Origin of the sequence: Corynebacterium sp. KPL2680 (assembly GCF_040225675.1) — a bacterium.
In the GTDB taxonomy this organism is placed as follows: domain Bacteria; phylum Actinomycetota; class Actinomycetes; order Mycobacteriales; family Mycobacteriaceae; genus Corynebacterium; species Corynebacterium rhinophilum.
Map to the genome: position 1 here is coordinate 57,672 of NZ_JBEHFM010000008.1, position 47,378 is coordinate 105,049.

Consider the following 47,378-nt stretch of genomic DNA (forward strand, 5'->3'; position numbering starts at 1 on the left):
CGATGGGAATGGGCTGGGTCGGGGCAATGTTATATCGCGGCCCGGGCGTGCCCTGTGGGGCGTGGACGTCCTGGATTCCCGGGAGATTACCCACCTCATCGAGGAGGGACTCAGTAAAAAGAACGAATCTTCCGCACATGCCCTCTATTATGGACACTATGTCTCAACCTTGGACCGCCCCGCTGGCTACCAGCCCCGTTACGGGGGAACACCAGGTGCCAGGATCGAAGTCTATTACCAATCGGGCCTTCATCCTGGCCGCGCTGGCAGATTCCCCGTCCATCCTGCACGCCCCACTGGTATCGCGCGATACGCAGTTGATGGAGGACGCACTCAGTGCCATGGGGGTTCGCTTCACCCATGACGGCGCCGATATCCACGTCCAGCCTGGGAAGCTGCACGGTGCCACGGTGGATTGCGGGCTGGCCGGCACGGTAATGCGTTTTGTGCCGCCGGTCGCGGCGCTCGCGGATGGCCCGGTGCGCGTCGATGGCGATAAGCAAGCCTACAACCGCCCCATGTCCACGACGCTGGATGCGCTGCGCAGCCTCGGCGTTGATGTGGAAGGAGGTAGCCTGCCCTTTACGGTGTCCTCCAACGGCGTACCAGAAGGCGGCAAGGTCACCATCGATGCTTCTGGTTCTTCCCAGTTCGTCTCCGGCCTGCTGCTCAGCGGGGCGCGCTTTTCCCAGGGCATTCAACTCACCCACGAGGGCGGCCAGCTGCCGTCCATGCCGCACGTGGAAATGACGGTGGGCATGCTGCGCCAGGCGGGCGTGCGCGTGGATTCTGACGGCACGACGTGGACGGTGCACGCCGGCCCCATTGCCGGGCGCGAATGGTTCATCGAGCCGGATCTCTCCAATGCCACGCCATTCCTCGCCGCAGCGGCGGTAACCGGCGGGCGCTTGACCATCAAGAATTGGCCGGCAAATACCACCCAGCCAGGCGATGCCATCCGGCAGATCCTGCTGGATATGGGTGTGATGGTAACCCAGGAGCACAATAGCGTGACCGCAGTGGGCAACCCTGCGGGAAAGATGCAGGGCATCGAGCGCAATATGGGCGATATCGGGGAGCTTACCCCCACCGTTGCGGCCCTGTGTGCGCTCGCGGAAACGCCGTCGCGACTCACAGGCATCGCCCACCTGCGCGGCCACGAGACCGACCGTTTGCAGGCGCTCGCAGCGAATATCAATGCACTGGGCGGCAGGGTCACCGAGCTTGACGATGGCCTAGTGATCGAACCCGCCGAACTTCACGGCGGCGATTGGCCGTGCTATGCCGATCACCGCATGGCCACTGCCGGCGCCATTCTGGGTTTGAAGGTCCCTGATATCCAGATTGAGGATATTTCCACCACCTCCAAGACTTTGCCCGGTTTCGCCCGCATGTGGGAGACGATGTTACACCCCGACCAACAGTATTTACATGGCTAGACGTTTCGGTTCCTTTGATGAATCTGATGTGCGCGTGCGCCCCGGCAAGGGCTCGCGCCCGCGCACCAAGGATCGGCCCAAGCACAAAAATGCCAAATACGGCATGGTAATCACCAAGGACCGCGGGCGGTGGGGCGTTGCGCTTGACGATGGCCCCCAAGTCACCGCCATGCGCGCCCGCGAGCTGGGCCGCACCGCCATCGAGGTCGGTGACCGCGTCGGCGTGGTTGGTGATACCTCTGGTGCCAAGGACACGCTGGCGCGCATCGTCAAGCTGGCGGATCGCACCTCCGTGCTGCGCCGCACCGCCGATGACACGGATCCGTATGAGCGCATCGTGGTGGCCAATGCCGATCAATTGCTGATCGTTTCCGCCGTGGCAGACCCTCCCCCGCGATCCGGCTTTGTCGAGCGCGCCTTGATTGCCGCGTTCGTGGGCAACCTCCACCCCATCTTGTGCCTGACCAAGACGGATCTCGCAGATCCAACGCCGTTTGCAGAAGAATTCGCCGACCTAGATGTCACGGTAGTCGAAGCCGGAGTCGAGGATGGCCTAGATGCCGTGCGCGCGCAGGTAGATGGCCATATTACCGCGCTCATCGGGCATTCCGGGGTGGGCAAGTCCACGCTGGTCAACCGGCTAGTTCCAGATGCAGAAAGGGAAACGGGGGAAGTATCGGGCATCGGCAAGGGCCGGCATACCTCGACGCAATCGGTGGCCCTCCCCTTGCCCACCGACGCTCCAGGAACCGAATCTCAGGGCGGCTGGATCATCGATACGCCGGGCATTCGCTCCTTCGGGCTGGCGCATGTGGACGCGGATACCGTCCTTGGCGTTTTCGAGGACCTCGCCGCGGCTATTGAGGAGTGCCCGCGCGGCTGTACGCACGCTGGGCCACCGGCGGATCCTGAATGCGGGCTCGATGATCCAGAGGTCATTCCCGAGGGCACCGCTACCGCCCGCCGCCGCGATGCGGTACGCGGGCTACTACAAGCCCTGCGCACCAACGTGGAGTGGGAAAATTAGCGCGGCTTAGAGCAATTCCACGAGGAACGGCAGCTCCGTTGGGTGGTAGAAGGCCATGAAGTTATCCAGGGCATCACCCACCGCGAGCTCCGCATCCTCATCGCCCAGGTCCGCGGAATCGATGGCTTCGATGGCCTTGGCGGTTGCCTCTTCGGATTCTTCAATATCCACGTGAATGGCGGCGAGGTTATCGGTGCCAAACTGCGCTGGCTGGAGCTCTACCACCGGCTCACCCATATCTGGGCGCGGGGTGACTGCAGTGTCGTCAACGTCGATGGAAATGACCACGCGCCGGTGCGGGAACTTCTCCTCGTCCCCAATGGTCAACAGGCGCAGCGAGGCCATAGAGGCCTCAAGGAAGGCGGAGTAGGCGATCTCTTCTTCATCGCCTGCGGTATAAAAATCCCGCAGAGCCGGGGTAACCATGAAACCCCAACCGGAACGCGCCGCGAGCGTTCCGGTTTCTGCGAGCTCCGCCAGCATGGCATAGGTCGCCGGAATATAGACGCGGGCTTCAGCCACTAAAATTCCCCTTCAATATCGAATACGGCTTGAATTTCTACAGAAACGCGGTCGAAGCTGGTGTACAAGAAACCGATCATTCCGGCATCGACGGCGGCGCGCACGTTAAGGATCGAATCATCGACCATGACGCAATCGCTCAAGGGCAGCTCGAGGGCATCGGCAGCCGCTTGGAAGGCCGCAACCTCCGGCTTTTCCGCCCCGATTTCTCCAGACAACACCACGGCATCAACGTTGCCGCGATAATCCCACTCGCGAATGTGCTCGGCTCCGGAACCACCCGGGTCATTAGACAGAATAGCGGTTGCGGCACCATTTGCCTTCGCCGCAGACAGCAGAGCCTTCCAGCGGCGATTGTCCTCTTCAGCGCCATCGAGGACGCCGACATAGTCAATGATGAGACCACGCATAATTTTTAATCCTTCAGTACACGAATACTTTGTAACTCCCGAAAGTATAGCGAACTGCGCTTATATTCTCGCCCGCCTCATACAGGAAACTGCCAGAAATAGCGCGCGCAGCGCCCCCATGAGATAATTATCACGCGTTCGCCTCCCTGCCCTTTTTGCAGGAGCACTCATTTCACCATGTATGAGCCCATTCCCGGCTACTCTCATCTCAAGCTATACATCGCCCCGCACCGCATCCATTACGGCCGTCTGCCCACGACGGCAGAGGTAGCCGCTCAGCACCATATCCAAGCCTCGGTCGTCTTTATCCTTGAGGTCGCCGCCGGCTACCGCCCGCTGGCACACCTTAATTCTCCGCGCTTTTCGGATTCCATCCGCCTGCATATCGGCTCTTGGGTACACCGGCGAAAAAGCCCCTACGACACCGATACCCTGCGCCTTACCAGCCTGCACGCGCGGCCTAATGGCGAATACTTCGGTTCCGCGGTCATCGGCACGCACCGTCACGCCTTTACCGGCTCCGCCACGGACCAAGGGCTACGCTCGTTTCGGCTGCTCTAAAACTAACAGCGCCCCTCCCGCTTCCCCACCGCGCGAGGGCGGGGAGGAAGAGGAAGGGGTGCAAAAGAGCGCGGAGATTTTATGCCTCTACGGTTTCTTGGCCTGCAGGACCAGAGCCCGAGTCACCGCCGGATTCTTGGTTTTCTTCCTGCTGCTTGAACTGCTTGCGCAGCATAAACAACTGGCGCACGGTTTCTTCCTTCACGCCTTCATTCATGGCATTGAACATATCGCCACCCTCCTTCTGGTATTCCACCAGCGGGTCGCGCTGCGCCATCGCGCGCAGGCCGATGCCCTCCTTGAGGTAGTCCATCTCATAGAGGTGCTCGCGCCACTTCTGGTCAATAATCGGCAGAATCACCATGCGCTCGGTATTGCGCATCTGCTTGTCGCCGCCGATGGCAGAAACGGCTTCCTCCAGCTTGTCGTACTCCTGGTTCGCGTCGGTGACGAGGGCATAGCGCAGCTGCTCCGCAGTGAGCTCGCCTGGGGAACCGTACTCGGAGCCTTCCACGAGTTCCTCCGGGGACATCGTGGGGCCGTAGAGCGCCTCAAGGGCGTTCCAGAGTTCCTCGAGGTTCCAGTCTTCGACATAACCGGTGGCGGTAGCACCCGCGACGTAGGCAGAGACCGTGTCATCGATCATGGTGCGGATATCGTCCTTGATGTCATCGGCATCGAGGATGGAATAGCGCGTGGAGTAGACCACCTTGCGCTGCTCATTGAGCACCTCATCGTACTTCAACACGTTCTTGCGCATCTCGAAGTTTTGATTCTCCACCTGCGCCTGGGCGCCCTTAATGGAGTTCGAGACCATCTTGGCCTCGATGGGGACATCATCAGGCACGTTGAGGCGGTTCATCATGTGCTCCATAGACTGGCCGACGAACCGCACCATCAACTCATCGCGCATGGACAGGTAGAAGCGGGTCTCGCCCGGGTCACCCTGACGGCCGGTACGGCCGCGCAGCTGGTTATCAATGCGGCGAGACTCGTGGCGCTCGGTGCCCAAGACATAGAGCCCGCCCGATTCGCGCACCTCATCACCCAAGCGCTTCGAGCGCTCTTTCTCACCGTCGATCTCGGCTTCCCAGGCCTCCTGGTACTTTTCCTCATCCTCAAAGGGGTCGAGGCCGCGTTCGCGCAGCTTCTCATCGAGAATGACTTCCGGGTTACCGCCGAGCACGATATCGGTACCACGACCGGCCATGTTGGTTGCCACGGTCACGGTGCCGGGGCGGCCCGCACGGGCAATGATCTGGCCCTCTTCTTCGTGGTGCTTGGCGTTGAGCACGTTGTGCTGCACGCCGCGCTTGCTAAGCAACTGCGACAAGTATTCGGAGCGCTCCACAGAGGTGGTACCAACCAAGACCGGCTGGCCGTTTTCAACGTGCTCTGCAATATCATCAACCACCGCGGCAAATTTTGCCTCTTGCGTCTTGTAAATGCGGTCCGAGTGGTCGGTGCGCTGGTTCGGCTTATTGGTAGGAATAGGAACCACATCCAGCCCATAGATGGAATGCAGCTCCGCGGCTTCCGTTTCCGCAGTACCGGTCATGCCGGAAATTTTTTCATAGAGACGGAAGAAGTTCTGAAGGGTAACCGTCGCCAGCGTCTGGTTTTCGTTTTTGATCTCCACCTGCTCCTTGGCCTCAATGGCCTGGTGCATGCCTTCGTTATAGCGACGTCCTGCCAAAACGCGGCCGGTAAAGCCATCCACGATCATCACTTCGCCGTTGCGAACGATGTAGTCCTTATCGCGGGTAAAGAGCTCCTTGGCCTTCAACGCGTTATTGAGGTAGGAAACCAACTGGGAGTGCTCCGGCGCGTAGAGGTTATCAATGCCGAGCTGATCTTCGACGTATTCCACGCCCTCTTCCAAGACGCCGATGGTGCGCTTTTTGTGGTCCACTTCGTAGTGGATGCCCTCGCGCATGCGCGGCGCCAGCTGGGCAAAGACGCCGTAGAACTGAGAGGAGCCATCAACCGGGCCGGAGATGATGAGTGGGGTACGGGCTTCATCGATAAGAATCGAGTCCACCTCATCCACGATGCAGAAATTGTGTCCGCGCTGAACTACATCATTAAGGGTGCGCACCATGTTATCGCGTAGGTAATCAAAGCCCAGCTCATTATTGGTGCCGTAGGTGATGTCGCAGTCATAGGCTTCCTTGCGCTCTTGCGGGCGCATTTCTGCCAAGATTACGCCCACGGAAAGGCCCAACCAGCGGTGCACACGACCCATCATCTCGGCGTCGCGCTTGGCCAAGTAGTCATTGACCGTGACAATGTGTACGCCCTCGCCCTCCAAAGCGTTGAGGTAAGCGGGCAACAAGGAGGTCAGGGTCTTACCCTCACCGGTACGCATCTCTGCAACATTGCCAAAGTGCAGGGCGGCGCCGCCCATGATCTGCACGGGGTAGTGCTTTTGCCCTAGGACGCGCCAAGCGGCTTCGCGGACGGTAGCAAAAGCATCGAGCAAGATGTCGTTCTTTTCTTCGCCATCCTTGAGGCGAGTTTTGAACTCGTCAGTCTTGGCCTTTAGCTCATCGTCCGAAAGCTCCGCGTACTGATCCTCGAGTGCAATTACATCGTCTGCAATCTTGCCCAGGCGCTTGACCGTACGGCCCTCGCCCGCGCGCAGCAGCTTGGAAAGTCCAAACACTATTCGTTAGTCCTTCTTATCGCGACACATTCGTTAACTTCCCGCAATTGTACTCACGCTGCTGGCCTTGTCGCGTTCTACCCGCCCTTAAACGATAGTGATTTCACACTAAGAGCACTAAGAAAACAGATAACTCACAGCATGACAAATCCCCCTTCCCCACCTCATCGAGCAATAGCCCGATTGGTAGGAAGGGGGAATAAAGAGGTTTAGCGCTCTAGGCGGGCGCCGGAGGCTCTAGCCCTCTGCATCCTCAGACAAGGAGATGATGCCGTAGTCGAAAGCGTGGCGGCGGTAGACCACGGATGGCTTGTTGTTTTCCTCATTGACAAAGAGGAAGAAATCGTGACCAACCAGCTCCATCTCACTCAAGGCATCGTCCACGCTCATCGGGGTGGCCGGGTGTTCCTTGGTGCGCACGATCTGGCCGGGGCGAACATCCTCGACGGTCTCGGCATAAGGATCAACCAAGCGCTCTTCCTTGGCGCGCTGTGCTTCTGCCTCCGCAACCATCTCGGCGGCGATTTCGCCGGTGCCCTTCTGTGCGCGGTGGCCGCCCTTGACGTATTCACGGCGCACCTTCACCTTGCGCAGGGAGCGTTCCATCTTCCCCATCGCGGTTTCCAGCGCTGCGTAGAAGGAGTCTTCCTTAGCCTCTGCGCGGGCGATGTGGCCTTTACCGGTCGCAGTGATCTGGATGCGGTCGGACTCTGCTTCGCGGCGTGGGTTTGGCTCGTGCTGCAACTCCACGTGGAAGAAGGTCAATGTGGGATCAAGGCGTTCAATCTTGGCCAGCTTTTCATTGACGCGCTCTTGGAAGTGTTCCGGAACTTCAACGTTACGGCCCGTAATCGTTACCTGAGCATTATTTGGCTGGGACATTGAGATGCCTCCCTTTGGTAGTGGGGACTAGAAACAATCACAGTAACTGTTCCTCTGTGACACCTTTAATAATACCAGTGGTTATGACCTGATGGCATTAGGGGGTAACACCGTGCACCCTACTGTGTGATGTACCTTAAGCATCTGCGAAGGCCAATGCCCCATAGACTGTGGCGCCGGCGGCGCGTAGGGCCGCCATACTGGCCGCAAGGGTGGCGCCGGTGGTTATAACGTCATCGACAAGCAGCGCCGGCTTACCGTTCACTGGGGCGCAAACCCCCACTCGCCCCTGTAGATTCGCCCATCTATCCTGCGCATTGAGCTCAGATTGATCCTCGGTATTCGCGCCCATGATAAGCGCCTCCCGCACCTGCAGGGACCGTTGCCGGCGCGCCGCACCCTGGCACACGGCCGTCACGGGATCGCCGCCGCGCCTGCGCGCAGAGCGGCGACGAGTAGGTGCCGGCACTAGGCACAGCTCGCGGGGAATCTCGCCGCGGGCAGCCAAGTGCGCCACGCCCGCGGCCACCACCGCACCGATATAATCGCGCACCTCCCTATTGCCCTGTTCCTTCATGCTGATGATGATATTGCGGCGAATATCGGAATAGGGCCCTAGGGCAAATACCGGTGCTCCCAAAAGCCGCGGGCGGCTTACCAGGTAAGGAGGCTGGCGCAGGTGCTCCCGGCACTGCGGGCACAAGACATGTCCGGGCGCGCGGCACCCCGCACACGCACGCGGAAAAATCAGTTCTCGCAGGCTCACTGCGCGCCACCGCCCCATCCCCCGAAAGGCCTTTGCGGCGGCGCCACCTAGAGCGCAACCGCCTTCTAATCGGACACGATAGGCGAAGAACGCCGACCCTGCAGGCCAGGCACCTCGCGCCAGTTCACCTCATCGACAACCGTGGCGGGAAGTTCCAACATGGCATGGGAATCCGTTATATAAAGCTTTGACGGCGAGGTCGCCACTGCGACTACCGGGGCGGTGATATTACCCGTCGGCATGGTAGAAGCCGAAGAACCATCCTGCTCGATGCGCCATACCGGCGACTGCCCAGAGGACGTACCCACGATGAGCGAGCCATCATTATTCCAATCCAGCGATAATGCCGATCCGGAAACCTCTGGACCCACCTCGCGGGCATTAACAATGCGCTTCTCGCCGCTGCTGGATTGGGCCACCGCGGCGATATAGACGTGTCCATCAATGATCATCGCCGCGCGTGCACCGCTATGGGAGAGGCGAATAACGGAGATTTCGCCTTCGATCTCGTCAATGCTGCGGGCATCGACCTCGGATTCCGAAATCCGCCCGGTAGTCTTGGAGCGCACGACGCGCACGATGCGGTCACCATCGACCACCGTCCAGGCTGCTTGCCCGTTGAATTCAAAGGTGGGCCGCGCCAACGTCTTGCCGTCGACCGAGTCCTGCATGACCGAGCCGATTTCGCCCATCTGCAGCTTGAAGTCACCACTAGACTTCCGGCTGACCGCCGCAATCATGCCGGATTCGGTGACATCGACTGACTGCACATTGCCGCTCGAGCCCAAGGCACCAGTGATCGGCTCGGCCACCCCACTATCGACTTCCAGCACGTTGCCCTCGTTCAAGGCGTACAGCGTGGACAGGGAATTGCTATTGATCTTGGGGTTATAGTCAGCAAAATCATCCACGCTGACTGTATCCATGCCTTCCACCAAGTTGCTGCCATCGGCCTTGACCTTAAAGGGGCCGATATGCCCGGCATCGGAAAGCGTCCAGACCAATTGCGCGGCAAAGCGGGTGCGGTCATTTTCATCCAGATCTGACAAGCCCTCGAACTGGTAGCCGTTTTCATTGTCGTAGCCAGCAAAGGTGACCTTTTCATCCGCTGCCCGGCGGGTAGCCGGGGCGATGCTGCTGGATGGGCCTTCCATCAAGAGGGTAATCAGCGTGGACTCGGATTCTTCGCTGCCTTTATAGAGCCACCGGCGATCCGGGACGAGGACGTCATCGGTTTGTTTATAAAAATAGAGCGATTGCGGGGTGTAATGATTGCGCAGCTCATTGCGCTCAATAACCAATCCTGTCGGCAGCCCGTTAATAAGCCACTGGTCATCCACCATTTTCATATCGATGGTAGCTTCGTAGCCTTCATTTTCCGGCACATACGCCCCACCGGATTTAAGCCGTCCAATGATGGTGCCCCGCACATTAAATGAGCGCACATCCTCCGCTGTGTTTTGTTTCTTATCGGGCGCGGTCACAATATCCAGGCTATCGACCACCATGACATCGCCCGAGGCATCCCACGCCCCGCGGGCGGTCTCCGTGAGGAATCCACGGGCCGCATCGTGATCATTGGTGGGAACGGCCGCAGCGCGGTAAAAATCGCGCAGGGTAAGGTCCGGGTCTGCTCCCACCTCTGGGGCAATGACTTCTTCCGGGCCATCGGGCTGATTGTGGTAGGTGCCTACGACCTGAGGGCTCGTATCGTGCGGCAAGGTTGAGCAACCGGTAACAAAGCACAGCACCGCCACCGCGCCCACTGCGGTGCTCCGCCGCCACAATCCGTTGCGTACGACCGAATTCATTTATATATCCCCCTTAAAATCTGGCGCCTTATAAGAGCGCCTCTCTGGCGACGCGGCCCCGCGATTGTGCTCGCGTTCTGAGGGCCACAGGATGCCGTCACCATCTGACTCGGCTGCGTCGGCGGAGTCATCGTCGATGCCAATTCCACGGCCCACCACTGAGCTATTGCTTGGCGATGCCCCACCAGCGGACACTCCGCCCTTATCTTCTGCTGCACCATCCTCCGTTGCATCAGCTTCCGCTTCCCCAGCTTCCTCGGTACTAATATCCGCGTTACTAGCATTCGCGGCGCCAGTTGCGCCGCTGGGGTCGGCGGTAGCAGGGGCATCGGAAAGCGCAGCGTGTCCAGAGTCTGAAGCTGTGCCTGGGGCACCTGGAATCTCGCGGGAGATGGGCTCATCACCAATCTCGGTATTCGGCTCGCGCGGGATGATGAGGCGGAAACGGGAACCATAGCCGAATACGCCAAAGGCATCGAGCGTGCCGCCATGCAGGGCTGCATCCTCGCGGGCGATGGCAAGGCCTAGCCCGGTGCCGCCGGAGTGGCGCTTGCGGGAAGAATCCGCGCGCCAGAAACGGTTGAATACTAGTTCTTCCTGCCCGGGTTTCAGGCCCACGCCGTGATCCGTAACAGCCACACCGACAGCCTTATCCGTGGTGGCAATATCGATCACCACGGGTTTGCCCTCGGAGTGGTCGATAGCATTGGCTAAAAGGTTGCGCAGGATACGCTCGATCCGGCGCGAATCGGCCTGGATGGTAATCCGCTCGTCCGGCATATTGCGAACGACCTCCACGTCGAGCTTTTGGGCCAGGTGCTCGACCTGGCGATAGGCAGCATCCACGCAGGAGCGCAGGTCGATGGCCGTGGTGGATAGATCCGCCACGCCGGCATCGTGGCGGGAAATTTCTAGCAGATCCGCGAGCAGTTCCTCGAAGCGGTCCAGCTCCCTGGACATGAGCTTGGAGGCGCGCTGGGCGCCCGCGGGCAGACTATCGGCCTCGGATTCAATGAGGTCTGCGGCCATGCGCACGGTGGTAATGGGGGTGCGCAGCTCATGGGAGACATCGGACGTGAATTGCCGCTGCAAATCGCCGTATTCCTCCAGCTGCGCAATCTGGGAGGACAATTTATCCGCCATATTATTAAAGGAAGCGGCAAGGCGGCCCATCTCATCGTCCCGGTCCACGGCCATGCGCTCCTTAAGGTGGCCCGCGGCTAGGCGTTGGGCAATGCGGGACGCGGACTTAATCGGGGTAATGACCTGCTGGGTAGCCAACCAGGCAATGCCCACCAACAAGACCACGACCACCACGCCGGCAGCAGAGAGCAACCCGCGCATAAGCGCCATCGTGGATTCTTCCGACTCCATGGAAAGGGCCAGGTAGACCTGCAAATTCGGAATCTCTGCATCAGTGGGAGTGCCCACCATGAGCGCATTATAGTAATCGCCATTGCCGCGCGGGACAGGGTAATACTGCTGCGCAATCTGGTCCTGGCCCACCATCTGCCGCATTTGTTCCGGCACCGGGAAATCCTCCGGCGAGGTGGTGATGGATCCATCTTGGTTTTCCACCACGATGACGGGTTCATATACGGCCTGCGCATCGCCTTGTTGTGCAGAGAGCTGATCCAAGGAAGCGCGCGCGGAATTGATGCGCACCTGCACCGAGTTTGCCGAGCTGGTGGCATCGATTTGCTGCTCCACCGCCGTGCGGGCGCGCTCGAGTTCCTGCAGCGCCACGTCTTCTTTTTGGGATACTAACCGCTGGGTCAGCACGGAGACCAAGGCATAGGCCAAGATGATCATGACCACCGAGGAGGCGACCACAATCATGCCGATAACGCGCGCCTGCAATGAGGTGCGCAGCGTATCTACTATGGCGTCACGAATGCGCCGCACGCGGTCCAGAATTCTGATGTTTCCTTACTCCCCGGCACCGGCCTTGCCGGTCTTATACCCCACGCCGCGCACCGTCAGCACGATCTGCGGATCTTCCGGATCGTGCTCGATCTTGGCGCGCAGGCGCTGCACATGCACGTTAACCAAACGAGTATCGGAGGCATTGCGGTAGCCCCAGACGGATTCCAGCAGCGATTCGCGAGTATGCACTTGCCCCGGGTGGCGCGCCATTTCCAGCAGGAGATCGAACTCCAGCGGGGTCAGGTTTAATTCGGTGCCATCGGTACGGCGCACCGTGTGTTCCGGCACGTCGATGACCAGATCGGCAACCTCAAGGGTTTCCGGTTCCGCGGAGTCAGTGCGGCGCAGGCGCGCCCGAATGCGGGCGATGAGCTCTTTCGGCTTAAAGGGCTTGGTGATGTAGTCATCCGCGCCAGATTCAAGGCCTAAGACCACATCCACGGTATCGGTCTTGGCGGTAAGCATGACAATGGGCACCGCGGATTCGCGCCGGATGGTGCGGCAGATATCCACACCATTCATACCCGGCAGCATGAGGTCCAAAAGGATGAGATCCGGTTCGTGCTGGCGGAAGGCAGGAACGGCATCGTTGCCATCCATGACGGGGACGGGATTGAGTCCCTCAGATTCAAGGACAATGGTCAGCATTTCCGAGATCGCTGGATCATCATCCACAACCAAAATCGTTGGCGCCACGTTTTAATCTCCTACAAGGTCATCTATTGCTGCCGTAATAGTATCCGCATCGGCGGTGGCGATCCAGCGCCCGCCCCACCCGGACTCGACTAGGCGCCGGTAAGCGGCGGCGGTGCGCTCCTGCAATCCCCCATCGCGTTCATAGTGGTCGCGCTCGCGGGTGGAATCACTGGCGGCTCGGGACTGCGCTCTTGCCGATGCCACCTCCACCGCCGTATCCACATACACCTGCAGGTCTGCTTGTGGCAGGCCCAAGGTGCCAAATTCTAGGTCATAGACCCATTGGAAGAGGCTATCGTCGCGCAACCGGGCTGCGGAATAGGCAGCGTTGGAGGCTACATAGCGGTCTAAGATCACTACCTCGCGCGTTTGCTTCGCCGCCAGCAATTCCTCTTTTACCCCAAAGCGGTCGAGGGCGAAAAGCGTGGCCATACCGTAGGCCGAATCCGTAAGGTCGCCCATCTTTCCGTAGAGCGCCTCGCGCGCAAGTTGCGCGTGGATGGAGGTCTCATAACGCGGAAAGGAAACGGTTTTTACTGGGACTTGGAGGGCGTCCCGCACTGCGGTCGCAAGTGTATTTTTTCCGGCGCCGTCAATGCCTTCAATGCTTATAAGCATGGTGAGATATGCAGAATCCTTTCTGCTCCTAGGCGGCGCCAGCGGCACCGAGGGAGGTGGTTTTTAAGAAAGTGCCTCGATAAACGGTTCCACGTCGTAGTCTCCTTCGACGGTATCCAGGATCTCAAGGGCATTTTCGGTCAGGGTATCGTCAACGGTTCCCACCAAGTCCCTAATATAGGGGTAGTCTTCAACGGTTTCGCTGGCGCTGAACGGCGCGCCTGCCCAAATGGCGGCGATCGTGGCCGCAGCGTGGGCGTTGAGCTGTTCTTCCTCGGTTAAATCGTTCTTGCTGCGAGCCACCTCGCAGGCATCCTGTACTGCGCGGATTACCCCTTCTTCATCGAGGTTTGCCAATTCATCTAGAAAATCCACGTTGAGATCGGTGCTAAAAATCTCTTCGTCCCAGCTGCTCATTTCTCACTCCTTCGACGGGTTTAGCGCCATTTATACACGCTTTTGCGGCGCAGAAAAATCGGGCATGAAAAGGATTGCATTGAAAATCCACTTTCCCATTTGAGCTTTGTTCACATATCACGGATTCTAAAGGCTGTCGCGAAAATTCCAATGCATGATACTCTCGTTATCAACTTGTTACCCACCCTATGTAACTAAGAAAGGAGAGCACGATGAAGCCAGATTCACGTCGCGTGTACGTGTTCATCGTGCTCGGCCTTATCGCCGCCGTCGTCGTGGGAGTGGGCGTGTGGCGCATGAGCACGCCGAGCGCCCGTTACTCCAACGCCGCGAATGAGTCCCCTACCTCTAGCGTGGCACCAAAAAATACTTCCGCTGAAGAATCGACGACATCGTCGACACATAAGAAGCCTTCGCCGGAAAACTCCACCTCCGCAGAGTCTAATTCAGGCGCTGGTGAATCGGACCATCAGCGCCCGCAATCGACGGACCCATACTTGGCGCCCAATGCCGTCACGCATCCCCACGCGGCTACCCGCCCTACCAAGGTGTACCGCCCCGGAAATGTCTACTCTCCAGACGCTTCCGCTAATAACGCCCCGTCCGCCCAGGGCGGCCAGGCTCCGCAGAATGGTAACGGTGCCGGCACCATGCAGGCAGCGCCGGATAATCCCAGCAAGCCGGATAACTTAGCACCGTCTTCCCCGGCACCAAGCTCACCAGCTCCATCTTCTGCTCCAAGCGAGGGGAAGCCAGGTCAAAGTGATCAGGGTGGAGAGTCCGGAAAACCGGTAGAGCCAGCCGGATCCGATAACCCGGAGCCGCCATCAACGCAGGCCCCACAAAAGTCATATACCAACGGGAGCGCGCAGCGCACCCCGTCTGCTCGTAATGCCACCACAGAGGGACACGGTGCGGGAACGGGCGCGCCTTCTAGCGCACCGCAGGCGAAAAATAAATCCCACGCCGAGCCGGAAGCAACCGGGAAGCCTGCCACTACGCAACAGACGGGAAACCAAGAGCCCACGGATCTCCCTGCAACGGGAAGCTCTGCCGCGGGATCTTCCGCTGCGCGCTAAGTCCTCTATGCGGCTAGCGCAACTGGTACCAGGGAGTTAGCCTCGGCCCAAATGCCGCCAGCACCTAAAAGTGCCCCCTTGCTGGGATTTTCTAGCAAGGGGGCACAGTTATAAGGCCTATTAGACTCGGGCGACGAATAATTGCGCCGTGCAGCCCTCAGGACTTGACTCATGTACAGCGTGAGCTTGGGCGGTAACCACACCGTCGGAGGCCGGCAGCCATGCGGCTTGGCCCGGAGAAAGGATCAATTCCTCGCCCGCGGCATTGCGAAGGTTGAGGGAACCAGCGGTGCACAAGGCGATGGTGGGGCCGTCATAATCGAGGTCGACAGAAGAATCGGGCCCGAGCTCGGCGCGATCAAGCAGAAATTCATCGATGGGCACCGGATAGGACCAAGCCTCGGCACCATGGACGTTATCCTGGTTCCGCTTATCTTTTTGCTGCACCCGCGGCTCATTGGCGGCCGCATAGGTCAGGACCTTCACCAACTCCGGCACATCCACGAATTTCGGGGTCAATCCGCCGCGCAAGACGTTATCGGAATTGGCCATTATTTCTACGCCAAGTCCGGAGACATACGCGTGAAGCTGCCCAGCGTCGAGGTAGACGGCCTCGCCTGGGGCAAGCTCGATGTGGTTGAGCAAGAGCGCGCCAAGCACGCCAATATCGCCAGGGTAGCGATCATTAAGGTCCACCACCGTAGCCATGACCCGCGCTTTCCAATCCTTCGGGTCGGCGGAAATCAGGCGCTCGCCGGCGGCAACGATGGCCTTAATAAGCTCCTTGCGCTTGGCCGAAGGGATGGTAATCCACGTGGTGAAAAGCACCCGGAGGTTGGCGGATTCGGAGGATTCCGCGGGGTCATCGTCAAGCATGGCAAGATAACGCTCAAGCTCTGGGCACTCCAAGGCGGCAAAGAGCTCGCGGGTTTGTGCCAGGGGACGGAACCCGGCCATGGCATAGAAATCCGAGAGCGCCACGATAAGTTCCGGCTTGTGGTTATCGTCCTTGTAATTGCGATTTGCGGCCTGCAGGGCAATACCCGCCTCGTTTTCGCGGGAGAAGCCCTCTTCGGCCTGCTCCTTGGAGGGGTGGGCCTGCAAAGATAGCGGGTCTTCGGCGGCGAGAATCTTCAACAAAAACGGCAGTTTTTCGCCGTATTCTTTGTAGACTCGCGTACCCAACTGGCCTTCTGGATCCTCCGCAATCACCTCGTTGAGAAGCTGGCCATCCACCGTGGAAGGATCGCCTGGGTGGGCGCCAAACCAGAGTTCAGCTACCGGCTTTCCTGCGGCTTCTTCGCCCCGCAGCTCAGGGATGAGGGTGCGCGAGCCCCACGAATAGTTGCGGATTGCGCCTTCCAGTAATTGCATTTATTTCTATCCTTTAGAAATCTCGTAGGCGGTCGCGGCAAAACTCCGCGTAATAAGCTGCAGCGAGCGGGCAAGGTGCCCAAGGCCCGGTTCCGGGTCGGTGCTGCGGACTGCAAGCGAGTTGGGCAGGTTCGCCTCTTCCTGCCCCCAGAAAATCACTTTTAAGGGTATCAAAGGTGCCTCCGCGCCAGCACCGTCGATGAAGGGATCGTAGAAAAGGTCATCGGCAGGCGTGGACGCCGTGCTGGATTCGGTACCCCGATCGAGTGCGCCACTCAGGTCAGCGGGCTCGACGAAGGTCCCGGGCAGCCCGTGCACGGCCCAGATAGTCGCGGCCATGCGGGCGACCAGGGTATCGATGTGCACGCGCTCGCGACGCTCGGCATACGCATAGGGATCGATAACGCAAGAATGGATAATCCGCGCGCCCTCTGCGTATTCGCGCAGCTGCCGTCCCGGGTTGATGGCATCATCGCGCTCTGGAGAAAGCTGCTCGATTTCGCGGTCCACGGCGGCGGCGAGGTCCTCTAGCTCCTCGCGCACCGCGTGTGGGGAGGTATGCACGATGCTGCACAGCGCGTACAGGGCAGTGATAAACCGCGCCGGCGAGCAGCCCTCCGCGGTGGGAAGCGACGGGGCAATGAGGGTGTCTTCCGGGCAATCCTCTACCAGGGGGCCGCTTGCCGGGCCCACCAGAATGGTGGTGGCGCCGCGCTGGCTTGCCGCAATGAGCGCGCGGGAGGCCCAATCGCATTCTGCGGGCTCGCCTACCGCTACGACGATATCGAGCGCGCCCACGTACTGCGGCAGCGATTCCGTCACCACCAAGGGAATGCGCAGTGGTTCGGCCAAGCCGACTCCGAGGTGCGCTGCCTCGCGGGCGATGGCGTCGGTGGGCAATATGACCAGGGAGCGCGGGTTGAGCCCGTTTAAGATTTCACCCCAGCGCTCCACTTGTCCGGCGAGCAGACGAATCTGCGCGCCCTCGTGGGCGACATCAAAAAATCGCACCGTTTCGGTGTCATAGGCGGAACCATCAGTGAAACCGTTATCCATATCGCTCTAGCATAGTCTGGCTCCCACTAAGATGGTGCGGCATGACGTCAGTACAGATTCATCCCGTATCCCTTATCGGTGGCGGCCCCGGCGCGTGGGACCTGATTACGGTTCGCGGCATGCGCGCCTTACAGGAGGCCTAGGTCATCTTGACCGATCACCTAGGCCCTGCCCCGCAGTTGGATAAGCTCTGCGATATTTCCGCAAAGGAGCTTATCGATGTCTCCAAGCTGCCCTACAAAAAGTCGATCACCCAGGACAAGATCAACGAGCTGCTCATCGAGCACGCTCAAGCCGGGCAGAAGGTGGTGCGGCTCAAAGGCGGCGATCCTTTCGTGTTCGGCCGCGGCTTTGAAGAGGTACAGGCCCTAACCCAGGCATCTATCCCCACCACCGTGATCCCAGGGGTGACCTCCGCCATTTCCGTGCCCGCAGGTATTGGCATCCCTGTCACCCAGCGCGGCATGGTTCACGGCTTTACCGTTGTATCGGGCCACCTGCCTCCCGGGCACGAGAAGTCCCTCGTGGATTGGCACGCCCTGGCCCAGTCCGGCGCGACCTTATCCATCATCATGGGTGTGAAAAATGCCCCGGCGATTGCCAGGGCATTGCAAGACGGCGGGCTCGCTGGCTCGACACCGTGCGCGATTATCCAGGAGGGCACCCTGAACACGCAGCGGGAATTTCGCTGTGAACTAGCGCAACTTGCGCAGACGATGGAGGATCATAATGTCTCCTCCCCCGCCGTCTATGTCATTGGCGAGGTTGCCGGCCTCGACCCAGCCGGGGATTAGGCCTTATCCGCCTGCGGTGCGGAGTCCTCCACGATGCTCACGTCCTTGGAGGCACCGGCAGCGTTGTGCGCAAAGCCTGCGGCATGAAATTCCGCGTGTGCCTTGGTCTCGGCGTTCTCGGCTTCCAGCTCCCTTACGCGAGCAGCCCGGGTAGCCCGCGCGCCGTGGATGGTGGCGGAAATACCCACGACGAGAATCATGACCATGAGCAGCGGGGAGACGGAGCCCGGCACCGTCAGCCCGAAGTAGGTTTCTAGCCCGCCTAAGACCTTGCCGATATTCAGCGCCACGATAGCCGTACCCACGAGGCCACCGAGGACGACCGGCTCAATCCGGGAAATCACCCATGCCGCAATCGGCGCGGCAATGGAACCACCGATGAGCAGGGCCAACACGGCGGAGAGGTTGGCGACGATATCCTGCCACAATCCAACGACGAAACCGAGGGTGGCCCCCAGTGTGACTAGGAATTCGGCGGTATTTACCGTGCCGACGATGCGGCGAGGCTGCTCGCGGCCAATTGCCATAAGCGTCGAGGTAGACACCGGACCCCAGCCACCACCACCGGTGGAGTCGACGAATCCGCCGACGGAACCAAGGCCAATCAAAAATGGGGTGGAATGGCTGCGTTTTTGCACAAACTTCGCCCGGCGCGGGCGGGAAAAGCGCCAGATGAGGTTGCTGCCGATGGCTACCAAGATGAGCGCGGTAATGGGAGCAGCCGCATCGGTGGAGATATTGGAGAGCACAGTGGCGCCGATAAACGCCGCGATAGAACCCGGAACGCCCAGCCGGAAGACGGTCTTCCAATCCACATTGCCAAACCGAGCGTGGCTGAGGCCAGACATTGCAGTCGTCCCCAGTTCCGCGGTGTGAACTACGGCGGAGGCTTGGGCGGGTCCTAGGCCTGCTAGGAGGAGGATGGTGGTTGAAGTGACGCCGAAGCCCATGCCGATGCCGCCATCGACAAGCTGAGCGGCCGCACCGGCCACGGCGATTAAAATAAGGGTTAGCATGGAACACCGACCTCCTGGGCGATGTGATAGTGAGCAGCAACGATACCAGCTAGGTCGGTACCCAGAACGGGATCGACGGTGACATTGCTGGGGGTAGATGACAGTGGTTTAAGGAGCAGTCCTGCGGTAACAAACAGCGGGATAACCCGCATTCGCGCAGTGCTTCTTGCCAATGCATGAATGTCATTGCTGCCACCGCGGGTGGCAAATGCGGCCGTAGCGGGAACGCCGGTGATTCGGGATACCTGAGCCGCAAGTCGGCGGACGGAGTCATTGGCCGCAGCAGCAGAGGAACCAACGGAGTAGATGACGTGGTGGGTATCCCCAGACCTGGCGCGTGCCGCGAGCACCGCCGCCAATTCGGCTTCAGCGGCTTCCCGCCTGCCCACATCTGGTACGGCACGCCCTCCGCCCAAGCACTCACCTTGCACCAAGCGCAGGCCTGAAGCCTGTTCGGCCGCAGCGATAACCCGGGGAACGTCAACGCGCTGGTGGTAACCCTGCGTAAAGAGCAATGGAATGACTACGGCCGTATCCTCCCCGCAACGAGCGAGATCGACCGCAGCGGCGGTGAGATCGGGAGTATTGAACTCCAGGTGTGCCGCACGATAAGCAGGTCGGTCTGGAATCGCGGCGGCAGCGGCCTGGGTGAGCTGTTCAACGCCGGCGGCGGCGCCCGGGTGGCGCGAGCCGTGGGACAAGGTAATGAGTGCGGTCATGGTGCATCCTTAATCCACTGGAGCCGTGGAGTGTCCGCGGCGGGCTAGGGAGCGCTGCAGGGCCTCGGTGGAAGAGACTGCTGGGGCCGGTGCTACGGGGGCATCGTCTTGTCCGTGGAAGCGGACCGAAAATACGCGCAGGCATTCCTGGCAATTCCAGGCAAAGTCGTCTTCTTCATCCGGGAAGAGATCGGTGCCGGCGCAGTAGGGGCAAAAGGTGGGGTGATTGCGATTGGGGTTAGGCTTACGGCGAAAATTCACTGCAGATCTTCCTCCTCGGCGCGCAGTACCCAGTGGCGGAACTGCTCGCCTTCTTCGCGTTGTTCCTTATACTTATTGACCAGCCGTATGACGTAGTCTGGGACCTCATCGGCCACGACCTTGTGTCCGCGGAGCTTGCGGCCCCAGTCAGGGGAAAGGCCTAAGGCGCCACCCAAATGGACTTGGAAGCCCTCGACGCGGTTGCCATCGGCATCCGTGACGATCTGGCCCTTGAGCCCAATATCGGATACCTGGGAGCGCGCGCACGCATTCGGGCAGCCGTTTAATGCGATGGAAATGGGTACATCCAAATCCCCCAGGGTGTCTTCGAGGATGTCCACCAATTCGATGGCACGGGCCTTCGTGGTCACGTGCGCCAACTTGCAAAATTCCAGACCAGTGCAGGAAATGACGCCGCGGCGAAACTCCGTGGGCTGGGAATACAGGCCCGTTTCATCCAGCGCGCGCGAGAGCGCCGGAATATCGTCTTCCTCCACATCGAGGAAGAGCAATTCCTTCATCGGGGTGGTACGGATGCGCGAGATGCCGAACTTTTCTGCCACATCAGCAATGGCAATGAGTTGTTCGCCCGTTGCATGGCCCACGGTGGGTTTCACGCCAACGTAGAACTTGCCGTCCTTTTGCTTGTGCACACCTAGGTGATCGCGGCTGCCGGGATTGACCTCGAGCGGGATGCCATCGGCCAGCGGCTTGTCCAAGTACTCCTCCTCGAGCACTTGGCGGAACTTTTCGATGCCCCATTTAGCCACCAAGAACTTCAGGCGCGCGCGATTGCGGTTGCGGCGGAAGCCATAGTCGCGGAAGATGCTGACCACGCCGGCCCATACTTCCGGAACGCGCTCGAGTGGCACCCACGCGCCTAATGACTGCGAGAGCATGGGGTTGGTGGACAGTCCCCCGCCCACGAAGCAATCGAAGCCGGGCCCATATTCGGGGTGGTTGACGCCTACGAAGGCAACGTCTTGAATTTCGTGCGTAACGTCCTGGCGCGCATTGCCGGAAATAGCGGTTTTGAACTTGCGGGGAAGGTTATGGAACTCCTCGCGCGGTAAGTAATTATTCTTGATTTCCTCGATAGCTGGGGTGGCATCGATAATCTCATCTTCAGCCACTCCCGCGACCGGCGAGCCCAAAATGACGCGGGGCACATCGCCGCACCCCATCAAGGTGCCCAGGCCCACGGATTCGAGTTTGTCCCAGATGGTGGGTACGTCTTCGATCTGAATCCAGTGCAGCTGGATATTCTGCCGGTCTGTAAAGTCCGCGGTAGAGCGAGCATAATCGCGCGAGATTTCTCCCACCGCGCGCAGCTTGGCCGGATCAGCACGGCCGCCATCGAAGCGCACGCGCATCATGAAGTATTCATCTTGCAATTCTGCATTGGACAGCTTGGCGGTCATCTCCCCACCCAAGTTCTGATTGCGCTGCGTATACAGCCCCAACCACTTAAAGCGCGGCGCTAAATCCTCCGGTGGGATAGAGGAAAATCCCTGCTTGGAGTAGATGTCTATTACGCGCTGCTTGGCTGAGAGACCACCATCGTCCTGCTTGATGGCCTCATCGTTATTCAACGGTTCCTTACCGTCAATTTTCCACTGGCCCTCGGGCTTATTGGCGCGTGGCTTGCGTTTGGTCGTCGTTGCGGTAGCCATAATGTGGTGTAGACCTCCCTTTCAAAGCGTTGAAGGAAAACCTACCCGTCTACAGATCGCATACAAAGCGGTCTGTTTTATTTTCACCTTCGCCAGCGCCGTGACCAGCGCATTAAAGGCATTTAATAAAGAATCTAATTATCCCACTTGTGCGCAAACAGACCATACGGTTCACTCTGTTAAGAGAAATTCCGTACTCACCTGCCGGAAATAGACCACTCAGTCTATTTGCGCATATCCGTTGAGGACTCCATTTCCTCCTCGCATCGCCGCGGGAGAATACGCACACTAGAAAGGCAGATTTACCGTGTCAGATAAACCCTTAAACGTAGCCGTCATTGGTGCCGGCCCCGCCGGCATTTACGCCTCCGACATTCTGGTGAAAAAGACCGGCGGAAACGTGCGCATCGATCTCATTGAGCAAATGCCCGCGCCCTTCGGTCTCATCCGCTACGGCGTGGCCCCTGACCACCCACGTATTAAAGGCATCATTAAATCCTTGCACCGCGTCTTAGATACGGAGCAGATTCGCCTGCTTACCAACGTGCACATCGGCCGCGATATCACCGTAGACGAGCTCCAGCAGCACTACGATGCCGTCGTCTTCGCCACCGGCGCAGTAGGCGATCGCCACCGCGATATCCCTGGTGCACAACTGCAGGGAGTGCACGGCGCCGGTGAGTTCGTGGGCTTTTATGACGGAAATCCGCGCTTTGAGCGCGAGTGGGATCTCTCCGCCAGCGAGGTCGCCGTCATCGGCGTGGGCAATATGGGACTGGATGTCTCACGCATCTTGGCCAAGACGGGCGATGAACTCAAGGTGACCGAAATCGCCGATAATGTCTACGATTCGCTGGCACAAAATAAGGCAGAAACCGTACGCGTCTTCGGGCGCCGCGGGCCCGCCCAAGCCAAGTTCACCCCGCAAGAGCTCAAAGAGCTCGACCATTCGGAGAACATCAATGTGGTCGTCTCCCCGGAAGATATTGATTACGACGAGGCCTCGCTAGAGGCTCGCGCTTCCAGCAAGTCTACGGATTTGGTGTGCCAGGTTCTTGAGCAATATGCCATTCGCGATCCCAAACAGGCCCCGCATACGCTGCAGATCCACCTCTTCGAGCAGCCGGTGGAGATCCTCGGTGAGAACGGCCGAGTCAGCGGGATCAAAACGGAGCGCACAGAGCTGACCGGCGATGGCAGCGTGCGCGGGACGGGTAAATTCACCACGTGGCCAGTGCAAGCGGTCTACTTTGCCACGGGCTATCGCTCAGACGCCGTGGATGGCGTGCCATTTAATAGCGAGAAAAACGTTATCAACAATGACGGCGGCCACGTCATCGACGAAGAGGGCGCCATCGTGCCCGGCCTCTACACCACCGGCTGGGTAAAACGCGGGCCCGTGGGCCTGATTGGCAATACCAAGTCCGATGCCAGTGAAACCATTGGCATGCTGCTTGATGATGCCGCCGCGGGCACCCTACCGTCCCCCACCGCCGGCGATATCACCGAGGCCTTCGCAGATAAGGGCATCGACTACCTCACGTGGCAGGATTGGCAGCGCCTCGATGCCGCTGAGCGCGCTTTGGGCGAGCGCGAAGGCCGCGAGCGAAAGAAGTACGTGGAGTGGGAAGACATGGTCGCCCACTCCCGCGCGCAGTAATTCAGTAATTAGCGCCTGATGATGGCGAGGACCTCGTCTACGATCTGCTGCACCTCTTCGGAGGTCTTCGCCTCAACATTGAGTCGCAGCAGCGGCTCGGTATTGGAAGCGCGCACATTAAACCAAGCATCCGTGCCCTTGAGCTCGACCGTAACGCCATCTAGCTCATCGACGGATTCAATCTTATCCGCCAGCTCATCGAGTACCGCCTGGGTGGCGGCCTGTTGATCCGCCACGGTGGAGTTGATCTCCCCGGAGGCCTCATAGCGGGAGTACTCCGCCATGAGCTCACTAAGCGGCTTATCCGTCTGCCCCAGCGCGGCCAGAACGTGCATGGCGGCCAGCATGCCGGAATCGGCATTCCAGAATTCCTGGAAGTAGTAGTGCGCGGAGTGCTCGCCGCCAAAGGCCGCCCTGTGCTCGGCCATTTGAGCCTTGATGAAGGAGTGACCCACGCGCGTGCGCACTGCGGTACCGCCCTTTTCCGCGATGAGCTCCGGCACCGTCTTGGAGGTAATTAGGTTGTGGATGATGGTCGCGCCTGGAAATTTATCCAAGTAGCGGCTAGCCACCAGCGCACAGATGGCAGACGGCGATACCGGCTGGCCCTTTTCATCCACCACGAAGCAACGGTCTGCGTCGCCGTCAAAGGCAAGGCCGATATCGGCCTTTTGCTCTACGGTGAATTTCTGCAGATCCTCTAGGTTCTTGGGATCCAGCGGGTTCGCCTCATGGTTGGGGAAGGTGCCATCGAGCGCAAAGTAAAGATCGCGGACATCGAAGGGCAGGCCATCAAAGACGGCCGGGACGGTGTGCCCGCCCATGCCATTGGCGGCATCGACGGCCACGACCAGCGGCTTGGATTCTTCCAGCGGCACGAGGTGGCGCAGGAAGTCCGCGTATCCGGTCAGGATTTCTTGCTCGGCGATAGCACCATTGGGGCCGTCGTAGTTTGGGGTGCCATCGATAAGCATCTGCTTAATCTCTTCCAGCCCAGTCTGTTGTCCAACGGGGACGGCACCGGCGCGGCAGAGCTTGATGCCGTTGTACTTCGCCGGGTTGTGGGAGGCAGTAAACATCGCGCCCGCGCACTCCATAGAACCCGCGGCATAGTAGAGCTCATCGGTGGAGGTAAGCCCCAGAAGCGTCACGTGGAGGCCTTGGCTCACCACGCCCTCAGCAAAGGCTTGCGCCAGCGCGGGAGAAGACGGGCGCATATCGTGGCCTACGGCCACGGTGTTTTCGCCTTCTTCGCGCAGGATTGCGGCGAAAGCGGCGCCAGTATCGCGCACGAAGTCTTCATCGATATCTTCGCCCACCACGCCACGGACGTCATAGGCCTTAATCACTGCATCAAGATGCTCACGAGTTCGCATACCTCGCAATAATACTCCCCGCCTGCGGGCAACTAGCGCAGTGCTCCTTCCGTGTCTGCAGCTAGCTAGCGCGAGCTTTCTCAGGCGCTGTGCTCAGCGCCCTTGCTTTAATCAGACTCGGTGTCCATGTCCTGCTTCTCGGCAGAATTATCTTCGCTGTGCGCATCGGGAACGACGGACAGGTGAGCGCGGCGGGCCTTTTTGGCATAGGCCACGCGGCGAGTGCGAAATACCGGGTGATTAGAATTGGCAGGATCAGCGCCATCGAAGGTGGCGGTGTAATCGATGGGATCTGCCCCGGAGCCGGCGCTGCGGTCATCGACAAGCCCCGTTGTTACCCTGCCGTCTTCCTTGACCGCCTGGGCCAGTGCCATAAGGTCATCATCCTCGTCCAGCTCAATGCGGTCTACGCGCACCAGCTCCCACCCCACCGGCGCAGAGATGCGGTCGCGGTGGGTGCTGCACAGATCCCAGCTATGCGGGTTATCCTCTTCTGCCAGCGGACCAACCACTGCGGTTTGATCCGCATATGCATAGGTCAACGTCGCCACGGCGGGTCGGCCGCAGCCTGGGCGGGAGCAATGGCGAGATTCAGTCACGGACAATAGTCTAAACCCTTGGTTGAGATTTAGATAGTACTTCCCCGGCGTGGCTGCACTTATTGCGCCGCCACCGAGCTTTAGAATCAACGCCATGACCGCCGCTCGCCCCCGCCCGCATATTCGTCCCGCCCGCGACCGCCACGGGCGCGGCCTGCACGGGCCCTTGCTACCGCAGCAAACCCCGCGCTACCGCAGCGCCCGCGAGCTCTTCGATGCCGCCGTCCTCGAGGCCTACGCACCCATTCAGCACGCCTTCGCCCCGCAATTGCGCGGGCTCGACCTTGCGGTAGATACCATCCCGCGCATGCGACTTTCGGCGGATATGACGGTGCTGCCAGATGAGATCATTGCTGATGGCCCAGTGCCGCTCGGCCGCATCGTGCCCGCCGGTGTCGACCCTGCTGGCACCCCCACTCGCGCCCGGCTCGTTATCTTCCGCATGCCCATTGAGCAGCGTGCCGTCACCTCCGCCGAGCGCGCGGAACTCCTCGGCACGGTCATTACCGCCCTGGTGGCCAATTACTTAAACCTCGCCCCAGAGGAGGTAGACCCGCGCTATAGCTGGTAGGGACACCTTTTCGCACCACAAAGAAAACTCTAGCCCTTGACCGCACCACTCAGGGGGCGCAGCCAAGGGCTAGAGCACACAACTTAATTAACCAATCTCGCGCTTAAGGCGACGGCGTTCGCGGTCCGAAAGCCCGCCCCAAATTCCGAAGCGTTCATCGTGCTCCAGCGCGTATTCCAAGCATTCATCGCGCACCGCGCAGGCTTGGCAGATACGCTTTGCCTCACGGGTGGAACCTCCCTTTTCAGGGAAGAATGCCTCTGGATCCGTCTGCGCACACAACGCTTGATCCTGCCACTCCTGCTCGACGGCACCGAAGAGTTCATCGAGCGATACCTCTGCAGCAGCACCGCCACGGAGAATGGCGTTGTTATTAGCCATTTTGTCCACGCCTTTTCCTTTCTCCGAGGTTGGGTAATCCTAATCAGTGCAACCGACTGTACACGAGGCTGAAGTGCGGCTAAATCGCCGTCAATCCGCGAACCAATCCGTGAAAACAAGTGCGTCGGTCGCCGTTTCTTGCACTGATGTAATTTCACACCGGATCACTAAATATCGTCAACCTGAATTAGTGCCTTTTTCGCGCTTTATCGCAAAAACGCTGCACACGATCCCCATCCGTCACATTAGTAACACCCGGTGCCATCCGGGGGTGTAGGTAGGGGGTACTAGATATAGTGGTACCCGGTTTTTCTGTCAACAATTTTCAGGAACTTTCGGCGTGTCTCCCAAATCTCGACCGGGCAGGGATCACAAAGCCCTCCACACCGCGCGGCGTTACCGAGCTGCAGGCGGTGCGGAAGGAAGGCGGCGGGCGCTTTAGGCGTCGGAGCTAAAGCGAATGCCGGCATCCGGGATGGTCACGCCGGGAAAGACTCGCATGCCGTCCACGAGCTCACAGCGGGCACCCACGTGGGCGCCTTCGCCGATGACGCAGTTTTCGATGACCGCATTGGCACCGATGTGGGCGCCCGAGGCAATGATGGAGTTGTGGATGATGGCGCCCGGTTCGATGCGAACGCCATCAAAGACCACCGTTCCCTCCAAGCGGGAGCCCGCACCCACCTCGGATCCGCGGCCCACCGCGGTGCCAGATAGCAGCAGCACGCCGCCGGCAATTCCCGCAGAGGATTCCACGAGGGACTCGCCGGTGCGGCCCTCCAACAGCGGCGATGGGGCGATGCCGCGCACCAGGTCGGAGGAGCCGCGGGTGAAGTCATCCGGGCGGCCCATATCGCGCCAGTAGGAGTTATCGACGTGGCCGACGACCAAGCGGCCATCGGCAAGCAAGCCCGGGAAGGTCTCGCGCTCTACCGAGACCACGCGGTCTGCAGGGATGGACTCGATGACGGAGCGGTCAAAGACGTAGCAACCGGCATTGATCTGGTTGGTTGGTGGATCCTCGGTCTTTTCCAAAAAGGCCGTGACCCGGCCCTCAGAATCCGTGGGCACGCAGCCAAAGGCGCGCGGATCCGCCACGTTGAGCAGGTGCATGGTGACATCGGCACCCTTGTTGTGGTGCGTGGTCAAGATGCCCTCTAGATCCATGCCGGAAAGAACATCGCCGTTGAAGACCATGACGGTGTCATTGCGCAGCTTGTCATAGACGTTGCGGATACCGCCGCCGGTGCCCAGCGCGGTTTCTTCCACCACGTATTCAATGTCTAGGCCGAGCTCGGATCCATCGCCAAAGTATTCCTCGAAAACCTCTGCCTTATACGAGGTGGACATCACCACGTGCTCAATGCCCGCGGCCTTGATGCGGGCGAGCAGGTGCTGCAGGAACGGGTAATTTGCCGTCGGCAGCATGGGCTTGGGCGTACCAATGGTCAGTGGGCGCAGGCGGGTACCGCGCCCGCCCACCAAAATCACCGCATCGGTGGTGGCACCATGAGTGGTGGCTGCTTCAGTCATAGTCATCCTTTGTATGCAGACAATCTTATTCTGAGGTTTTTCGAAGGTCAGTGTATGCGGCCGCGGCCAGAAACCAGGTCAACGGCACGCGCTTCAGGCCTCCGAATCTTTGGCCGTGCTGGCGCGTGCGGCCGTTACCGCTCCCCGCGCCTGCAATCCCAGCCACAGCGCGGCGCGCAGCGGGGCCTGCCACCACGCCGGGTGACGGTCCGCCTGGAAGCGATACGCGGAACTGTGGTGCGCGCGCAGCATCGCCCCGGCGTGCGCCTGGGTGGAATGCCCCTTGGCGTGGCTGATGACGGCTTCCGGACAGAAAATATTTTGATACCCGGCGCGCGCGAAGCGATCGCCCAAGTCCACGTCTTCCAAATACATGAAGTAGCGCTCATCAAAACCGCCGATGGCATCGAAGGCCTCCCAGCGCACCAAGAGGCAGGATCCGGATAACCACCCGGCGGGGCGCTGGACGGACATATCGGCATCGTTGCGGTACGTGCGTGTCCACGGATTAGAGGGCCATAGGTTAGAAAACAGCGCGTGGCCGATGCCGGTGGATATATTGGGCACCGACCGGGCAGACGGATAGTTGCTGCCATCTGGTTCCACGATGCGCGGGCCTACCGCCGCGGCATCCGGCCAGCGGCGTGCGCACGCGATCATCTGGTCAATGGCGCCTTCACTAAAGGTGACATCCGGGTTAGAGATAAGGAAAAACTCATCATCTACGCGCTGGTTCTCGCGCACCCACCGCGCACCGGCGTTCATGCCGGCGCCGTAGCCGATATTGCCGCCGGTATCGAGGAAGTGCACGTCCTCTTCTTCCGCAGCGGCGGCTTCCGGGATACCGTCGGTCGAACCATTATCCGCCAGCACCACCTGGGTGCCGTTAGCACCGGCGTCCGGCAGGGAGTCTATAAAGCGCGCCAAGTACTCACCGGGGTTGTAGGTCACGGTGATAACGGCGAGCGGAGCTGTAGTTTCAGTAGTCACAATGGGCCCCAAGCTTAGTCATGCCAGAGGCCACGTCAGGAGACAGACACTGTTTCAAACACGCGAAACTGGTCACGGATCCCTAATTTCGGCGAGATCTCCCCTAAACTATCTCCAGATCCCCGGAAAGTAGAAAGCCTTCACTTGTGACTTCTGAGAACACTCGCCGGGCGCGCAATATCCAACCCGCGCCCTCTGCCGCTAGCGCGGTTAAGCAAAAGGGTTCCACGGCCACCAAAACCATCGTGGCCGTCATTTCTGCCCTCATCCTAGCTGTCTCCGGCGTGGGCTATGCCACGGTGGGGCGCCTGGATACGGGCATGTCCTCCGCCTCGGACCTATCTTTGGGCGAGGATGGTTTATCCGATCCTTCCTTGGACGGCGCCGCCGATATCTTGCTCGTGGGCAAGGACTCGCGTACCGATGCCCAGGGCAATCCGCTCTCCGAAAAGGAGCTGGCGGATCTCCACGCCGGCGTTGCCGAGGGCGAGGAAAATACCGACACCATCATGCTCGTGCGCATTCCAGAAGACGGCTCGCGCGCTACCGCGGTCTCCATTCCGCGCGATACCTATGTCAACGATCCGGACTACGGCAATATGAAGATCAATGCCGTCTACGCCTCGCACAAAAACGACAAGGTGCAACAGCTCCAGCAGGAAAACGCCCAGGCGGAGGCGCAGGGCGAAAAGAAACCGTATTCGGATAAGGACATCGAAAAGCACGGCGTGGAAGCCGGCCGCGAAGGCCTGCTCAAGATGGTGCACTCCCTGACCGGCGTGTCCATTGACCACTACGCCGAGGTGGGCTTGCTGGGCTTTACGCTGCTTACTGATGCCGTCGGCGGCGTCGAGGTGTGCCTCAACGAGGATGTTGAGGACGAGATGTCCGGCGCCAATTTCCATAAGGGCACCCAGACCCTCGATGGCGCGCAGGCGCTGACCTTTGTGCGCCAGCGCTATAACCTGCCGCGCGGTGACCTTGACCGCATCGTGCGCCAGCAGGCGTATATGGCCTCGCTGGTCAATAAGGTGCTCGATAATGACACGCTGACCAGCCCGTCCAAGCTATCCAAGATTGCGAAGGCTGTGGAGCGCTCCGTGGTCATCGATGATGGCTGGGACATCATGGGCTTTGTCACCCAGCTGGCCGGCCTGGCCGGCGGCAATGTCACCTTCACCACTATCCCGGTCACTTCTATCGATGGCCGCGGCGATTACGGCGAATCCATCGTCACCATCGATACCAATGAGGTCCACCGCTTCATGGAGGATCTGGCCATGTCGCACGAGGAAGCCGAAGAGGACGCGGCCAACAAGGAGGAAAACTCCGAAAACGCGCCGGAGCACGATGCCGATATCAACTCCGATAACGAGGTCCACGTCCTCAATGCCGGCAATATCGATGGATTGGCCGCTGGCATTGGCACCTGGCTGGAAAACACCGGCTATACCGTTGAGCGCTCCGCCAACGCCCAGCCCGGTATCTACTCCGAGTCCCAGGTCGTGGCCGCAGACCCGGAGAGCGAAGATGCCAAGAAGCTGGCGGAAAAGCTCGGTGGCCTTCCTGTGGTAGAAAATCCGCAGCTCGATGACAATACCTTGCTCGTCGTGGCCACCGATGATTACCAGGGCCCTTCCGATGAGGAGGCCAGCGCCGAGGAATCCGCAGCCGAAGAAGATACCGACCTGGTAGGAACACCGGGCAATGACTTCGGTGCCAACAAGGTCGCGCCTGAAATCGACGCCGGCGGCCACGGTCCGCGCTGCGTGAACTAAGCAGGCTGGCCTACGATGGGCGGGTATGGAACTACTCGCCCATCTTTTAAACGCCGATGCCGCCACCCCGCGGCTGACTGTTTATAACGAATCCACCGGCGCGCGCATGGATTTTTCCGCCCAGACGCTCGATAACTGGGTGGCCAAGATCGCCAATATGTTGGAAGAAGAGCTCGACTTAGAGCCGGATTCCACCATCGCCATCGACGTGCCCACCTCGTGGCAGGCCGCCGTCATTGCCTTAGGCGCCCTTGCCGCCGGGCCCACCTTTGATTTCGGTGAATCGGCCGCGCTTGCCGATGTCGTCTTTACCTCCCCCTCCCGCTACCTCGCTGCCCAAGAGCGACAGCCACAGGCCGATATCGTGCTCATCAGCGATGATCCCTTTGGCCGCGGCATCGTCGAATCCGGCGGGGATCTGCCCACCGGTGCCATTGACTTCGGCCCCACCGTCCGTTTTTATGGAGATCAGTACTTTGGTGAAACCCAACCCCTGCCGGAATTGGTGACCCCGCCCGGCGGCGCCGAGCGGCTGCTATCCACCGGTTGGAGCGATAAATCTTCCTTCACCCGCGCCGTCCTCGAGCCCTTAGCGGCCGGCGGCTCCGCCGTCATCGTCGCAGGACTTTGCCCCGCGTCCCGCCTGGATGAAATTGCAGCGAATGAGAAAGTAACCGCCCGGCTCTAGGCCAAGTGCCCTATACTTGCCTTCCATCATGTTCTTGGGAATCTCTTCAGACGCGTGGGTCTACATCTTTATTGGTGTGCTCATTTTGGTCGGCACTATCACTCAGGGCTCGATCGGCTTTGGGCTCGGCACCATCGCCACCCCCATCATCGCGCTCCTGCGCCCGGATTTAGTCCCCACGCTCATTTTGCTCCTCGCGCTGTGCATTTCCATCTATACGCTGGCGCGGACGTACCGCGAAACCTCATGGCGCCTAGTTGGCATATCCGTCATAGCCCGCATTCCTGGCTCGTTTGCCGGCGCGTGGGCGATCGCTTCTCTCTCGCACGATGGCCTTTCCATCTTCATCGGCTGCGCGGTGCTCTTGGCGATGTCCCTCTCCAGCCTCGGCTGGAGCCCCGAGCCCACCAAGCGCAATACCGTCCTGGCCGGGCTTACCTCCGGATTCCTGGGAACCTCTACTTCCATCGGTGGCCCGCCGATGGCGCTGATTATGAAGCGCTTTGACCCACAGCGCACCCGCGGAAGTCTCGCCGGAACCTTTGTGATCGGTACCGTCATGTCCCTTTTCATCCTGGGCTTTAGCGGCCAGGTCACCCAGCCGCAGGTCTATGCCGCAGCGGCGTATAGCCCCTTGATGGTCATCGGCCTGTTCATTGCCAACTACCTCAACCACTTCATCGATACCAAGCGCCTTAACCGCATTGTCACGGTGGTAGCTATTACCGCCGCCCTTGCCCTTATCGGCCAAGTGGTGCTTTCGTGAAAGCACCCCAACTCCACCCATTATGCTTCTAGCGGCGACATACTCTTGCGTAGGAACACTTCCGCTTCGTAGATACTCTAGATGTAAACCAAATACGCGTAAGCGCCTAAGCCGGAAGATGGAAAATTGCGGTCTAGTCAATCACTATCGCACGACTCAAAGACTAAGTGAATCGAGCTGCAATCGTTCATGGCATAAAATAGACTGGAGTAATGGATATTCCCTTCGAACGCCAAGATATGCCACCCCTCAAACTCGGAAAAGAACGGTTCATGCTTGTCGCCCCAGTTCAAAGAGCCGCCGAGGACCAGCCAATTTTATATTCGCCGCCCCAAAACCTCCTCGAACCGGGAAAATTCGTAGAAACAAAAACGCTGCACCAGAATTTCACTGGAAGAAGAAAACAAAATTCTCCCTTCACTTCTTTGGGAAACCCCAAGCATGTTTCCGCACGAAAACTTGAATACCTAGAAAATCAGCGCTACCACGGCTCAAACGATGATGGAACCGAAGGACCAATAGGGTTTAAATTTAAAATTCTGGCCGCCGATATATACAGGCACTTTGAAATGGACTTCATCGTAGCATTCATTGAGCTATCTGAGCCTGCGTTGTCTGACAGAGACGGCTTCCAATATTTTTCCGCCTTCGACATAGCACAATTTGAAGAAGCCACCAGTTACTTAATGAAAGATATATGTAAACTCAACTATGCAGACCATAACCATATAGTTCGCTGGGTCGGAAGAACTCTCATCCTAGGCCAAAATCCCCCTCGGGAAGGCTCAACTTCTATGGACACCGAAAGAGATACAACGGTGCCCAAATCGTGGTTCCAACAAGAAGACAGCGCTACACGAGTAAAATTAGATACGGATGTCACCGTGGAGATAAGCTGGGGAAACAACGTCGCCTGGTCACCCTTGTCCGAGTATAAATTCCAAGATTTACAAAAGAGTGCCGTGTTTGCACAGTATCTGTGGTGTTTTGTAAATGATATTGACACTAAGTCAATCGATCTCCTCCGCAGAGCAGGTCACGTAAAATTGGGGAGGACAGAGCAAGACAAGGCTTTAGAAACTTTAGTAAGGATAAACTATAACCTAGCCGTTGCCTCTATGTTCTTTGAACGCTTGGGAACTGAAGCTAATAGCATCCACCGTGAAGCAGTGTATCATATTCTAGAGGCTTGGGGGTACCGTCAGGTTATAGAAAATATTTCAGCTCGACTATCGCGGTTAGAGAACATTCTGAACGCTAGAGCTGATATCCCGATCAGACGATCTAATAGAGTGATGGAATTTGTCCTTTTCGTCCTATCAGCTACCGGACTCGTATCACTGACACTTTCATTCATTGGCACGGCATACTCAGGAGAAAGCGGCGAGGATGGAGTTCCTTGGTACCCCGACAGTCAAATCATCAATATATTTAGATCATGGAATCTAGATACTATATTAATCATAACTGCGCTAATTTCTATATTTTTAATAATTATTGTAACAAAAAATAGAGGAAGCGCCACCCGGAAAGAAGAAACGGAGAAATAATAAATGTCTATTTATAAACTGAATCAACTATTATCCGCGTTGGATGGGAATTCTATTCCAGAGTGGAAACTATCCTCAGATTTAATCTACAATCACAGAAAAGAAGTCGAACGGTTCATTGACGACGGGGGTTCGGCCTATGGATTTACTACATTTCTCGGGCATTTAGACCGTTTTAGTGTCGAACAAAATACCCAAGACTTGGTACTAGACGCACACTTAGTTGGAAGCCCCGATTCCATCTCCATTCGAAAGATGCGTGCTATAACAGCCATTAAAATTTGCCAGTTAAGTCATGGAAAAAATGGCATTTCATCAAAAACATATTTAGATTTGATTTTACATTTTTCTAAGATGGAATCAGGATCGATAGACTTGCGCGCCTCCTATGGTAGTGGTGATGTGGTACCCGCCTCTTGGTGGGTAAATTCTATTTTTAATGACCACTACTCCTTTGCCGACGGTGATATAATTTCGCTAATAAATGGGCAATTCGTAGCGGCAGGTATAGCACTTTACAATTATAAATCATTCGATGATTTCATTGCCCGTTCGGAAGATTGCCTTAACAAAGCCTCTCAATCAATAAACTTCGGAAACGTTCAAACTTCCGTATCCCTGAGAGACATTTCACCTATTTTAAGGTTTAACCAATTCGCGAAAGAAAGGTTAGCTAACGAACTTTCTAATTCCGCAAACCTACCATCTGGAAACCCTCTATTTCGAAGGTCGGGGGACTCAAGCACCCTCGCTTCCTACTCGAATTCTTCATTCCTAAATTTCGAACTCTCCAATGCAATAGGTTCAGCTATTGAAGCCATAAAAGTAACATCTTCATATCTTCGATCCGCTACTGCCCAAATCTGTTCTGAATTAGAATCGCGAGAAGGTGAGTTGATTCGCGGTGCTTTTTTTGTACAGCCCCCAAAGGTTTCAAAGGCGTACCATGATCAAATTCTTTATTTAACCTCGGCTCCGATTGCTTCATCCCAATCGGAATCTTATTTTATTGAAGACATCAGTGATGGCGCTTTGGTGAGAGCCAACCTACTTGAAGACGTCTTAAAGCTTGCCTCTTCACAGTTAGATCTTTTACTTCAGTCATTAGAAGCCTACGGCAATGGAGCTGGGAAGACATGGCGATTCTACCCAGAATAGTCTTCTCAGAAAATAAGACTTCTAGCCCCAGCCGAGGATTTGTAAAATGTATAGCTTATTCCTGCTCTCGGGCCAACTGGTCTAGCTAGATCTATAGCTTAGAAGTTGCATCTGTTTCGGTCTCATTTTATTAGCTTCATCCCCACAGGAAACTTTCAGTAATTTTCAGCGACCTATCAGATAGATTCCATTGCTGTTCCAGCCATATGCCCCATACTTAAATCATGCGTTTGAGAGAGCGCATACGAGAGAGATAGAGAGAACCCCTCAGTTTCCAGAGGGCGGTGCAAACCGATACATGGAAACACCCTTGTAGAGAGAGACGTCAGCGGCACTCGGAACCGAAAGGAACCGGGTGCCGCTGGCGTTTTACTGGTTCTGGGGGCGGGGTAAGGGCTATGCCACCAGGTCGTTCTTGCGCGGCGCGAAGAGCACGGCGGTACCCGTCACGATTGCAGCGGTCACAAGGTAAAAGGCTGGGGCGAGTTTATTTCCGGTGGTATCAATCAGCCACGTCGCGATCATCGGAGCGGTGCCACCGAAGATGGCATTGGCCGTATTAAACGTCAACGCGAAACCAGACAGGCGCACGTGCGTGGGGAACTGCTCGGAAAGGAAGGAGGGCAAGACGCCATCGTTAAGCGCCAGCACCCCACCCAGGCACACCTGAATGATGATGACAAGCAGGATGCCTGCGCCATCGAGAAGCATGAATGCCGGAATGATGGCAAGGCCCATAAAGAGCGCGGCGCACAGCATGGTGGTGCGCCGACCAAGGCGATCGGACAGCAGGCCTGTCAATAGCGCGAAGCCCACGTAGAACGCGGAGGCCACCGAGGAAGCAATAAACGCCGGGGTTTCTGCCATGCCCAGCTCCTCCGAAAGATAGGTAGGCAGGTAGGTCAAGATGACGTAGAAACCAATCGCGTTGAGCACCGCGCCGGCAAAGGCAATGGCCAGGGCCTTGGGGTATTTCAGCACCTGACGCAGGGGCGAAAGCTCGGTTTCCGCGTGCTTTTCAAAGCGGGTGGATTCCTCCGTGTGGTGGCGAATCCATAGCCCGTACAAGCCCAGCGGCAGCGCCACCAGGAAGGGCACGCGCCAGCCCCAGGAATGCAGGGCATCATCATCAAGCACGCCAGTAAGAAATGCCGCGATGAGCGAGCCCAAGAGCAGCCCGGATGCGGTGGCCGAGGGCACCACCGCAGCATAAATCCCGCGTTTCCCAGGTGGGGCAATCTCAGCCAAGTGCGTGGCGGCGCCGGCGTATTCACCGGCGGCGGAAAAGCCTTGCACCATGCGGCACAGCAGGAGCAATAGCGTGGCGGCAAAGCCGATGGTGGCATACCCAGGCAATAGACCGATGCAGGCGGTCGCCAGCGACATCAGCACGATGGAATAGGTCAACGTGTGGATGCGGCCGTGCCTATCACCAATATGACCCCAGACGATTCCGCCGATGGGGCGCACCAGGAATGACAGCGCGAAGAGCGCAAAGGTCAAAATCAGCGCGCGGCGACCTTCCATTTCTGGGAAGAAGACGCGCGAGATAATCGCGGACATATAGATATAGGCCGCATAATCGAACCACTCAATAAACGTGCCGATGAATGCAGCTTTGATAGCGGAAACGCGCTGTTCGTGTGAAGTACCAGGAACGTCCACGTCCGTTGGGGCAGATTCATCGCTCGCTGGCGGTGGGGCTATCAGAGGAGCCATGCTCCTCACCTCGTTTCTGTTGAGCATCATTCGCAAAAATGGCGCAGCATCATCTGCACCCATAACGACGAGCCTACAGAAATAACTATGGTTTAGATCACCTTTATCTGCTTTTATAGCCTCGCCTATAAGCTTCGCTTGCCGATGCCTCCCTTCCCCACCTAACTCACAGCACTTAGCAGCAACCTTTCAGGCAGATTCCATGGCTGTTCCAGTCACATGCCCCATACTTAAATCATGCGTTTGAGAGAGCGCATACGAGAGAGATAGAGAGAACCCCTCAGTTTCCAGAGGGCGGTGAACACCGATACATGGAAACACCCTTGTAGAGAGAGACGTCAGCGGCACTCGGAACCGAAAGGAACCGGGTGCCGCTGGCGTTTTCCTATCCGTATTTTTGGCAGCCGCATTGCCTAGTGCCTCTGGCCGCCGTCTCTGGCTGCCATTGCGGGTGGCTGCCGCAAAGCCGGGCCACCCGCGCTAGGCGGGCTTCTTTCGTGGGATTTCCTTATCGAAGTCAATGAGCCGCCCCAACGCCCAGTCGCGGTCCGTAAGCAGACGGGCAAATACCATCCCTGCGCCGATGGCGCCTACCACCATCAAGCCGGTGGCCACATTCGCCACCGCCTGATCCATCTGGCCATCATTGAGGTAATAGACCGCGCGGAACATCGTCACCCCGGGGATCATGATGACGGCGGCAGGCACGGTGGTGGTAATGCGCGGCAACCGCGCCTTTTGCGAGGCCACCGCACCCAAGAGTCCGATGATCAGCCCGCCAATAAAAGCCGCAAAGTAGATGGTCGTACCCAGCTCGAGCAGACCCAGGCGCACCGCGTTGGCCACTGTCCCCACGCTTGCGGCCACTAGGACCATGCGGCGCGAGGAATTAAAAAGGAAGGCAAAGCCCGCGATGCCGAAGAAACTGGCGACAGAAGCCAGTAGATACCACCGCGTATCCGGTGCGGGAACCGGCGGATCTGGGCTGAGATCTGTCAGCCAACTGACCATGGAGACGGTAAACGTAGCGGTAAAGATGACCGTAAACGCATACCCTAGCCTGGCGATGCCCGCATCAAAGTCAAAGCGCGCAATATCAATCAGGGCCGAGAACAGCGGGAACCCCGGAATCAAAAAGAGCACCGCCGCTACATAGCCCGAGGAAAGCGAGCTCGGCTCTACCACCCCGGCAAATCCTAGGAGCTCGATGAGGATAAAGAACGTGATGCTAGCTGCCGCGCCACCGGCGATGATCCCGCCAATTTGGTGCACGTGCTGGTGGAGCACCTCATATCGCACGAACTGCCCCACGAATGCGGCCAGCGCCACGAGCCCTACCGCCTGTACCGGAAAGAAGTTCAGGAATGCAAACGCTGCGCACGCGACCGCGGCCGCTGTGGATAGGACCCACACGCTCCAGCGCTTTTTCACGTCACTTTCAATGGAATCGAGCATCCCTGAAAGCTCTTCCGCGGTAATTCCGGAATACAGGTGGTTATGGGTGAGATCCTCCAATGCCTCAATGCGGGAGGCATCGACGGCCGGCGAATGCGTGCGCGCAATCACGGTGCGAAAGGAATCGCCCCGGTGAAAGGTACAGGTAATCTGGGTCAGCCCCACGTTGGCATCCAAGTGATCAAACCCCAGCGCTCGGGCGCTGCGCTTCATGCCGCGCAGCACGCGGTACCCCGATGTGCCAGCCCCCATCAGCATCATTCCGACGCGCAAGACGACGTCAGCTTCCACGCCCATCTGCCGGTGAAAATTCGGATCATACTGCGACGACAAATCTTCCACCTCTACCTCGCGGGAAAGCTGCGATCCAGGCCATTTCTCGGCGGCCATTGCCCCAGCTTCCACCCACATTTTGGCTAATTCTTCTACCCTCCAGACTAGCGCACCGCGTACCTACCCCGTGGCCTTCTTAGCCTCCACTAACTTTCAGGAAAATTTCAGCTTTTTTCAATGTCTATAACAGGGTCTAGCGCCATACTTTCCTTAGCGTTTGAGAGAACGCAAGAGAGATAGAGAGAACCAGCTCCAGCGCCCTGCGGCCCTTTACTGAGGCCCGGGCGCTGGAGTTGTTTTTCCATCGAGTACGCAACAGTCCCCTAGTCTTTACGGGCTCGACGTTTGCAATTCATCAAGAGTTTCCACTATGTGAAACACCCCGTAATCTACGCGGTTTACGTTGACTGGGTGACTCTCAGGGATGACCACGCCGACACTAAGAACGGCATCGCGACTGCCACGGCCACCGGCCCGAGCAACGATAATTCATCGGAGCTCGTGCGAAAGGCTACAAAGAGCCGGCATAAGGAATGGTTGCTGGCTGCCGTACTTTTGGCGCCCAATCTCATCTTGCTGGCCATTTTTACCTACCGGCCGCTGCTGGATAATATTCGGCTTTCCTTTTTTAACTGGAATATTTCTAGTACAAGCTCCACTTTTGTTGGTTTTGATAATTACGTGGAGTGGTTCACGCGTGACGATACAAAGACGATCGTCTTAAATACCGTCATTTTCACCTTTTTCGCGGTCATCGGCTCCATGGTGATTGGGCTCGCGCTTGCGCTTCTTCTCAATCAAAAAATCAGAGGCCGCAACTTTGCACGCTCGGTGGTCTTTGCGCCTTATGCCATCTCCGGTGCCGCGATTGGTATCGCCTTCCAATTCGTATTCGACCCCAACTTCGGATTGATTCAAGAAATCCTTGGGTGGTTTGGCATTAGTTCTCCAAACTTTTACGCCGTGCCTAGCTGGGCGTTGTTCATGGTGACATTCACATTCGTGTGGAAGAACTTGGGATACACGTTTGTCATCTACTTGGCTGCTCTACAAGGCTTAGATAAAGAATTAGACGAAGCTGCCGCCATTGATGGAACTGGGCGTTGGCGCAAATTCTGGTGCGTGACAATGCCACAACTGCGCAATACCGCCTTCTTCCTTTCCATTACGGTACTGCTCAACTCTGTGCAGGTCTTCGACATCATCAACGTCATGACCCGAGGCGGCCCTCAAGGAAACGGCACCCAGACGCTGGTTTTTCAGATTTATAACGAAACCTTTGTCAACTTCCGTGCTGGTTACGGCGCCACTGCTGCGACAATCCTATTCCTCATCCTGCTCGTCGTTACGTTGATTCAGGTCCGCATCATGGATAAGCGCGGTTAACCCACCCTATGGCTGATTCAAATCTTCACATGATCACAGACTCTTCCCTTGTATCAAGGCGTGCCAAGCTCATCGGTGGCTACGTAGGAATTATCCTCGTCCTCCTGCTCGTGGGACTGCCGTTGTTCTGGATCTTAATGACCTCTTTCAAGGCCAGAGGTGATATTTACACCGACCCAGTTAACTGGCTACCGCCGACGTGGGAAACCAAAAACTACGCAGACGCCACAACGCGCGTTCCCTTCTGGACTTACCTGCGCAACTCCGTCTTCATTACCGCGGTCCTATCCGCTATAAAGATTGTGCTTGGTGTCATCTCCGCCTACGCCTTATCTATCCTTCGCTTTCCAGGACGCAATCTAGTCTTCATCGTGGTGATTTCTTCCCTGATGGTCCCTGCAGAAATCACGGTGATTTCCAACTACGCCTTGGTCAATTCCTTGGGATGGCGTAATACCTTTGTCGGCATCATCGTCCCACTGGCTGGTGTTGCATTCGGCACCTTCCTCATGCGCAATCACTTCCTTTCCTTGCCTTATGAGCTTGTGGAAGCTGCTCGCATGGACGGTGCCGGCCCCATTCGCTTGCTCACCAAGGTGCTGCTTCCCGTCTCTTGGCCAACACTGACAGCATTTTCCGTGATCACACTAGTAAACGAATGGAATACCTACTTGTGGCCATTCCTGATGGCGGATACGGAACGGGTTGCTCCCTTGCAGGTGGGTCTAACCATGCTGCAAAACAATGATGGCGTTACTAACTGGGGACCAGTAATGGCAGCAACCGTTCTCACCATTCTTCCAATGGTCGTCATCTTCCTTGGCCTGCAGAAATACATGATTCAAGGTCTCACCACTGGCGCCGTCAAAGGTTAGAAGGCTTCTATCCCTATCACGCTCGCCGTTATCACCCTATCCTTCTCAATCTGACTTCTATATAAGGAGATACCCATGCTTCGCCGTAAGTTTCTCGCGCTAGCTTCCACTGCTTCTACCGCTACATTTCTTGCCGCTTGTGCTGGCACCTCATCTACTAGTTCCCAAGGCAGTAGCGATGGTGGCGAGGTCACGGAATTGACGTGGTGGTCCAACCACCCAGCTTCCTCAAAGGACATCGAAAAAGAAATCATCTCTCGCTTCGAGAAGGAAAACCCTGATATCAAGGTCAACCTTGTTGACGCAGGAAAGAACTACGAGGAAGCAGCACAAAAGTTTAATGCTGCACTCACAGGATCTGATCTTCCAGACATCGTGGTTCTGTCTGATGTGTGGTGGTATAACTTCGCCATCAATGGGCAGATTGCCAATGTTGATGATCTAGCCAAAGAAGCCGATATTGACCTTTCAAGCTATGTCCAACCGCTCTATGAGGACTACAACTACGACGGCGGCCACTTCGCGCTTCCCTTTGCCCGGTCGACTCCCCTGTTCTACTACAACAAGGACGCGTGGAAGAAGGCTGGCTTGCCGGACCGCGGACCAGAGTCTTGGGACGAAATGGATGCGTGGTCTAAAAAGCTCGCCAGCGCTGATTCTAAAATGAAGCCCTTTGGCTGGGGCGATGCCGTCGGCTACTTGGGATGGATTTTCCAAGGCCCCTTGTGGTCTAAGGGCGGCGCCTACTCCGATGAATGGGATTTGAAGTTCACTGATGACAAAACCATCGAGGCTGTGGAATGGCTCAAGGATGTTACCGATAGCAAGAATGGCTATTCCTACATGGGCAATGACATGGCCATGGAATTCGGTACTGGACGCGCTGCAGCCACTGTCCTATCCACAGGCGATCTTGCAGGTATCTCTGATACCGCTGACTTCGAGTTAGGAACCGCATTCCTTCCCAATCCAAAGGGAGACGGCGCTTGCCCCACCGGAGGTGCCGGCCTCGCCATTCCTTCCGGTATTAGCAAGAACCGCCAGTTGGCAGCCATTAAGCTGATTGATTTCATCACGAACGAGGAAAACACCTCGTACTGGTCCCAAAATGTGGGTTATATGCCAGTCCGCTCTTCTGCTGCCGACAACGAAGAACAGAAGAAATTCATGGAAGAGAACCCGAACTTCGAGACTGCTATCAAGCAGCTTCCAGAAACACGCCCACAGGACAACGCCCGTGTATTCCTCCCCGGTGCAGATCAGGAGATTGGTGGTGCCTTCGAGAAGATCGTCACCAACCGCGACGATGTCACCAAGGTGCTCACGGATCTGGAAAAGACTCTGCAGTCCATTTATGACAACCAGGTAAAGCCCGTCATTAACGGCTAATCTTGCCAATTTTCCTTAGTATCTGAAAGGTAACACCATGGCTACTGTCACATTTGATGGAGCAAGCCGCATCTACTCCAAAGACGCGGAGCGCCCCGCAGTTGACCGTCTTAATCTAGATATTTCCGATGGCGAGTTTTTGGTCCTCGTCGGGCCTTCTGGCTGCGGAAAATCCACCAGCCTACGAATGCTCGCGGGCCTTGAGCCGACCGACCGAGGTTCCATTCGGATCGGAGGAAAAGACGTCACTGGAGTCAGCCCATCAGATCGAGACGTAGCCATGGTCTTTCAGAACTACGCCCTGTACCCGAATATGTCGGTCGCGCAGAATATGTCCTTCGCTTTGGAGAACCGGAAAGTACCCAAGGACCAGATTAAGACGCGGGTGCAAGAAGCCGCGAAAATCTTGCAGATGGAGGATCTGCTTGACCGAAAGCCCGCAAATCTTTCAGGTGGCCAGCGCCAGCGCGTAGCGATGGGCCGCGCCATCGTGCGCGAACCAGCTGTATTCTGCATGGACGAGCCATTATCCAACCTAGATGCAAAACTGCGCGTATCCACCCGCGCGCAGATTTCAACTTTGCAACGTCGTCTTGGCACGACCACGGTATACGTAACCCACGACCAGACCGAAGCAATGACCATGGGTGACCGCGTCGCGGTGCTTAATGCAGGTGTCCTACAACAAGTAGATACCACTCGTGAAATCTACGACCGCCCCCAGAACGTCTTCGTTGCCGGCTTCATCGGCTCCCCTGCCATGAATATCTACAACCTCGCGCACACCTCTAGTCAGCTTTCACTTGGATCTACTCGCATCAACTTGGCCAATTACGACTTCGATGGTGCGCAATCCGTTACCGTTGGCGTTCGCCCTGAAGATTGGGTGCACACAGAGGAAGGCGCGGAATTTACCGTTAAGCACGTTGAAGAGCTAGGCAATCAAACCTACCTCTATGGCGACTTGGCAGACTCGGGCGAAAATCTCCAGTCGACGACCCGCATGGGCGGACAAACTGGGATGTTGGTAAGTGCTCGCCGTGATTACACGATTGGTGACACTTTCCGCATTTCCCCAGATCCTGACCGTATCCACCTATTTAGCTCTACTACTGGTGAGCGTCTAAATTAGAGTCGACAAAGCGAAGCTAACAATGTAAATTTTTATTTTGCCCGGTGTAGCAAAAATTGATTGTTACTCGCTTGCCTGAGGCATCCACGCAATTCTGTTTCCCGCGGATATTGCTAAGGCCAACTGCACTCCACGAACGATAAAGCCAATCGAAAGGTAACTAACTGCCGATGCGCTCTCTGAAGAAGATATCTGTCACCGCCCTTGCCACCACCGCCATTCTCGGCACTATCGCCGCGCCGGCCGCGAACGCAAAGAGCGACCCAGTACGTTCCATCATCGATCCTGGAACCTGCAAGGCCATCACCAAGCTGGCTAACGAGGGCAAGCCGGTTCCAGATCCTTCTATCCTCCACGATGAGGACTCTGTGAAACCTTATTTCAGCGATGGCGTACTAAAGTACAAAGTGGCGGATAACTTCCCATACCGCAAGCAGCTGGACGCCGCCGTTGCCGAGTGGAACGAGGCTCTCGAGGGAAAAGCCTCCCTTAAGGAAGTAAAGCCTTCCGAAGCTGATGATGACACCATTTCCATCATCTACAATCCGGATCCCCGCGGCTACGTCCAAGGCTCGGCTTACCCAGATCACAAGTTGGTGTCCATCAAGATGCCCAACGCCACCTACCCTGAGGCGCTCCAAGGCACCATTGCTCACGAGCTAGGCCACATGATGGGCGCGGGACATTCCTGCGCCGGCGCACTTATGGCAGGTTCCAACCAGAACCCGATCTCCTATCACGTAACCCCGCTCGATGCGGCCGCCATCATCCAAGGTCAGTTCGACTAAGCACGCCTCGGCTTCTCCCCTGGTCCTTCACTGGAACCAGGGGATTTTTATATGCCCAGTTTCGGGGCGGTGGATAAGCCACGTTGGGGAAATGTGGGCATCGGCTAGCAGAGCTACTGCTAACGTTGCCCGTATTCAAAGGTTTGCACAAGAAAAGGAGCCTTCTCTATGGAGACGTGGGAACCCACATTGTCCACTGGTCCGCTGCTAGGGATTGCGGTCGCTGCAATCGCTGTGATTTTGGTGCTGGTTATATATTTCAAGCTCCACGCTTTTCTCACTCTGCTGGTGGTCTCCGCGCTGACAGCACTTGCAGCTGGCATACCGCTCGAAGGCATTGTCCCTACGATGACGGAAAGTTTCAGCTCGACCCTTGGCTCGGTGGCGCTTCTGGTGGGACTCGGCGCCATGATCGGCCGGCTCGTGGAAGCTTCCGGCGGTGCTCAGTCGCTTGCCGATGCCATGGTTCGCCGCTTTGGCGAAAATAAAGCACCCCTTGCACTCGGCATTGCCTCGCTGATTATGGGCTTTCCTATCTTCTTCGACGCTGGTCTTATCGTGATGCTGCCAGTTATCTTTGCCGTCGCCCGCCGCTTGAATGGCCCAGTCCTTGCTTTTGGCCTGCCAGCCGCCGGCGCATTTTCTGTCATGCACGTCTACCTGCCACCGCACCCCGGTCCTGTCGCCGCCAGTGAATTCTACGGCGCCGATCTCGGCCTGGTGCTGCTCGTCGGCCTGCTGTTGGCCCTGCCTACCTGGTATATCTCTGGCTACCGCTTTGGACTTTATGCCGGCAAGAAGTTCCCATTCAAGGTCACCGATGCCATCGCCGGGCCTGTCCTTGAAAAGGAAGAACAACCCTTAAAACCAGCCTCTGCCGCCACGGTGATTTCCATCCTGCTCATCCCGATGGTGCTTATCTTCTTCAATACCGGACTCAATGCCCTAGCTTCCTACGGCACCATCGATGCTGATGCCACGTGGGTCAGGTTCTTCGTCATGCTCGGCCAAACTCCAATCGCACTGCTGATTACGGTTCTTATCGCGCTGGTAGTCCTCGGCCTGCGCCGCGGCGTGGAAAAGACGGCGCTGGAAAAGCTCGTTGACTCCTCGCTTGGACCTATCTGTTCCGTCGTGCTCATCACCGGCGCGGGCGGCATGTTCGGCGGCGTGCTTCGCACCTCAGGTATTGGCGATGCGCTTGCCGATTCCCTCTCCGGCCTCGGCATCCCCGTCATCCTGGCCTGCTACCTCATCGCCGTAGCCCTCCGCCTGGCACAAGGTTCAGCCACCGTCGCACTCACCACTGCTGCTGCCCTGATGGTCCCCGCCGTGGAAGCTGGCGGTTTCAACGAACTCCAACTCGCGCTCATCGTTGTGGCCACCGCAGCCGGTTCTGTCTTTGGCTCCCACGTCAACGATTCCGGCTTCTGGCTCGTCGGCCGCCTAATGGGCATGGATACCGTGACAACTCTGAAGACATGGACCGTCAACCAGATGCTTATCTCCGTCATCGGCTTCGCACTCGTCCTAGTCCTCTACGGCGCGGCTGCAGTCTTTTAAGCGCCGGTCTTTATCCAAGCAGCAGCGTCTTCTGCAATATCTTCCGCTGGCCGCGTCACATCGAAGACGCGGCCAGTTTCGTCCTCTTCCAGCGGCTCCAAGGTGTCGAACTGCGACTGCAACAACGACGCTGGCATGAAGTGTCCCGGCCGGTGTTGCATCCGCTCATACAACACATCAAAGTCACCATGTACGTGCACAAACGCCACGCCTGGGCAGTACTTTCTAATCAGATCTCGATACTTTCGCTTCAACGCGCTGCACCCCACCATCGCACCTTCTGGCCTATCCGCCAGCCACTGACCAATCTGTTTTAGCCACGGCTCCCGGTCCTCATCATTCAGCGGCGTTCCCGCGGCCATCTTGTCGATATTCGCCTGCGTGTGCATATCATCGCCGTCGCGGTACTCTAGCCCGACCAGCGGCGACAGGGCCTCCCCCACCGTTGTCTTGCCAGAGCCAGAGACTCCCATGACGACGACGTGACGGAATTTGTTCTGGTCCATGGTGGCTCCTTGGGTTGGGGTTCTTTCTCTCGATTTTATCCCCGGCGGTTTCCAATTGAGCTACATCCGTACCGAGTGAATCGTTCTCCTACTATCATGAAAACGTCCCTGCTTTAACTTCTAAGGATGCTTTGATGAGTGACCCACAGCAAACCTTTTCTTGGAGAACCGTTCTTCCCATCGTCTTAGAAACGATGCGGGACGCGACACTGGTCTCTTATCCCGAGATTTTTGAACGCGTTCAAAAAATTGCTGAAGTGGACTTTCCAGAGCAAGCTCACCGGCAGCTCAAAAATAGAACCGCTGTGGAAGACCGGACGCGGTGGGCGGTATTCCACGCAAGAGAGATTGGCTTTGTCACTTCCTCTAAACCGGGTTCCTTTTCCTTGACCGCTGAGGGGGCCACTTGGCTTGCCTCCAACCCGTATCCCTTAAGCAAAGACCAAATTCGAGAACTCGGAAAACTTACTTCCAAAACAAATAAGCCACAAGCAGACGATACAGGCCCGCAAGAACAAGTTCCTGAAGAATCCAGTGCGGATTTTTTCTGGGTACTGCGCGCCGGAAGCAATGGCGAACGCGAAAAGCAAGCATTAGCGTCCAACCAAGGTCTTCCCGGCATGGACTACGGCCCAGAGGTAAACCAGCAGGATAGTCTGGATGCCATCAAAGCCTCAATGGTTCGAGAGCACCCAGATCTCAAGGCACAAACGGCTACCAGCTACGCGTCTCAGCTCAATCGATTTAAAAACGAGATGCAGATAGGCGACTTAGTTCTGATGCCTAGCAAATTGCACCAAGGACGAGTTTATTTCGGCTGTGTCTCCGGCAACTACGAATACCACCCAAATGATCCGAAGGATTTACGGCATGTTCGACCAATCAACTGGTCCAGCGATTTCTTCAACCGTGATGACCTAGGACTTGACCTTCAACGTTCTCTGGGTTCACTGCTTACTATTTGTCAGATTTCTCGAAATCATGCCTATGACCGTGTGGAATCAGTCATCCAGGGCATGGGAGATCCTGAATTTTTCTCTGAGACTCCATTATCCCCGTCATTTGATTGGCCGGATTTTTTCGAAGAATTCGCCACTAAGCTACTCGCCTTCAAAGACAACCGCGCTGAGCTACTGGAAAAGCTAAAAGAAACCGCTGAAATTTCAGGACGCCCGCTTCGGTTCAAGCATCTATGGAAATGGTCCATCGACGATGCAGAAGTGCCAGCTACTGACATGGATCCGTTTACTATCCTCGGAGTGGCAAACCGTCAGATTTCGGTGTCTAACAAACGGGCTATTTGCCAAGCCTTCAAAGCGGTTTTCGGAATTGAAGCCCCAGCACCAACAGATTTTTCTGGACTACCCCAACTAAATAACCTGCGCTCGTGTTTTGCGGTTACCCTCGAGTAGTGGACACCCTATTAGTACGGATCTTGTGTCCGTAGGAGAGGATGTTCATTGTGAGTTC

General features: G+C 57.5%; 44 protein-coding genes (1 of these 44 only partly in view). 19 read left to right on the forward strand and 25 right to left on the reverse strand.

Annotated features, from left to right (window positions below; genetic code table 11):
* On the reverse strand, positions 1-139 hold the 5' portion of the coding sequence (locus tag ABRP66_RS05675) for an SOS response-associated peptidase (protein WP_284770016.1). Its footprint begins 512 nt before the window's first position; the window shows 139 of its 651 coding nt (coding positions 1-139); it begins with the start codon at positions 137-139; the stop codon falls past the left edge of the window.
* On the opposite strand from ABRP66_RS05675, the gene aroA reads away from it, so the two are divergent.
* Positions 138-1,439 carry a 3-phosphoshikimate 1-carboxyvinyltransferase gene (gene aroA / locus ABRP66_RS05680; RefSeq protein ID WP_284770017.1) on the forward strand — a complete coding sequence of 434 codons (1,302 nt, stop codon included), beginning with the start codon at positions 138-140 and terminating at the stop codon, positions 1,437-1,439. The genes ABRP66_RS05675 and aroA overlap by 2 nt on opposite strands.
* A complete protein-coding gene (gene rsgA / locus ABRP66_RS05685) occupies positions 1,432-2,466 on the forward strand; it encodes a ribosome small subunit-dependent GTPase A (protein ID WP_284770018.1) in 1,035 nt (344 codons plus the stop codon). Before aroA ends, rsgA begins: the two co-directional genes overlap by 8 nt.
* 6 nt (positions 2,467-2,472) lie before the next feature.
* Here rsgA and ABRP66_RS05690 read toward each other — a convergent pair whose 3' ends face one another.
* Together ABRP66_RS05690 and ABRP66_RS05695 are read right to left on the reverse strand one after the other, a co-directional pair.
* Entirely contained in the window at positions 2,473-2,988 is a 516-nt protein-coding gene (locus tag ABRP66_RS05690) for a DUF6912 family protein (protein WP_005277532.1), read from the reverse strand.
* Positions 2,988-3,398 carry an HAD-IA family hydrolase gene (locus ABRP66_RS05695; protein ID WP_284770019.1) on the reverse strand — a complete coding sequence of 137 codons (411 nt, stop codon included), beginning with the start codon at positions 3,396-3,398 and terminating at the stop codon, positions 2,988-2,990. Before ABRP66_RS05695 ends, ABRP66_RS05690 begins: the two co-directional genes overlap by 1 nt.
* Before the next feature lie 177 nt (positions 3,399-3,575).
* On the opposite strand from ABRP66_RS05695, the gene ABRP66_RS05700 reads away from it, so the two are divergent.
* Positions 3,576-3,959, forward strand: a complete 384-nt coding sequence (locus ABRP66_RS05700; RefSeq protein ID WP_284770020.1) for a hypothetical protein — start codon at positions 3,576-3,578, stop codon at positions 3,957-3,959.
* A 79-nt stretch (positions 3,960-4,038) separates the two neighbouring features.
* Here ABRP66_RS05700 and secA read toward each other — a convergent pair whose 3' ends face one another.
* The 8 genes from secA to ABRP66_RS05740 form a co-directional block, all read right to left on the reverse strand.
* The gene (gene secA, locus ABRP66_RS05705; RefSeq protein ID WP_284770021.1) at positions 4,039-6,624 is read right to left on the reverse strand and encodes a preprotein translocase subunit SecA; all 2,586 of its coding nucleotides are present in this window, start codon (positions 6,622-6,624) and stop codon (positions 4,039-4,041) included.
* 237 nt (positions 6,625-6,861) lie between these two features.
* A complete protein-coding gene (gene hpf / locus ABRP66_RS05710; RefSeq protein ID WP_023025625.1) occupies positions 6,862-7,506 on the reverse strand; it encodes a ribosome hibernation-promoting factor, HPF/YfiA family in 645 nt (214 codons plus the stop codon).
* A gap of 136 nt (positions 7,507-7,642) precedes the next feature.
* Positions 7,643-8,272 (reverse strand): ComF family protein, encoded by a 630-nt coding sequence (locus ABRP66_RS05715; RefSeq protein ID WP_284770022.1) that lies wholly within the window; start codon positions 8,270-8,272, stop codon positions 7,643-7,645.
* 65 nt (positions 8,273-8,337) lie between these two features.
* The gene (gene lpqB / locus ABRP66_RS05720) at positions 8,338-10,083 is read right to left on the reverse strand and encodes an MtrAB system accessory lipoprotein LpqB (protein WP_349838433.1); all 1,746 of its coding nucleotides are present in this window, start codon (positions 10,081-10,083) and stop codon (positions 8,338-8,340) included.
* Positions 10,084-11,922, reverse strand: a complete 1,839-nt coding sequence (mtrB, locus tag ABRP66_RS05725; protein WP_410758206.1) for an MtrAB system histidine kinase MtrB — start codon at positions 11,920-11,922, stop codon at positions 10,084-10,086.
* 90 nt (positions 11,923-12,012) lie between these two features.
* Positions 12,013-12,705 (reverse strand): MtrAB system response regulator MtrA, encoded by a 693-nt coding sequence (gene mtrA, locus ABRP66_RS05730; RefSeq protein ID WP_284770025.1) that lies wholly within the window; start codon positions 12,703-12,705, stop codon positions 12,013-12,015.
* A 3-nt stretch (positions 12,706-12,708) separates the two neighbouring features.
* Positions 12,709-13,323, reverse strand: a complete 615-nt coding sequence (locus ABRP66_RS05735) for a dTMP kinase (RefSeq protein WP_284770026.1) — start codon at positions 13,321-13,323, stop codon at positions 12,709-12,711.
* Between the two features lie 63 nt (positions 13,324-13,386).
* The gene (locus ABRP66_RS05740) at positions 13,387-13,740 is read right to left on the reverse strand and encodes a DUF4259 domain-containing protein (RefSeq protein ID WP_239269408.1); all 354 of its coding nucleotides are present in this window, start codon (positions 13,738-13,740) and stop codon (positions 13,387-13,389) included.
* Positions 13,741-13,952: 212 nt separating this feature from the next.
* Between ABRP66_RS05740 and ABRP66_RS05745 the strand changes: the two genes are divergently transcribed.
* Positions 13,953-14,819 carry a hypothetical protein gene (locus ABRP66_RS05745; RefSeq protein ID WP_284849896.1) on the forward strand — a complete coding sequence of 289 codons (867 nt, stop codon included), beginning with the start codon at positions 13,953-13,955 and terminating at the stop codon, positions 14,817-14,819.
* A 120-nt stretch (positions 14,820-14,939) separates the two neighbouring features.
* Here ABRP66_RS05745 and manA read toward each other — a convergent pair whose 3' ends face one another.
* Both manA and ABRP66_RS05755 read right to left on the reverse strand, forming a co-directional pair.
* Positions 14,940-16,193 (reverse strand): mannose-6-phosphate isomerase, class I, encoded by a 1,254-nt coding sequence (gene manA, locus ABRP66_RS05750; RefSeq protein WP_284849895.1) that lies wholly within the window; start codon positions 16,191-16,193, stop codon positions 14,940-14,942.
* A gap of 6 nt (positions 16,194-16,199) precedes the next feature.
* Complete coding sequence (locus tag ABRP66_RS05755) at positions 16,200-17,249, reverse strand: exopolyphosphatase (RefSeq protein WP_284849894.1); 1,050 nt, start codon at positions 17,247-17,249, stop codon at positions 16,200-16,202.
* A 146-nt stretch (positions 17,250-17,395) separates the two neighbouring features.
* Here ABRP66_RS05755 and cobA point away from each other — a divergent pair, with 146 nt between their 5' ends.
* On the forward strand, positions 17,396-18,043 hold the full coding sequence (cobA, locus tag ABRP66_RS05760) for a uroporphyrinogen-III C-methyltransferase (protein WP_349838442.1): 648 nt from the start codon (positions 17,396-17,398) through the stop codon (positions 18,041-18,043).
* Here the strand turns inward: cobA and ABRP66_RS05765 are convergent.
* From ABRP66_RS05765 to ABRP66_RS05780, 4 genes are read right to left on the reverse strand one after another with little or no spacing between them, the layout of a single operon-like run.
* Positions 18,040-19,059, reverse strand: coding sequence for a sulfite exporter TauE/SafE family protein (locus ABRP66_RS05765; protein WP_284849892.1), 1,020 nt, complete (start codon positions 19,057-19,059; stop codon positions 18,040-18,042). The two genes, cobA and ABRP66_RS05765, sit on opposite strands and share 4 nt — an antisense overlap.
* Positions 19,053-19,778, reverse strand: coding sequence for a sirohydrochlorin chelatase (locus tag ABRP66_RS05770; RefSeq protein WP_284849891.1), 726 nt, complete (start codon positions 19,776-19,778; stop codon positions 19,053-19,055). Before ABRP66_RS05770 ends, ABRP66_RS05765 begins: the two co-directional genes overlap by 7 nt.
* A 9-nt stretch (positions 19,779-19,787) precedes the next feature.
* Entirely contained in the window at positions 19,788-20,039 is a 252-nt protein-coding gene (locus ABRP66_RS05775) for a hypothetical protein (RefSeq protein WP_005277497.1), read from the reverse strand.
* Positions 20,036-21,712, reverse strand: coding sequence for a nitrite/sulfite reductase (locus tag ABRP66_RS05780; RefSeq protein WP_284770033.1), 1,677 nt, complete (start codon positions 21,710-21,712; stop codon positions 20,036-20,038). The genes ABRP66_RS05775 and ABRP66_RS05780 overlap by 4 nt, the downstream gene beginning before the upstream one ends.
* Before the next feature lie 307 nt (positions 21,713-22,019).
* Here ABRP66_RS05780 and ABRP66_RS05785 point away from each other — a divergent pair, with 307 nt between their 5' ends.
* Positions 22,020-23,372 carry an FAD-dependent oxidoreductase gene (locus ABRP66_RS05785; protein ID WP_349838434.1) on the forward strand — a complete coding sequence of 451 codons (1,353 nt, stop codon included), beginning with the start codon at positions 22,020-22,022 and terminating at the stop codon, positions 23,370-23,372.
* 8 nt (positions 23,373-23,380) lie between these two features.
* On the opposite strand, the gene ABRP66_RS05790 is transcribed toward ABRP66_RS05785, so the two are convergent.
* A complete protein-coding gene (locus ABRP66_RS05790) occupies positions 23,381-24,748 on the reverse strand; it encodes a phosphomannomutase/phosphoglucomutase (protein WP_284849889.1) in 1,368 nt (455 codons plus the stop codon).
* Between the two features lie 107 nt (positions 24,749-24,855).
* Positions 24,856-25,347 (reverse strand): DUF3499 domain-containing protein, encoded by a 492-nt coding sequence (locus tag ABRP66_RS05795; protein WP_410758107.1) that lies wholly within the window; start codon positions 25,345-25,347, stop codon positions 24,856-24,858.
* Between the two features lie 94 nt (positions 25,348-25,441).
* Here ABRP66_RS05795 and ABRP66_RS05800 point away from each other — a divergent pair, with 94 nt between their 5' ends.
* Positions 25,442-25,918, forward strand: a complete 477-nt coding sequence (locus ABRP66_RS05800) for a metallopeptidase family protein (protein WP_284785068.1) — start codon at positions 25,442-25,444, stop codon at positions 25,916-25,918.
* Positions 25,919-26,005: 87 nt separating this feature from the next.
* Here the strand turns inward: ABRP66_RS05800 and ABRP66_RS05805 are convergent, their stop codons facing one another.
* The 3 genes from ABRP66_RS05805 to ABRP66_RS05815 all read right to left on the reverse strand — a co-directional run bounded on the left by ABRP66_RS05805 (position 26,006) and on the right by ABRP66_RS05815 (position 28,834).
* The gene (locus ABRP66_RS05805; protein WP_005277485.1) at positions 26,006-26,299 is read right to left on the reverse strand and encodes a WhiB family transcriptional regulator; all 294 of its coding nucleotides are present in this window, start codon (positions 26,297-26,299) and stop codon (positions 26,006-26,008) included.
* Positions 26,300-26,737: 438 nt separating this feature from the next.
* Positions 26,738-27,832: a mannose-1-phosphate guanylyltransferase gene (gene manB, locus ABRP66_RS05810; protein WP_284609975.1), complete on the reverse strand. Its 1,095-nt coding sequence runs from the start codon at positions 27,830-27,832 to the stop codon at positions 26,738-26,740.
* Positions 27,833-27,925: 93 nt separating this feature from the next.
* Positions 27,926-28,834 (reverse strand): glycosyltransferase family 2 protein, encoded by a 909-nt coding sequence (locus tag ABRP66_RS05815; protein ID WP_284781769.1) that lies wholly within the window; start codon positions 28,832-28,834, stop codon positions 27,926-27,928.
* A 134-nt stretch (positions 28,835-28,968) separates the two neighbouring features.
* Here ABRP66_RS05815 and ABRP66_RS05820 point away from each other — a divergent pair, with 134 nt between their 5' ends.
* The 5 genes from ABRP66_RS05820 (at position 28,969) to ABRP66_RS05840 (ending at position 34,762) form a co-directional block, all read left to right on the forward strand.
* Positions 28,969-30,600 (forward strand): LCP family protein, encoded by a 1,632-nt coding sequence (locus ABRP66_RS05820; RefSeq protein WP_284781770.1) that lies wholly within the window; start codon positions 28,969-28,971, stop codon positions 30,598-30,600.
* A gap of 25 nt (positions 30,601-30,625) precedes the next feature.
* Positions 30,626-31,288: a TIGR03089 family protein gene (locus tag ABRP66_RS05825; RefSeq protein ID WP_284849888.1), complete on the forward strand. Its 663-nt coding sequence runs from the start codon at positions 30,626-30,628 to the stop codon at positions 31,286-31,288.
* Between the two features lie 28 nt (positions 31,289-31,316).
* A complete protein-coding gene (locus tag ABRP66_RS05830) occupies positions 31,317-32,054 on the forward strand; it encodes a sulfite exporter TauE/SafE family protein (RefSeq protein WP_349838435.1) in 738 nt (245 codons plus the stop codon).
* A gap of 212 nt (positions 32,055-32,266) precedes the next feature.
* Positions 32,267-33,604: a hypothetical protein gene (locus tag ABRP66_RS05835; RefSeq protein WP_349838436.1), complete on the forward strand. Its 1,338-nt coding sequence runs from the start codon at positions 32,267-32,269 to the stop codon at positions 33,602-33,604.
* A gap of 3 nt (positions 33,605-33,607) precedes the next feature.
* Positions 33,608-34,762 (forward strand): aromatic amino acid lyase, encoded by a 1,155-nt coding sequence (locus ABRP66_RS05840; RefSeq protein WP_349838437.1) that lies wholly within the window; start codon positions 33,608-33,610, stop codon positions 34,760-34,762.
* A 396-nt stretch (positions 34,763-35,158) separates the two neighbouring features.
* Here the strand turns inward: ABRP66_RS05840 and ABRP66_RS05845 are convergent, their stop codons facing one another.
* Both ABRP66_RS05845 and ABRP66_RS05850 read right to left on the reverse strand, forming a co-directional pair.
* Positions 35,159-36,481 carry an MFS transporter gene (locus ABRP66_RS05845; protein WP_349838438.1) on the reverse strand — a complete coding sequence of 441 codons (1,323 nt, stop codon included), beginning with the start codon at positions 36,479-36,481 and terminating at the stop codon, positions 35,159-35,161.
* A gap of 480 nt (positions 36,482-36,961) precedes the next feature.
* On the reverse strand, positions 36,962-38,233 hold the full coding sequence (locus tag ABRP66_RS05850) for a threonine/serine exporter family protein (RefSeq protein WP_198010391.1): 1,272 nt from the start codon (positions 38,231-38,233) through the stop codon (positions 36,962-36,964).
* A 537-nt stretch (positions 38,234-38,770) separates the two neighbouring features.
* Here ABRP66_RS05850 and ABRP66_RS05855 point away from each other — a divergent pair.
* The 6 genes from ABRP66_RS05855 to ABRP66_RS05880 all read left to right on the forward strand — a co-directional run bounded on the left by ABRP66_RS05855 (position 38,771) and on the right by ABRP66_RS05880 (position 45,402).
* The gene (locus ABRP66_RS05855; RefSeq protein WP_284770100.1) at positions 38,771-39,655 is read left to right on the forward strand and encodes a carbohydrate ABC transporter permease; all 885 of its coding nucleotides are present in this window, start codon (positions 38,771-38,773) and stop codon (positions 39,653-39,655) included.
* Between the two features lie 29 nt (positions 39,656-39,684).
* Positions 39,685-40,530, forward strand: coding sequence for a carbohydrate ABC transporter permease (locus ABRP66_RS05860; protein WP_284770045.1), 846 nt, complete (start codon positions 39,685-39,687; stop codon positions 40,528-40,530).
* A gap of 75 nt (positions 40,531-40,605) precedes the next feature.
* Entirely contained in the window at positions 40,606-41,919 is a 1,314-nt protein-coding gene (locus tag ABRP66_RS05865; protein ID WP_349838439.1) for an ABC transporter substrate-binding protein, read from the forward strand.
* 37 nt (positions 41,920-41,956) lie between these two features.
* A complete protein-coding gene (locus tag ABRP66_RS05870) occupies positions 41,957-43,051 on the forward strand; it encodes an ABC transporter ATP-binding protein (protein WP_284770047.1) in 1,095 nt (364 codons plus the stop codon).
* 170 nt (positions 43,052-43,221) lie between these two features.
* Complete coding sequence (locus ABRP66_RS05875; protein WP_284770048.1) at positions 43,222-43,839, forward strand: zinc metalloprotease; 618 nt, start codon at positions 43,222-43,224, stop codon at positions 43,837-43,839.
* 168 nt (positions 43,840-44,007) lie between these two features.
* Complete coding sequence (locus tag ABRP66_RS05880) at positions 44,008-45,402, forward strand: GntP family permease (protein ID WP_284781784.1); 1,395 nt, start codon at positions 44,008-44,010, stop codon at positions 45,400-45,402.
* On the opposite strand, the gene ABRP66_RS05885 is transcribed toward ABRP66_RS05880, so the two are convergent.
* Positions 45,399-45,908 (reverse strand): gluconokinase, encoded by a 510-nt coding sequence (locus tag ABRP66_RS05885; RefSeq protein WP_284781786.1) that lies wholly within the window; start codon positions 45,906-45,908, stop codon positions 45,399-45,401. The two genes, ABRP66_RS05880 and ABRP66_RS05885, sit on opposite strands and share 4 nt — an antisense overlap.
* A gap of 134 nt (positions 45,909-46,042) precedes the next feature.
* Here ABRP66_RS05885 and ABRP66_RS05890 point away from each other — a divergent pair, with 134 nt between their 5' ends.
* Positions 46,043-47,320, forward strand: a complete 1,278-nt coding sequence (locus tag ABRP66_RS05890) for a DUF8426 domain-containing protein (RefSeq protein WP_349838440.1) — start codon at positions 46,043-46,045, stop codon at positions 47,318-47,320.
* Positions 47,321-47,378 lie beyond the last annotated feature (58 nt).

What these genes read in the sequence shown, in the direction of transcription:
- aroA (WP_284770017.1), top strand. Translation starts at nt 138, where the DNA reads ATGCCCTCTATTATGGACACTATGTCTCAACCTTGGACCGCCCCGCTG.
- rsgA (WP_284770018.1), top strand. Translation starts at nt 1,432, where the DNA reads ATGGCTAGACGTTTCGGTTCCTTTGATGAATCTGATGTGCGCGTGCGC.
- ABRP66_RS05695 (WP_284770019.1), bottom strand. Translation starts at nt 3,398, where the DNA reads ATGCGTGGTCTCATCATTGACTATGTCGGCGTCCTCGATGGCGCTGAA.
- ABRP66_RS05700 (WP_284770020.1), top strand. Translation starts at nt 3,576, where the DNA reads ATGTATGAGCCCATTCCCGGCTACTCTCATCTCAAGCTATACATCGCC.
- hpf (WP_023025625.1), bottom strand. Translation starts at nt 7,506, where the DNA reads ATGTCCCAGCCAAATAATGCTCAGGTAACGATTACGGGCCGTAACGTT.
- lpqB (WP_349838433.1), bottom strand. Translation starts at nt 10,083, where the DNA reads ATGAATTCGGTCGTACGCAACGGATTGTGGCGGCGGAGCACCGCAGTG.
- mtrB (WP_410758206.1), bottom strand. Translation starts at nt 11,922, where the DNA reads ATGATTGTGGTCGCCTCCTCGGTGGTCATGATCATCTTGGCCTATGCC.
- ABRP66_RS05735 (WP_284770026.1), bottom strand. Translation starts at nt 13,323, where the DNA reads ATGCTTATAAGCATTGAAGGCATTGACGGCGCCGGAAAAAATACACTT.
- ABRP66_RS05740 (WP_239269408.1), bottom strand. Translation starts at nt 13,740, where the DNA reads ATGAGCAGCTGGGACGAAGAGATTTTTAGCACCGATCTCAACGTGGAT.
- ABRP66_RS05745 (WP_284849896.1), top strand. Translation starts at nt 13,953, where the DNA reads ATGAAGCCAGATTCACGTCGCGTGTACGTGTTCATCGTGCTCGGCCTT.
- manA (WP_284849895.1), bottom strand. Translation starts at nt 16,193, where the DNA reads ATGCAATTACTGGAAGGCGCAATCCGCAACTATTCGTGGGGCTCGCGC.
- ABRP66_RS05755 (WP_284849894.1), bottom strand. Translation starts at nt 17,249, where the DNA reads ATGGATAACGGTTTCACTGATGGTTCCGCCTATGACACCGAAACGGTG.
- ABRP66_RS05765 (WP_284849892.1), bottom strand. Translation starts at nt 19,059, where the DNA reads ATGCTAACCCTTATTTTAATCGCCGTGGCCGGTGCGGCCGCTCAGCTT.
- ABRP66_RS05770 (WP_284849891.1), bottom strand. Translation starts at nt 19,778, where the DNA reads ATGACCGCACTCATTACCTTGTCCCACGGCTCGCGCCACCCGGGCGCC.
- ABRP66_RS05780 (WP_284770033.1), bottom strand. Translation starts at nt 21,712, where the DNA reads ATGGCTACCGCAACGACGACCAAACGCAAGCCACGCGCCAATAAGCCC.
- ABRP66_RS05790 (WP_284849889.1), bottom strand. Translation starts at nt 24,748, where the DNA reads ATGCGAACTCGTGAGCATCTTGATGCAGTGATTAAGGCCTATGACGTC.
- ABRP66_RS05800 (WP_284785068.1), top strand. Translation starts at nt 25,442, where the DNA reads ATGACCGCCGCTCGCCCCCGCCCGCATATTCGTCCCGCCCGCGACCGC.
- ABRP66_RS05805 (WP_005277485.1), bottom strand. Translation starts at nt 26,299, where the DNA reads ATGGCTAATAACAACGCCATTCTCCGTGGCGGTGCTGCTGCAGAGGTA.
- manB (WP_284609975.1), bottom strand. Translation starts at nt 27,832, where the DNA reads ATGACTGAAGCAGCCACCACTCATGGTGCCACCACCGATGCGGTGATT.
- ABRP66_RS05825 (WP_284849888.1), top strand. Translation starts at nt 30,626, where the DNA reads ATGGAACTACTCGCCCATCTTTTAAACGCCGATGCCGCCACCCCGCGG.
- ABRP66_RS05830 (WP_349838435.1), top strand. Translation starts at nt 31,317, where the DNA reads ATGTTCTTGGGAATCTCTTCAGACGCGTGGGTCTACATCTTTATTGGT.
- ABRP66_RS05835 (WP_349838436.1), top strand. Translation starts at nt 32,267, where the DNA reads ATGGATATTCCCTTCGAACGCCAAGATATGCCACCCCTCAAACTCGGA.
- ABRP66_RS05840 (WP_349838437.1), top strand. Translation starts at nt 33,608, where the DNA reads ATGTCTATTTATAAACTGAATCAACTATTATCCGCGTTGGATGGGAAT.
- ABRP66_RS05845 (WP_349838438.1), bottom strand. Translation starts at nt 36,481, where the DNA reads ATGGCTCCTCTGATAGCCCCACCGCCAGCGAGCGATGAATCTGCCCCA.
- ABRP66_RS05850 (WP_198010391.1), bottom strand. Translation starts at nt 38,233, where the DNA reads ATGGGCGTGGAAGCTGACGTCGTCTTGCGCGTCGGAATGATGCTGATG.
- ABRP66_RS05860 (WP_284770045.1), top strand. Translation starts at nt 39,685, where the DNA reads ATGATCACAGACTCTTCCCTTGTATCAAGGCGTGCCAAGCTCATCGGT.
- ABRP66_RS05865 (WP_349838439.1), top strand. Translation starts at nt 40,606, where the DNA reads ATGCTTCGCCGTAAGTTTCTCGCGCTAGCTTCCACTGCTTCTACCGCT.
- ABRP66_RS05870 (WP_284770047.1), top strand. Translation starts at nt 41,957, where the DNA reads ATGGCTACTGTCACATTTGATGGAGCAAGCCGCATCTACTCCAAAGAC.
- ABRP66_RS05875 (WP_284770048.1), top strand. Translation starts at nt 43,222, where the DNA reads ATGCGCTCTCTGAAGAAGATATCTGTCACCGCCCTTGCCACCACCGCC.
- ABRP66_RS05880 (WP_284781784.1), top strand. Translation starts at nt 44,008, where the DNA reads ATGGAGACGTGGGAACCCACATTGTCCACTGGTCCGCTGCTAGGGATT.
- ABRP66_RS05885 (WP_284781786.1), bottom strand. Translation starts at nt 45,908, where the DNA reads ATGGACCAGAACAAATTCCGTCACGTCGTCGTCATGGGAGTCTCTGGC.
- ABRP66_RS05890 (WP_349838440.1), top strand. Translation starts at nt 46,043, where the DNA reads ATGAGTGACCCACAGCAAACCTTTTCTTGGAGAACCGTTCTTCCCATC.